The sequence below is a fragment of the Williamsia muralis genome, from assembly GCF_051487485.1.
GTDB classification, from domain to species: domain Bacteria; phylum Actinomycetota; class Actinomycetes; order Mycobacteriales; family Mycobacteriaceae; genus Williamsia; species Williamsia muralis_B.
This window is the reverse complement of record NZ_JAHVCV010000004.1, coordinates 572,698-630,368: the sequence shown is the minus strand read 5'-3', so window position 1 is coordinate 630,368 and position 57,671 is coordinate 572,698. Positions and strand designations below refer to the sequence as shown.

At 62.9% G+C, this 57,671-nt stretch carries 38 protein-coding genes (2 of these 38 only partly in view); 25 read left to right on the top strand and 13 right to left on the bottom strand.

What is annotated here, in order from left to right:
• From KXR83_RS14175 to KXR83_RS14135, 9 genes are all read left to right on the top strand, one after another.
• Window positions 1-1,165, top strand: partial view of an O-antigen polymerase gene (locus tag KXR83_RS14175; protein WP_437425347.1) — the 3' portion only. Its footprint begins 236 nt before the window's first position; 1,165 of the gene's 1,401 nt are visible here — the last part of the coding sequence; its start codon lies off the left edge, out of view; its stop codon occupies window positions 1,163-1,165.
• A 49-nt stretch (window positions 1,166-1,214) separates the two neighbouring features.
• Window positions 1,215-2,456, top strand: a complete 1,242-nt coding sequence (locus tag KXR83_RS14170; RefSeq protein WP_437425346.1) for a hypothetical protein — start codon at window positions 1,215-1,217, stop codon at window positions 2,454-2,456.
• Between the two features lie 214 nt (window positions 2,457-2,670).
• On the top strand, window positions 2,671-4,149 hold the full coding sequence (locus KXR83_RS14165) for a polysaccharide biosynthesis tyrosine autokinase (RefSeq protein ID WP_437425345.1): 1,479 nt from the start codon (window positions 2,671-2,673) through the stop codon (window positions 4,147-4,149).
• Window positions 4,150-4,262: 113 nt separating this feature from the next.
• Complete coding sequence (locus tag KXR83_RS14160) at window positions 4,263-18,761, top strand: amino acid adenylation domain-containing protein (protein ID WP_437425344.1); 14,499 nt, start codon at window positions 4,263-4,265, stop codon at window positions 18,759-18,761.
• Window positions 18,758-20,575 (top strand): DUF4012 domain-containing protein, encoded by a 1,818-nt coding sequence (locus KXR83_RS14155; protein WP_437425343.1) that lies wholly within the window; start codon window positions 18,758-18,760, stop codon window positions 20,573-20,575. The genes KXR83_RS14160 and KXR83_RS14155 overlap by 4 nt, the downstream gene beginning before the upstream one ends.
• On the top strand, window positions 20,535-21,542 hold the full coding sequence (locus KXR83_RS14150; RefSeq protein WP_437425342.1) for an ATP-binding cassette domain-containing protein: 1,008 nt from the start codon (window positions 20,535-20,537) through the stop codon (window positions 21,540-21,542). Before KXR83_RS14155 ends, KXR83_RS14150 begins: the two co-directional genes overlap by 41 nt.
• A 35-nt stretch (window positions 21,543-21,577) precedes the next feature.
• On the top strand, window positions 21,578-22,396 hold the full coding sequence (locus KXR83_RS14145; RefSeq protein ID WP_437425341.1) for an ABC transporter permease: 819 nt from the start codon (window positions 21,578-21,580) through the stop codon (window positions 22,394-22,396).
• A 104-nt stretch (window positions 22,397-22,500) separates the two neighbouring features.
• Entirely contained in the window at window positions 22,501-22,656 is a 156-nt protein-coding gene (locus KXR83_RS14140; RefSeq protein ID WP_437425340.1) for a hypothetical protein, read from the top strand.
• Window positions 22,657-23,082: 426 nt separating this feature from the next.
• Window positions 23,083-24,054 (top strand): diguanylate cyclase domain-containing protein, encoded by a 972-nt coding sequence (locus KXR83_RS14135; RefSeq protein WP_437425339.1) that lies wholly within the window; start codon window positions 23,083-23,085, stop codon window positions 24,052-24,054.
• A 22-nt stretch (window positions 24,055-24,076) separates the two neighbouring features.
• Here the strand turns inward: KXR83_RS14135 and KXR83_RS14130 are convergent, their stop codons facing one another.
• The 7 genes from KXR83_RS14130 to KXR83_RS14100 all read right to left on the bottom strand — a co-directional run bounded on the left by KXR83_RS14130 (window position 24,077) and on the right by KXR83_RS14100 (window position 31,309).
• The gene (locus KXR83_RS14130) at window positions 24,077-25,456 is read right to left on the bottom strand and encodes a sugar transferase (RefSeq protein ID WP_437425338.1); all 1,380 of its coding nucleotides are present in this window, start codon (window positions 25,454-25,456) and stop codon (window positions 24,077-24,079) included.
• A 156-nt stretch (window positions 25,457-25,612) separates the two neighbouring features.
• Complete coding sequence (locus tag KXR83_RS14125; protein ID WP_437425337.1) at window positions 25,613-26,074, bottom strand: cupin domain-containing protein; 462 nt, start codon at window positions 26,072-26,074, stop codon at window positions 25,613-25,615.
• A 50-nt stretch (window positions 26,075-26,124) separates the two neighbouring features.
• Entirely contained in the window at window positions 26,125-26,541 is a 417-nt protein-coding gene (gene acpS / locus KXR83_RS14120) for a holo-ACP synthase (RefSeq protein ID WP_437425336.1), read from the bottom strand.
• A complete protein-coding gene (locus KXR83_RS14115) occupies window positions 26,541-27,653 on the bottom strand; it encodes a glycosyltransferase (protein WP_437425335.1) in 1,113 nt (370 codons plus the stop codon). The genes acpS and KXR83_RS14115 overlap by 1 nt, the downstream gene beginning before the upstream one ends.
• Window positions 27,646-30,066, bottom strand: coding sequence for a glycosyl hydrolase (locus KXR83_RS14110; RefSeq protein ID WP_437425334.1), 2,421 nt, complete (start codon window positions 30,064-30,066; stop codon window positions 27,646-27,648). The genes KXR83_RS14115 and KXR83_RS14110 overlap by 8 nt, the downstream gene beginning before the upstream one ends.
• Before the next feature lie 20 nt (window positions 30,067-30,086).
• Window positions 30,087-31,067 (bottom strand): DUF1839 family protein, encoded by a 981-nt coding sequence (locus KXR83_RS14105; RefSeq protein ID WP_437425333.1) that lies wholly within the window; start codon window positions 31,065-31,067, stop codon window positions 30,087-30,089.
• Complete coding sequence (locus tag KXR83_RS14100; protein WP_116917576.1) at window positions 31,064-31,309, bottom strand: acyl carrier protein; 246 nt, start codon at window positions 31,307-31,309, stop codon at window positions 31,064-31,066. Before KXR83_RS14100 ends, KXR83_RS14105 begins: the two co-directional genes overlap by 4 nt.
• A 190-nt stretch (window positions 31,310-31,499) precedes the next feature.
• On the opposite strand from KXR83_RS14100, the gene KXR83_RS14095 reads away from it, so the two are divergent.
• The 13 genes from KXR83_RS14095 to KXR83_RS14035 all read left to right on the top strand — a co-directional run bounded on the left by KXR83_RS14095 (window position 31,500) and on the right by KXR83_RS14035 (window position 47,896).
• A complete protein-coding gene (locus tag KXR83_RS14095; RefSeq protein WP_437425332.1) occupies window positions 31,500-32,666 on the top strand; it encodes an acyl-CoA dehydrogenase family protein in 1,167 nt (388 codons plus the stop codon).
• 1 nt (window position 32,667) lies between these two features.
• The gene (locus KXR83_RS14090; RefSeq protein ID WP_437425331.1) at window positions 32,668-33,639 is read left to right on the top strand and encodes an amino acid--[acyl-carrier-protein] ligase; all 972 of its coding nucleotides are present in this window, start codon (window positions 32,668-32,670) and stop codon (window positions 33,637-33,639) included.
• Window positions 33,640-33,657: 18 nt separating this feature from the next.
• Window positions 33,658-34,731: a glycosyltransferase family 4 protein gene (locus KXR83_RS14085; protein WP_437425330.1), complete on the top strand. Its 1,074-nt coding sequence runs from the start codon at window positions 33,658-33,660 to the stop codon at window positions 34,729-34,731.
• Window positions 34,728-35,918, top strand: a complete 1,191-nt coding sequence (locus KXR83_RS14080; RefSeq protein WP_437425329.1) for a glycosyltransferase family 4 protein — start codon at window positions 34,728-34,730, stop codon at window positions 35,916-35,918. The genes KXR83_RS14085 and KXR83_RS14080 overlap by 4 nt, the downstream gene beginning before the upstream one ends.
• Complete coding sequence (locus KXR83_RS14075; RefSeq protein WP_437425328.1) at window positions 35,911-37,248, top strand: lipopolysaccharide biosynthesis protein; 1,338 nt, start codon at window positions 35,911-35,913, stop codon at window positions 37,246-37,248. The genes KXR83_RS14080 and KXR83_RS14075 overlap by 8 nt, the downstream gene beginning before the upstream one ends.
• On the top strand, window positions 37,245-38,249 hold the full coding sequence (locus KXR83_RS14070) for a CgeB family protein (RefSeq protein WP_437425327.1): 1,005 nt from the start codon (window positions 37,245-37,247) through the stop codon (window positions 38,247-38,249). Before KXR83_RS14075 ends, KXR83_RS14070 begins: the two co-directional genes overlap by 4 nt.
• Window positions 38,239-39,627 carry a hypothetical protein gene (locus KXR83_RS14065; RefSeq protein ID WP_437425326.1) on the top strand — a complete coding sequence of 463 codons (1,389 nt, stop codon included), beginning with the start codon at window positions 38,239-38,241 and terminating at the stop codon, window positions 39,625-39,627. Before KXR83_RS14070 ends, KXR83_RS14065 begins: the two co-directional genes overlap by 11 nt.
• On the top strand, window positions 39,624-41,024 hold the full coding sequence (locus KXR83_RS14060) for a Wzz/FepE/Etk N-terminal domain-containing protein (RefSeq protein ID WP_437425325.1): 1,401 nt from the start codon (window positions 39,624-39,626) through the stop codon (window positions 41,022-41,024). The genes KXR83_RS14065 and KXR83_RS14060 overlap by 4 nt, the downstream gene beginning before the upstream one ends.
• Complete coding sequence (locus tag KXR83_RS14055; protein WP_437425324.1) at window positions 41,021-42,715, top strand: alpha/beta hydrolase; 1,695 nt, start codon at window positions 41,021-41,023, stop codon at window positions 42,713-42,715. Before KXR83_RS14060 ends, KXR83_RS14055 begins: the two co-directional genes overlap by 4 nt.
• Before the next feature lie 74 nt (window positions 42,716-42,789).
• Window positions 42,790-44,127 (top strand): glycosyl hydrolase family 28-related protein, encoded by a 1,338-nt coding sequence (locus KXR83_RS14050; RefSeq protein WP_437425323.1) that lies wholly within the window; start codon window positions 42,790-42,792, stop codon window positions 44,125-44,127.
• Between the two features lie 50 nt (window positions 44,128-44,177).
• The gene (locus tag KXR83_RS14045) at window positions 44,178-44,720 is read left to right on the top strand and encodes a YdcF family protein (RefSeq protein ID WP_437425322.1); all 543 of its coding nucleotides are present in this window, start codon (window positions 44,178-44,180) and stop codon (window positions 44,718-44,720) included.
• A 7-nt stretch (window positions 44,721-44,727) separates the two neighbouring features.
• Window positions 44,728-46,527 (top strand): condensation domain-containing protein, encoded by a 1,800-nt coding sequence (locus KXR83_RS14040; RefSeq protein WP_437425321.1) that lies wholly within the window; start codon window positions 44,728-44,730, stop codon window positions 46,525-46,527.
• A gap of 124 nt (window positions 46,528-46,651) precedes the next feature.
• Window positions 46,652-47,896, top strand: coding sequence for a glycosyl hydrolase family 28-related protein (locus KXR83_RS14035; RefSeq protein ID WP_437425320.1), 1,245 nt, complete (start codon window positions 46,652-46,654; stop codon window positions 47,894-47,896).
• Between the two features lie 18 nt (window positions 47,897-47,914).
• Here the strand turns inward: KXR83_RS14035 and KXR83_RS14030 are convergent, their stop codons facing one another.
• On the bottom strand, window positions 47,915-49,165 hold the full coding sequence (locus KXR83_RS14030; RefSeq protein ID WP_437425319.1) for an EAL domain-containing protein: 1,251 nt from the start codon (window positions 49,163-49,165) through the stop codon (window positions 47,915-47,917).
• A 323-nt stretch (window positions 49,166-49,488) separates the two neighbouring features.
• On the opposite strand from KXR83_RS14030, the gene KXR83_RS14025 reads away from it, so the two are divergent.
• Window positions 49,489-50,577, top strand: coding sequence for a GGDEF domain-containing protein (locus tag KXR83_RS14025; protein ID WP_437425318.1), 1,089 nt, complete (start codon window positions 49,489-49,491; stop codon window positions 50,575-50,577).
• A 20-nt stretch (window positions 50,578-50,597) separates the two neighbouring features.
• Here the strand turns inward: KXR83_RS14025 and KXR83_RS14020 are convergent, their stop codons facing one another.
• From KXR83_RS14020 to KXR83_RS14010, 3 genes are all read right to left on the bottom strand, one after another.
• Complete coding sequence (locus KXR83_RS14020; RefSeq protein WP_437425317.1) at window positions 50,598-51,848, bottom strand: saccharopine dehydrogenase family protein; 1,251 nt, start codon at window positions 51,846-51,848, stop codon at window positions 50,598-50,600.
• Window positions 51,849-51,944: 96 nt separating this feature from the next.
• Window positions 51,945-52,100, bottom strand: coding sequence for a DUF6131 family protein (locus tag KXR83_RS14015; RefSeq protein ID WP_023962269.1), 156 nt, complete (start codon window positions 52,098-52,100; stop codon window positions 51,945-51,947).
• 184 nt (window positions 52,101-52,284) lie between these two features.
• A complete protein-coding gene (locus tag KXR83_RS14010; RefSeq protein WP_437425316.1) occupies window positions 52,285-53,379 on the bottom strand; it encodes an AbrB family transcriptional regulator in 1,095 nt (364 codons plus the stop codon).
• Between the two features lie 75 nt (window positions 53,380-53,454).
• On the opposite strand from KXR83_RS14010, the gene KXR83_RS14005 reads away from it, so the two are divergent.
• Window positions 53,455-53,907: a MarR family winged helix-turn-helix transcriptional regulator gene (locus tag KXR83_RS14005; RefSeq protein WP_437425315.1), complete on the top strand. Its 453-nt coding sequence runs from the start codon at window positions 53,455-53,457 to the stop codon at window positions 53,905-53,907.
• 20 nt (window positions 53,908-53,927) lie between these two features.
• Here KXR83_RS14005 and KXR83_RS14000 read toward each other — a convergent pair whose 3' ends face one another.
• Together KXR83_RS14000 and KXR83_RS13995 are read right to left on the bottom strand one after the other, a co-directional pair.
• Window positions 53,928-56,276, bottom strand: coding sequence for a glycoside hydrolase family 65 protein (locus KXR83_RS14000; protein ID WP_437425314.1), 2,349 nt, complete (start codon window positions 56,274-56,276; stop codon window positions 53,928-53,930).
• Window positions 56,273-57,022, bottom strand: a complete 750-nt coding sequence (locus KXR83_RS13995; RefSeq protein ID WP_437425313.1) for an HAD family hydrolase — start codon at window positions 57,020-57,022, stop codon at window positions 56,273-56,275. Before KXR83_RS13995 ends, KXR83_RS14000 begins: the two co-directional genes overlap by 4 nt.
• Before the next feature lie 96 nt (window positions 57,023-57,118).
• Between KXR83_RS13995 and menD the strand changes: the two genes are divergently transcribed.
• Window positions 57,119-57,671, top strand: the start of a protein-coding gene (gene menD / locus KXR83_RS13990) for a 2-succinyl-5-enolpyruvyl-6-hydroxy-3-cyclohexene-1-carboxylic-acid synthase (protein WP_437425312.1). It continues 1,085 nt past the right edge of the window; the window shows 553 of its 1,638 coding nt (coding positions 1-553); it begins with the start codon at window positions 57,119-57,121; its stop codon lies off the right edge, out of view.

Here is a 57,671-nt window from a genome sequence, read left to right as displayed (position 1 = left end):
AGTTCCGTTGGTTACGTCCGGTAAGGACTTGAAACGGCTTGTGGTCGACGAATTGACACTGATGCGAATTCATTTGATCAGTAGCACTCTGCTCGTCTTGTATGGCATGTTTGAGGTGGGACGCTCGTGGGCGCTTGTGTCAGCCGCCGGTGGTTTTTCACAGATCTTTGGTGGGACGTCGGCGTCGGGAAGTGATTTTCGTAACCAACAGCTCGCAGAGCATATTAAGAACTCCGGCGATGCGTTCTCGGGCGGTTCAGCGTTGGTTGGACTCATCGGTTACATTTTATTTCTGGGGAATGTATCGGTATTTACTGGTGCGTTACTGTGGCGAACTGGTAAGCGAGTAGTTGCGCTCGTTCCGCTCTTGGTGACCGCGGTCTACGGCCTACTGACTCTGCAACGCACCTCTCTCGTGATTGCGGTATTGTTGTTCGTGGTGTCTATATGGCTTTTCCGAAGGACGAGAGTTGAATCGTCGGGAAGTCGAAAGGGATCTCCCGCAAGAACTTTCGTGATCTTTGGTTGGAGCGCAGCAGTCTTTTATCTTGCGCTGGTCCTTCCGTTACAGATCCGAAACCGCGGTACTGGGAACGCGACAGGTCTGCAATCGATCGAGAATTACCTGTTCTCCGGGTTTGCGGGTTTGGGTGTACGGCCCGAGATATCGGCGAGTTCGCTCCCGAGCGGGTCAAGTGCTATAGGTCATTCAGGCCCGCTTCCAGGTCTGGGTGCATACACCTTCGAAGGTGTGTATCGCATTCTGCGTCGTGCGGGTATCGACGTTCCGACAGCACCGTCCTTCTCGGATTATAGGACGACACGAATCGGCGAAAACATTGTCGAATCAAACACTGCAACAGGTGCGTCCGATTGGTGGTTCGATTTCGGTTTTATAGGCTTGATCGTAATTCCCGGACTTATTGCGCTCATCGGCATGTTACTTCTAGTACGTATTCGTGCGGGTAGCTGGTATATGGTGCCGGTCTGCGCATTTTTCTTTACTTCTACGTTGTGGTCTTTCTACGGAAATACGTTACTCTCAGACGCGAGGTATCCGGTGATGGTCGCCGGTGCGAGCGTTATTTTTAAGGCACTGACCGGTTACAGAGTATCTCAATCGAGATCGAGTCGGGCGGTCGCTAAAGGTGCCGCTGTTGTCTAGGATGAGCGTACTCCGATCGCGGAGACGCATTTCCGATAATCTTCGTTGGATGCTCTTCTCGTACGTTGTTGGCTTCTCTTTCCAGGGTCTTTACTTCATAATTCTTGCTAAGGGGCTGGGCCCGTCGCAGTACGGGCTTTTCGCGGCCGTATTTGCGGTGTCCACAATGTTGGGGGTCCTGGTGGGTCTCGGGTCAGGCAATGTAATGGTTATGCACACCTCGCGCCTAATAAGTTCCTTTAGCGGGCAGTATGGAACTGCACTAATCTACATTGCGGTGAGCGCACTTCCTTTCGGGTTTGTCGGAATCCTTCTGGCGCTTTCAGGTTCCTCTGTAATGTTAAAAGTCGCGGTCCCCCTCTTGCTATCTGAACTAGTCTTTAACAGGTGCCTGGACCTCGGCTATCAGGTGTGCCAGTCTCATGATTTTCTGAAGGGAACTGCGCTTTTCAACATCGCGGCCGGAGTTTTGCGGTTCACGGCGGCGGCAGCATTTTTCGCTGCCGGTTTCTCAGGTGTGGTGAATTGGAGTTACGTGTACCTCGTCGCAAACGCCTTGCTCGCAATTTCAATAACCGCGTTCTGTATGGTTCGGTTTGGGACTCCAACTTTAGACCGGGTGTCGCTCAGGACGACATGGCGAGTCGGTATCTTCTTTAGCCTTGGGATGGCCTCGCGTACTGTTTATGTCGATTCCGATAAATACCTACTGGGCGTTTACAACCCGAATGCTGCTGTGAACGGCGTCTACGCTGTTGGAAGCAGGGTCATCAATTTCATGTTCATTCCTATTCAAGCCGCCGTATATACTCGGAATACAGATTTCTTTCGCGCGGGCGAGTCTGGATACGTGGCGGTCTGGGGAATCGTGCGCCGATTGCTGTTGCCAACTTTAGCATACGGCGTTATATGTTTTATATGTATTCTATTTGGCGCGCACCTGTTGGTTCCGTTGTTGGGCGAGTCATATGCGGAACTCGAACTTGTGCTTCCTTGGTTTGCGCCTCTAATTCTTCTCCAAGGTGTGCACTATATTTTCGGAGACGCTTTGATGGGCTTGGGTCGGCAGTCGACTAGGGGGATTGTTCAGTTTTGTGTAGCGGTGCTGTCCGCGGCCCTTGGTGCAGTTCTAATTCCTTTCATGGGTTGGCAGGGAGCCGTCTTGACCGTGCTTGGTTCGGCTTGTGTGCTAGCCGTGACTATGAGTGCGATCTTCTTCATTGGACTCTTGAGAGAGAATCGCGAGACAGCGGCAATCTTGGGAGGTGTTTCCTCCCGAGTCGGCACGTAACAGTTCCGTTACTGGCCACCGGTTGGTAACGGGGCCGTCGCGTGGCACGAAGAGTAGGAGTGTTCATACTGCGGCGCCCGTTTGGGCAGGTTAGGATCTGGCGAGGAGATGTTTAGCAAAGAACGATAGTATGTGATCTCATAGCGTTTGACCGGTCGATTGGCCTTGAATGCCCGTGCTGCAGCACGATTATTGACGAGGATTGGATCTGAGTATGATCGAGAAGCGCGCGAGAATGGGCATTGCTGAAGGCAGTGTTCTGCGCTCTGCCGTCGCGGTGGTCAAAAGCGGTTGGCTTACTGTCCTGGCTGTGGGGTTTGTTTTTGGACTTGCGGGTTTGGTTATGAGCGCCGTTCAGGCGCCCGAGTACAGATCTACAGCTACGCTCTATGTCACCTCTGGGTCGGAGAACAGCGCCCAGACTGCCTACCAAGGTTCGTTGGCTTCTCAGCAGCGTGTCACCTCGTACTCGGAATTAGTTCAGTCAGATGCCGTGCTCGAGCGGGCTCTGGCTGAGCGTCGCCAGAACATTACGATGGAGGATGCAAAGTCGGCGCTAAGCGCGTCGACCACTCCCGACACAGTGTTGCTCAAAATTTCGGCAGTGAGTCACGACAGTGCCGCAGCTGCCGACCTTGCAAACTCCGTAGCCGTAGCAATGACGACCTACGTCGAGCAGTTAGAGACACCGAGTGGTGGTGGGTCTCCGCTCGCGAAGCTGACCGTTGTAAGCCCGGCGACCGTGGAAGCAACCCCGGTGGGCCCGCAGACCGCGCGGAACACAATTATTGCGCTAGTTGTCGGTGTGCTGATTGGTTTCTTCGTCATTTACGTGCGCGATCGATACAACAACAAGGTTCGAGGAGAGGAGGAGTTCGCCGCACTCACGGAATCACCGGTTTTGGCTTCGATTCCGAGTGATGCACTCCTCAAGGAGCGCGGATTGATTGACTTCGGTTCGGGAGCAACCCTCGCCGCGGAGTCGTATCGCAAGCTGCGGACGAACCTTTCGTTCACGAGCGTTGATCGACCATTCCGTCGGATCATCGTCACCAGTGCACTGGAGGCTGAGGGCAAGACCACCACCGCCATCAACCTCGCAGCAGCGCTTGCCGAGACCGGGCAACGAGTCGTTCTGGTCGACGCCGACCTTCGCCGGCCCCAGGTGAACCACCGGACCGGCCGCATGGGCGACGTCGGTTTCACCAACTACCTCAAGGGCGACGGTGGCATGAATGACCTGCTGCAGCCCACGGAGGTCGAGAACTTCTGGGTGCTCGCCTCGGGACCAAAGCCTCCCAACCCGGCTGAGTTGCTCGGCTCAAAACGCGCGGGCGAGGGCATCGAAGAGCTCGCAGCCCACTTCGATTACGTCATCATCGATACTCCGCCCCTGCTTCCGGTTACCGATGCTGCGGTGATCGCGCGGTGGGCAGATGGAGTACTGCTGGTGGCCCGCGCCAACCAGACTCGATTTCCGAACATCACCGCAAGTATCGAGCAGCTCGACGCGGTCCAGGCGACCCTGATCGGTCTGGTGCTCACCGACGTTCCCACCCGCGGTGGCGCCTACAAGTACGGCTACACCTACGGCGCCACACCGGAAACGAAGAGCGGTCCATTCAGTCGGTTCCGTAGGAAGCCCAAGCACAAGGCCATCGAGACCGTGCTCGATCCCAACGCGGAAGGGTAGGTCATCGAACACCTTGAAGGGGAGGTAGTTCGAGTGCGGTCTGCACTGTGGGAGGCGCAGGCGGCTAGATCGTCATGTTTGGCACAGGTCGCCCGGAAACGTGAGGGCGAGTGATGGGCGAGGATCTCCGTCAGCCACTGACCCGCGCCCAGCTGGCTCTCTGGATTGTCCAGGAGACCCAACCGGGTATTGCGGTCAATGTTGCGCAATACATGGACTTGCGTGGCCCCCTCGACCATGAGCTGTTCATGTTGACCGGAGTGGAATTAGGCCACTGGCAACAGATGCTCTTCACCCGGTACGAGCACACAGCCAACGGTCCGGTGATGCTCATCGATCATTCTCTCCGCGATCGACCTCACTATTTCGACCTGCGCACCGACGCAGATCCCATTGCTAAAGCGCTGCAGTGGATGGAGGACGACTACACGCGGCCAATAGATCCCACCCGGGATAGAACTGCCGAAGCCGTCCTTTTTCAGATTGCTGACGATCGTCACTTCTTTTACGAGCGCGGCCACCACTTGAGCTGGGACGGCGCATCAGCTACGTCGCTGCGCAACAAACAGGCAGCGAGATATACCGCGCTGCAAAAGGGCGCTTCAGAACCGCTTCCACCGCCGCCTGACCTGTCGGTGCCGGACCGCGCTGACGCTGACTATCGCAGTTCCCGGAGATTCAATACCGATCGGGAGTACTGGCTAGGCGAACTCGAGGGCCTCGCGAAAGCAACGGTTCTCGCAGCGCGCCCCGGCCCACCCCACCCGGTCAGCCACCGCATCACCGGAGCGGTTCCGCTGTCCACCGGCAAGCGAATCAAGGCAGTGGAGGCGTCGCAGCGAACCACGTTGCCCGCCATAGTGGCCGCGGCGATCGCCGCGTACGTCGCTCGCCTGCGCAATGTCGACGACATCACGCTCAGTCTGCCCGTCGCAGCTCGAACCACAGCCGCGTTGCGAGACACACCCTTGCCCGTCAGCAATGTGCTCCCGATTCGCACCCGGGTGAGCCCGAAGTCAACGGTGAGCGAGGCGCTCGTTACGACCCAGACTGCTCTTATCGGAGCACTTCGCCACCAGCGTTATCGGTTCGAAGACATCAGGCACGACGCAGCATCGCGGCGAGACGGCGATAGCGCGCTGAGCCTCACCGGTTACGGCGGCCCGCCGATCAACCTCATGCTTTTTGACCGCACGATGAAATTCGGTGAGTGCACCGGCACCTTCCACGTCTTGACCACCGGGCCTGTCGATGACATTGCCTTCAGCCTCTACTACTCCGGAGAAATAGCACCCGAAAACTTGCGGTTCGATGTCCAAGCGAACCCCAATCGCTACACGCTGGCCGAAGCCGAGGCCATACATCGCCAGATACTGGCCGTGTTCGAAACCTACGCTGACGCCCTCGACACCGAGCCTGAGTCGCTGGTCTCATCCCTTCCGCTGCTAGATGAGGCCGTGGAAGAGACGCTGCCGTCTCCGGCTGGCTTCGTTCAACGACCGCGCGCATCCCGCTCGGCCGGTTTGACCGTGGTCGACCGCATCATGGACGCGGCGCAGCGGTATCCCGAACAACCCGCGATCATCTTCGATGGCAACGTCCTTGACTTCCGAGAGCTCACCGATCGAGCCCGTGCGCTTGCGGGTGAACTGCAACGTCACGGGGTAGGACCGAATTCTCGGGTGGCAGTGATGGTTCCGCGCAGTGACTTCACGATGATCGCCCAGCTCGCAGTACTGATGTGCGGTGCGGCATACGTACCCATCGATCCCGAGTACCCGGCCGCCCGGGTAGCGATGGTTCTCGAAGACAGTTCGCCATTGGTTGTGGTGGTCACTGAACTCCTGCTTGAAGTTCCTGACGCGATGCAGGTCCGGGCCGACTGCAACTACCCGCTGACGTCGTGGACACCGCCACGCATCGATCCGTCAGACCTTGCTTACATCATCTACACCTCAGGCTCTACAGGTCGTCCCAAAGGCGTTGCCGTCAACCATCGCGCGTTGTCTGCGATGTTGGATGCCTGCGATGCTATCTACGAACCCGATGTGGGCGACGTGTTCAGCTGCACCCACTCGACTGCCTTCGACTTCTCGGTCTTCGAGATCTTCCTGCCGTGGGCGGCCGGTGCCGCCGTGCTAATGGTCGACAACGACACCGCCCGAGATCCGCAACGACTCTGGGCGACCGTGCTCGCCAACCAGGTGTCTGTGCTGTCGCAGACACCGTCGGCGTTTGCTCCACTCGCCGAAGTTGCTGCTATATCGAACGATTCGGGCGTACTGCGCCACGTGGTATTCGGTGGCGAAGCTCTGTATCCCGGCGTTCTCGCTACCTGGAACTCCGCGTTCGGTGATCGAGTGGCGCTGACCAATATGTACGGTCTCACCGAGGCCACCGTCCACGTCACCGCCACATCGGTTCGGCACTCCGACTCCCGTTCCCTCATCGGGGGGGCCATCGGCGAACTACGCGTTGACGTACTCGACGACGAACTGAGATCCACACCCATCGGGGAGTGGGGCGAATTGTATGTGGCCGGCACTCAACTTGCACAGGGTTATTGGGGCAACACCGCACTCACCGCATCGCGCTTCATCGCTGCCGCCGGTGGTCGCCGGATGTACCGCACGGGCGACATCGTGCGCCGCACTGACGACGGAAACATCGAATACCGCGGCCGTGCGGACAATCAGGTGCAGCTGCGCGGTTACCGCATCGAGCTCGACGAGGTCGCTGCCGTTCTTCGATCAGCGCCCGGCGTCGCCGACGCAGTGGCGACAGTGCACAATGGCGATCGAGCCGGAGGCGGCGACCTTGTCGGTTACGTTCTTGGGGTAGCCCTCGATTCTTCTGCCGTTCGAGCATGGTGCGCTTCGCGGCTGCCGGACTTTGAGGTGCCGGCTCAGGTGGGCGTCGTTGAGCACTTTCCACTCACCCCGTCCGGGAAAGTTGATGTAGCGGCCTTACCGGCCATCGAGCGGATCGTTGTCGCTGGCAACAACGAAACCGATCCGATGTTGAACATAGTTGTCGCAGCCATCGCGGACGAGCTCGGCGTAGACCCACAGACCATCGACCCCGCAGCGAGCGTCTTCGCCTCCGGCGTGAACTCGCTCGGGGCCATGAGCATCTCGCTGGCTCTGGGGCGCAGCACCGGACACCCGGTATCAGTTCGGGCGCTGGTTCAAGCGCCCGATCTGTATGCAGTCGCGAGGAAGCTTCGGCTGGGCACGCCGCAGGGAACAGATAAAGAGTCAATCCCGAAACGGGCCGGCGAAGAACGCATTCCGCTCACTCCCCAGCAGGAAGCGTTGTGGCTGCGATGGCAACTCGACCCCGCGGACATCAGCTACAACATGTCCGCGGCCATCAACGTCGATGATGTGCCGGCCGAGCAACTGTGGGGTGCCGTCAGATGGCTCGTGCAGCGGCACGAGGCGTTGCGCACGACCTTCTCCCAGGATGACACCGGGCCCTACCAAGTTGTCCGCGCCGGGGACGACCTCGAACTCGACCTCACGCCAGTACCGACCAGTGACCTACCCGGTGCTTTGGACCAATTGGCACGTTCGTTCGACCTCAGTGTCGAATTGCCCTGGCGTGCAGCCGTTTTTACTGTTGATGGGCAGCGCTGGCTTGGGGTGGTTCTACACCACATTGCCGTCGACGGGCATTCGGTGCGTCTGATCCAAGACGATCTCGAGCGGTACCTTTCGGGTGTCGTCGATGAGTCCGAACGTTCGATCGGCTATCCCGACTACGCTCTCTGGCAACATGGTTCCGAGCCCGCCGTACTCGAACACTTCTGGCAGGACGTTTTCGCTGATACGCCGGCGCCGCTACGGCTTCCCGAAGTGCACCCGCGAACGCCGGGAGACCGCGAGACCGGTCACGCTACTGCCGCGATCGGAGCTGCCGACTATCGTCGCCTCACCGACTTCGCCGCCTGGTCGCGAACCACACCGTTCATCACCGTCCACACGGCATTGGCCACTCTGCTCAGCAGACAGAGCGGCAACGCGGACATCGTCATCGGGACGGCCACCTCAGGCCGCAACCATCCGGAACTCACCGACGTGGTCGGAATGTTCGCTCGCACGGTCCCGTTGCGAACACAGATCGACCTCGAGAAGTCATTCAGCGCTGTCGTCGCTGACGTGACCAACCGCGATCTCGATGCCTTTGCGCATGCGGACATCTCGCCACTTCGCCTAGCCCAGATCGTCGACCCGCATCGCCACGCCGCCGATGCGCAGATCTTCGACGTGTTCTTGGCTGACACCGACGCGAGCGCAACCCCAGCCGGCGCCTATGTGACTCCACCGCACGCACGCTTCGGGTTGGACTTCTCAATGAATCGCGCGCCCGACGGCAGCGGTCTCGAACTGCAACTCCACTACGCCGTAGGCGTGATCGACGAAAACCGCGCGCAATCGTTGGTGGATGGTGTGTTCGATCTCCTCCAGCGAGCGGTGTCCGCGCCCGATGTTCCGATGTTCACGCATCTTCTCGGTGCCGGTGAGCGGGACCTTGCGGTGTCGCCGCCGTCGTTGGCCACAATGTATGACCTGATGGCTGGGTCGGCCACGAGGTTCCCCGACGCAATTGCGCTGGAGGACACAGACACCGGGACGGTCCTGCAGTACCACGAGCTCGATGGAGCCAGCACCTCGATCGCTCGCGAACTGATCAGCCACAACGTCGGAACCGGCGACGTGGTCGCTATCGGCACCGGGCGGTCGGCAGCGTCGATCGTCGCAATGTGGGCGGTTCTGAAAACCGGCGCCGCATTCGTGCAGTTGAATCCGGCGGATCCGCACACTCGCAATGAGCTCATCGTGCAGCAGGCCGGAGTCACGGTGGGGGTCCATGCCGGGCACGCACCTGGCGATGGTTTCGGTGTCCCGTGGATCAACGCCCGGCCCCCCACATCAACTGTGGCCGTACAACCGTTCTCGACGGAGGAACGCGTTCGTCCAGTGCGACTCGACGACGTCGTGTACGTGACATTCACTTCGGGAACAACTGGGACACCCAAAGGGGTGATGGTCACCCACCGCGGTATCGCACCGTTCGTCCGCGCCGTCGCCGAACGCGTTGGGCTGCGTCAGGACAGCCGCGTGCTGCACAACTACAACGTCACCTTCGACGCGCATCTCATCGAGCTGATCCCGACTTTCAACGCGGGCGCCACGGTGGTGGTGTGCCCGCCGCACATCGTTGCCGGCACCGAACTGCGCGACTTGATCATCGAGCAATCCATCTCGGTGTTCTTCTCTACGCCGTCGGTCCTGGCCACCATCGATGCAGACACCGTGCCTGGTCTCGAAACGGTGATCGTCGGGGGAGAGGCACTGCCGCATCACCTCGCAGTCGAGTGGTCCGCTCGCACTCGGCTCGTGAACTTCTACGGACCCACCGAGGCAACGGTCGCGGCCACCGGCGATGCGCCGGTCGATTCCGCGAGACCCATCACCATCGGTACTGGCCTGCCCGGTATGGCGACGCTGATCCTCGACGGCCGTCTGCGGCCCGTGCAGAACAACACCGTCGGCGAGCTGTACCTCGCAGGGCCCGGGGTCGCCCTCGGGTACATCGGCGACAGCGCGGCAACCGCTCACCGTTTCATCGCCAATCCGTTTTCCGAACCGGGCCTCCGCATGTATCGCACCGGAGACCTCGTACATCGCCGCGATGACGGCCGGATGGTGATTCACGGCCGCGCCGACGACCAACTGAAGCTGCGAGGCATGCGTCTGGAACCTGACGAGATCAACACCGCGCTGCGCGATGTTGACGGCGTGCGCGGTGCGCACACCGGACTGGCGACGAGCACGTCGGGTGAAGATCTCCTCGTGTCGTGGGTGACCGGCGACGTCGACGGCGACAGCGTGCGTCGCAGCCTACGAGAGGTTCTGCCCGCCCGCTTCATCCCGTCGTCGGTGCTCGTGATCGGCGAGTTCCCAGTCACCGCCAGCGGCAAGATCGACCGTAAGGCGTTGCCGTCGCCGTGGTCCAACAGCAGCACAGTCACAGCGCCGCGGACGCCAACCGAGCTCCTGATCGCGAAGGTTTTCGCCGACGTGATCGGCATCGGTGTCGAACAGATCGGAGTGCACTCGGATTTCTTCGATCTCGGTGGCAGCTCGCTGGCCGCCACCCGTGCGGCGAGTCGCCTGACTGAACACACCGGCCGCACAGTCATGGTTCGGAGTCTGTTCGAATCGCGGACCGTGGCCGACCTCGCCGTGGAGATCGATGCATTGGATTCGGCTGAGGAATCCGTTGTGCCGGTGCATCTTCCCGATGCTGTTGATCTTCCGTTGTCGTACTCGCAGCGTCGGATGTGGATCCTCAACCGGCTCGACCCGACCTCCACCGCCTACACGGTCCCGGTGGTCCTGCGCATCACCGGAACACTCGACGTCGAGGCGCTGCTTTCCGCAGTCACCGAACTGGGTCGCCGCCACGAATCGCTGCGCACCGTATACCCGGAAACGCCCGCCGGCCCCTACCAACGCGTCCTGTCGCCGGACTCCGTCCCGACGACCAGATATCGACGAGTCGAGACAACTTCCGTCGGCGATCTCGAGACCGAATTGGTCTCAGCCCCCTTTGACCTCACGACGCACCCTGCGTTCCGCAGCGAACTGATCGAGATCGCGGACAAGCACGAGTTCTTGCTCGTCATCGTCATGCACCACGTCGCCATCGACGGATGGTCGATGCGTACGCTACTGACCGACCTCGTCCAGAATTACCTACTCGGAACGGGCCGGGCGGCGCCGTCGCAACTCACGTACGGCGATTACACGGTGTGGCAATCGAAGTGGCTCGGCGACCCGGAAATCCCGGACAGTCGTTTCCGCCGCCAACTCGACTTCTGGCAGACCACACTCGATGGGGCCGGCGATCCGATCGAACTACCGCGTGTGGAAGGCACTCCTCGTTTTGGTGGTCGCCAGCACGCGGACATCGATGACGAGGTGCTGGCCGGCCTCACCAGGCTCAGCGTCCGCGAGTCGGCCACCGTGTTCCACGTCGCCCACGCCGCTCTCGCGGCACTGCTGAGTTACGCGACCGGACGTGACGATCTGGTGGTGGGCACGCCTGTCCTGGGCAGGTCACACCCGGCCTGGGAATCGGTGGTGGGAATGTTCGTCAACACCATCGCCTTACGGACCAGGATCGACGCGGAGGCGTCGATCAGCCAGGTCCTCCGCGCCACCCGCGATGTCGACCTTTCTGCCGTCGACCACAGCGACGTCCCATACGACGCAGTCGCTCGCGCCGCCCGCCCCGACCACCGCGGCGGAGGCGACCCGCTGATCTCGGTCCTGCTCGTCGAACAGGACTACGAGTCGATGCTCGATCCCGCACTCGGTCTCGACGTCCCCGGCGTGCAGATCGAATTGCTCACCCGGCAAGACGCGTTGGTAGGGGCCAAGTTCGACCTGGAAGTAGTGCTCACCCATCAGCCCGGGCGTCCCTTCACCGTGACGATGATCCGAGCCGCACACGTCAGCGCCGACTTCGTCGACAGCCTGCTGCACGCGTACGTTGCAATGCTGAGCGCGGCCGCCACCAACGCCGACCGCCCTTTCCCAACGCCGGAGCTGGCGACAACATCCGGATCTGTGTCGAAAGCTGTTGCTGCTCCGGCGGTAGCGCAACCGGCAGATCACACCGTCGCTCTCGAGGTGGCTGCAGCGATGGCCACCACGCTGGGTGTACCAGCTGAGTCGGTGCGCCTTGGCGACGACTTCTTTGCCCTCGGCGGATCGTCGCTGTCGGCAACTCAAGTCACTGCGCTGCTCGGCCAGCGACTAGGACTGACCATTCCCGTTCACCTATTGTTTGAAGCGGCAACCCCTTTCGCGCTTGCAGCCGCAATCAGAGACGCCGATGCCGGGTCATCCAGCGAGCTGCCGCCCCTCACCGGCCCAGGCGCCGTGGCTGTTCCCGACCCGCTGCCACTCGCACCCACACAGCGACGGCTGTGGGTGGTGCAACAAATGGCGCCGACGTCGACGATGTATCTGATCCCAGTGCTGGTGCCCGTCCCGGGCCATGTCCCCGATGCCGAAGTACTGGATGCCGTGCAGTTCGTCGTCGACCGCCACGCCCCGCTCCGCACCAGCTACCCGAACTCGCCGTCCGGCCCGGTACAGCACGTCCACGAGCAGCACACCGTCGAGTTGAGCCTCGTCGACGTCGACGGCATGGACCCAGGATCGTTTGTCCGCGAACAACTGTCGACTCCGTTGGATCTGGAACTCGAAATACCAGCCCGCTGGTCACTGCTCTGGGATTCAGCCGGCAACCGCGCCGTGCTGCTGATCGCTCACCACATCGCGGTCGATGGCAGCTCGGCGCGCATCATCACCCAAGATTTGGCCGCTGCGCTTGATGGCGCCCGGGCAGAACCGCTACGCGTCGACTACGCGCAGGTGACCAAATGGCAACTCGCTGCGCATGAACTTGTCGGCGATCGACAACGAGCATTTTGGGCCGCGCAGCTGGCCGGCTATTCGGGCATTCTGGATCTGACCCCCGAACGCCCGGCGGTTCGCAGCAGCGCGACCGCACAGACGGCCGTGGAGGTCAGCCCGGCGATCAGCGCTGCCATCGCTGCGGTGACCGCACGCGTCGGAGTCACCGAATTCCATGTACTGCACGCCGCACTGGCCTTGACCCTGTCCATTCAGGCCGGCACCGACGACATCGCCATCGGCACGCCGGGTTCACTGCGCCACCACGTCGAAACCGCGGACATGGTCGGGATGTTCGTCTCGACCATCGTGCTGCGCACTGTGATCAAGCCGGGCCTGAGCACCGAAGACCTGCTACATCTGGTGCGCCGCACGGACCTCGATGCGCTGGACAACGCACTGGTGCCTTTCGACGATGTGGTCGCGCTTGTTGACCCGCCCCGAGATCCGGGGCGGCATCCGCTCGTACAGGTCGCGCTGTCGTACTTGGCCGAAAGCACCGCGGTCTCCGCAATGGGTTCGGCCTCGGCCGGAGTGATCGGAAGCCCCGACAGTGAGTTCGATCTGCAGCTGACAGTGGGCAGATCGGACAGCGGTCTGTATGCGGTATTCACTTATGCCACAGACCTATTCGACGCAACAGTCATCGAGACCATTGCTCGACGCTGGGAGCTGGCGCTCGAGTCGATCGCCACACCGGCGCCGGCGTCCCTGGACCTCATCGACCTCCGGTTGGAGACGGAGCGCCAGCTGGTGTCCGAGCCGAGGAAGCGCTCCCGGCGCACTCTGGGCGAGATCTTCGCTGCGACGGCTCGCGCACACCCGTCGGCGGTCGCCATCGAATCATCCTCAGGGTCCATGACCTACCGCGAACTCGATGAGTGGACTTCACGAATCGCTACGCATCTACGAAACAGCGGCGTGCGGCGTGGCGGCCGCGTCGCGGCGGTCCTGCCTCGATCGATGGACTCGGTAGCCATGTTCTGGGGCGCGGTGAAAGCGGGCGCGGTGTATGTCCCCATCGACCCGCACTATCCCGCAGAACGCGCTGAACGGATGCTGCGGCGTGTCGACGCCGATCTCGTGATTCGTGAAGGCGGTGTGCCTACCAGCTCGGCCGTCATCGATCGCGGAACAGATCTGCTTCCGGAAGCGACATCCTCTCTCGAGGATGCGGTCGCCATATTGTTCACATCGGGCACACTTGGTCAGCCGAATGCGGTGGCGCTGACCCACCGTGGAATGGAAAAGTTCACCGACGGCAGTGTGTTCGACATCCACGTCAATGATCGGGTCGCGCACGCCGCCAGCATCAGCTTTGACGCCGCGATCTTCGAGATGCTTCTGGCCGTAGGACCGGGCGCGACGCTGTCGATTGTCGATCCCGATGTCAGTGGCGGCCCCGGTGCTACCGCTGAACTTGCTGCACGCCAGGCGACCTGGATGTTTGCCACCCCGTCGGTGCTGGCAACGCTCGACGAGAGCAAGCTGCCCGACCTGCGTGGCATCGTCATCGGTGGTGAACCGTGCACCGGAGAACTCGTCCGCCGATGGGCACCCGGGCGGAGACTCATCAACGGATACGGTCCCACCGAAACCACGATGTGCGTCACCGTGCATGAGCTGACCCCTGGCCGCCCGATTCTGATCGGAAACCCACTCGATGACGTGGTGACAGAAGTTGTCGACACCCATATGCGTCCGGTTCCGGACGGTGTCGCCGGTGAGCTCTACCTCGGCGGACCCGCGCTGGCGCAAGGGTACGTCAATGACAATTCGCTCACCGCTGTACGGTTTGTCGCCGGGCCTGATGGCGGGAGATGGTATCGCACAGGCGATCTGGTGCGGCGTACAAACGAGGGTCTGCACTACCTGGGCAGGATCGACCACCAGGTGAAAATCCGGGGACAGCGAATCGAGCCTGCCGAGATCGATCTGGCCTTGATGAGCGCCGGCGCCGAATACGCGGCGACGGTTGTGATCGAACGACCCACCGGCTCGGTGCTCGTCTCATACGTCGTCGGTGTCGATGAAGACGATGTGCGGCGACTGCGTGCACACTGCGTGGCCACGCTACCCAGCGCAATGGTCCCTGCGCGCATCGTCGTGGTCGGCGAATTGCCCCGCACCGGCGCAGGCAAACTCGACACGTCGCGGCTGCCCGCGCCCGACTGGGACTCGCAGGTCGGCGGACAGCCAGATACCGAGCTCGAGCACCTCATCGTCCGAGCCTTCCGTGACCACCTCGAAACCGACGCGGTCGGCGTCGACGACGACTTCTTCGTCTCGGGTGGCGACTCGCTGCTTGCCACCCGTGTGGCAGCTGCACTCGAGGAGCAACTCGGTCGACGGGTTCCGGTACGAACCTTCTTCGAGCAACCCACTCCACGCGGGCTCGCTCAGCTACTCGAGAGGTTGCCCCGCCTGGACTCCCGGGTGCTTCCCGCCCTGGGCTCGATCCCCGATGAGGGCGATGTCCCGTTGGCACCGAACCAACGTCGACTCTGGTACGTCCACGAGATGCTGTCCGGATCGTCGCTCTACACCGTGCCAATCTATGTTCCGGTGCCGGCCGAGGTCGGCGACGCCGCGATAGTGCCCGCCGTCGAGACTCTGATTCGTCGTCACGCCCCGCTACGAACCAGCTATCCCGCGACTCCTGCAGGTCCGCGGCAGCTGGTGCACAACAACTTCAGCGCCCGTGTCTGGCACGTGACCGAGGACGAGCATGCGGCACGGGTGACGTTCGACGAAGTCAGTGCCCCGTTCGATCTACAAACCGAACCACCCGTGCGAGTTGTGCTGTTACACCACGCACATGGACGCGGTGTGCTGTTCGTCATTCATCACATCGCCGTGGACGGCGACTCGGCAAACGTGATCACTGCAGATCTCACCGCACTGCTGCGAGGTGAACAGCTGCGACCGCTCACTGTCGAGTACCCACAAGTCGCGCGCTGGCAGGCAGCGGTGAATGCCGAACTGCGAGAAGAGCAGTTGCAGTTCTGGACACACACGCTCGCCGGGTATTCGGGTGTTCTTGACCTCGTGCCCGACCGGCCGCGCATGCGGTCGCTGGCGACCGCATCGCTGACGACCGACGCCGACTCTGCCGTGGTCGGCCGGATTCCGGGAATCGTCGATCGCCTGTCAGTCACCGAGTTCCATGTCATTCACGCAGCGCTGGCGTTGGCACTGTCGATCCAGGGCGGCACCGATGACGTCGCAGTGGGAACACCCGCCTCGATGCGTCGCCATGTCGAGGTCACGGACCTCGTTGGCATGTTCGTCTCAACTGTGGTGCTCAGGACGGTCCTGCGTCCGGGTATGACGTCGCACGATCTGATGACCGCCGTACGCGACGCGGACGTCGCAGCTCTCGACAACGCTTTCGTCCCGTTCGATGAGGTTGTCGCGGAAATCGACCCGCCACGCGATCCAGGCAGGCATCCGCTCGTGCAGATCGCGCTGTCGTTCTCTGCGGCACAGAGCACGAGCAACGTCGGACTGCCGAGTCCGGACAGCGAGTTCGATCTACAGGTGACGGTGGTACGGGGTCCGGGTGGACTCGGGGTGACCTTCACCTACGGCGCCGCGCTGTTCAGCTCCGCGCAGATCGTTGAGTTCGCCCGGGTCTTCCACGCGGCGCTTGATCTGGTGACCGCCGCTACGCCGAAGTCGTTGGACAGGTTCGACATTCGAACCATTGAGCAGCAAGAGATCAAACCCATTCGGACTGGCTCACCCGTTCGTACACTGGGGGAGATCTTCCGGTCTGCAGTGACTGCGAACCCGGACGGCATCGCAGTGTCTGACGGGGTTCGGACGCTGACCTACCAGCAGCTCGATGACTGGGCCGCGGTAGTTGCCCAAACTCTGACCGGTACCGGGGTTCGTCCGGGCGACAGAGTGGCGATGATGATCCCGCGTTCAGTGGAATCGATTGTCGCACTGTGGGCCATCGTCAGGGTCGGTGCGGTGTACGTTCCGGTTGACCCCGCATACCCCAGTTCGCGCATCCACCGCATGCTCGAAGTCAGCAGGGTCACCACCGTGTTGTCGATGGACACACTGATGCCTCAGCCCATAGATCCGGTTACGCGCGTCGACTATGCGCTGGTTTCGCCCGACGCGTCGGCGTACCTGCTGTTCACTTCGGGCACCACCGGCGCGCCCAATGGCGTTGCTGTGACCCATCGTGGTCTGTCGAAGTTCACCGACGGCAGTGTTCTGGACATCGGGCAGGATGATCGTGTCGCCCATGCCGCCAGTATCAGTTTCGACGCCTCACTCTTCGAGGTTTTATTGGCCGTCGGTCCGGGTGCCACGCTCGAAATCATCGACGCAGGCTCGGTGGCGGGACGCGCGGCCACAGAGCATCTGGCCGCGCGACAAATCACCTGGATGTTCACCACACCAACGGTTCTGGCGACTCTCGACGAAGGCCGCTTACACGGTGTGCGAGGCATTGTCGTCGGCGGAGAGCCGCTGAGCCCAGACCTGGCGTCGCAGTGGGCCCGCGGACGCCAACTGATCAACGGTTATGGTCCGACCGAAGTCTCGATGTGCGCGACGATGTTCCACTGCGACGTTGATGGTCCGGTGTTGATCGGGTCGCCACTCGACGACGTCACTGCCACAGTGCTCGACACACATCTGCGGCCCGTTCCAGACGGAGTCGCCGGAGAGCTGTATCTGAGCGGCGCCGCTCTGGCGGAAGGATATTGGCGAAATGCGACACTGACTGCATCCCGCTTTGTCGCCGGGCCGCAAGGCAGCCGTCTCTACCGCACCGGCGATCTCGTGCGCCGCACCTCACTGGGTATCGAATACCTCGGACGAACGGACAGACAGGTCAAGATCCGTGGGCAGCGTGTGGAGCTCGCCGAAATCGATTCGGTGCTGATGGCAGCCGGAGCACATCAAGCGGTCACCGTGGTGGCCGGTGAACCGAGTCAGCCGCGGCTCGTTTCATACGTGATTGCCGATCAGTCGAACTCGAATGCCCAGCAGCTACGTGATCGCTGCGAACAGGTCCTGCCACATCACATGATTCCCTCCTCGATCATGATCGTGGAGTCGCTGCCCCGAACGCCGGCTGGCAAGCTGGACACGGACGCACTGCCTGAACCGGCGCGAGAAGTGGCCGCCGGGGGAGAACCGCGCACGCCTACCGAGAAGGCGGTCGTCGATATATTTCGAGATGTGCTCGATAACAACGATATTGGCGTGCACGACAGCTTCTTTGACGTCGGCGGCAACTCGCTGCTCTTGCTCGAGATCGCTCGCGGTGTCACCGAACGGCTCGGTGTACCGGCCCCAGTGGCGACCCTGTTCGACCATCCTTCGCCCGCCATGCTCTCTGCGGCGATCGACTCCGCCCGGGATCTCTCGGAATCGCTCGGACAGATACTGCCACTGTCGGGCACCGGTGACGTGGACGGACCGACGCTCTGGTGCGTGCACCCTGCAAGTGGGCTCGCCGCCGACTACCGGCCTCTCGCGCAGGCCATCGAACCGATGGTCGTATTCGGCCTGCAGATGCCGGGTTTGGCGGACCCCAAGGCACCAACGGTGTCGTCGGTGGAAGAGCTCGCTGCCCGTCACATCGAAGCTGTGCTGACCGTGCAGCCCGAGGGGCCGTACCGTCTGCTCGGATGGTCGTTGGGAGGTGTCCTCGCTCACGAAATGGCCTCCCAGATGTCGAGCCGCGACATGGACGTCGAGCTGCTGGTGTTGCTGGACACCAACCCGATCGTTGATGAATCGAGCGAAGCCGTAGAAGCAGCGATAGCGCTGGACCAAGAACTTGCAGCCGCCCTCCGTCGAATTGACCCGGTGCTCTTCGATGATTATCAGCGTCGACGGACAACGCTCCTCCACGCAGCGGCGGCGTATCGCCCCAAGCCGATCGAGGTCGGTACTGCGGTCTACATCGCGGCGCAAGACAACGAGGAAATCTCCCGGTGGGAGAATGTCTCCGGCACACCGTTGGTGTTCGAGAGGGTCGGCTACGATCACGCAGATTTAGGAAATCCAAAGGCAATGCACGAGATAGCCGAACGGTTGGGTTCGCTGATTCCCGATATGTTCACGTACAGCGAGGGGGACCGGTGACGGTAGCCGACGAGACGCCGAATGACCACACGCCGAACGAAGACGGGCGGACGCCACCACGGCGTCGAGGGCGGCGCGGACGATGGATCGCCGCCGGACTACTTCTGCTGTTGCTGATCATCGTGGCGGTGGGCATCTACGTGGGCTATCTCGCACTGAAAGTCAAAGACGACATCGAGGCCGCACGGTCTCAAGCGACGCAAGCGCGTGAAGCGATCCTTGATGGCGATGTCGCCAAGGCAACGGCCGCTGCGACGGCCGCGGACGAAAAGGCCGAGAGCGCTACGTCGAACTCCCACAATCCGGTGTGGACAATCGCGGCTGCGGTGCCCTGGTTGGGGAGTCCCCTGAATTCGGTGCGCGAGATGACTGATGCAGTGAACGACCTGACGAGTGATGTCCTCAAACCCACTGCCGAACTGTCCGAGGTGATCAACCCGGACTCGTTGCGCAACAGTGACAGCGGCATCAACGTCGGAGCACTGGCAAATGCCCAGGCGCAACTCGCGCCGATCGCAGACAGCGCCGAATCGATCAACGACAACGTGCGTGGGATCGACAGCACGTGGCTCGGCATGGTCGGCGACGCAAAAACCGAGTTGTTCGAACAGACCGATGAAACTGCACGATTCGTCCGAGGCACCGACACCGCGGCCCGGCTCCTCCCTCCGATGCTGGGCGCTGGCGGCGATCGTTCCTACTTCCTCGCCTTCCAGACTCCATCAGAGGCGCGGGCCACCGGAGGGTTGGTTGGGGCGTTCGGCATTGTCAATGCGCGTGGCGGTGAGGTCACCGTCGAAGACATCGGCACCAACGCTGAATTGCGGCCGCCGAGGACGCCGTCAAACTTCGGCCCGGAGTTCAATCAGATGTTCGGGTTCAACAAGCCGTACACAGATTCGCGGAACAGCAATATCAGCGCTCACTTCCCTTACGCCGCCCAGATTTGGATGAACATGTGGCAGCAGCAGAGCGGCCGCCAACTCGATGGCGCGATCGCCCTCGACCCGATCGCACTGAGTTACATCCTGAAGGGCACAGGCCCGATCACGTTGCCTGACGGCGAGAAGATCACCGCAGAGAACGTCGTGCCGATCACTTTGTCGACGTCCTACGAGCGGTTCGGCGGTGACAACGCTGCACGCAAGGCTTACCTGCAGGAAATCGCGCGTACAGCGGTGACCAGTCTGTCGTCGGTGCGGGGTGATACCGGCCAGATCCTCGACGGACTGGGCAAGGCGGTGCACGAGCGACGCATCATGATCTACAGTGCGAACTCGGACGAACAGAAGTTGCTCGAATCGACCAACCTCGGTCATCAGGTCGCCGAAACCACGTCGCCCTACGCAAATGTGGTGGTGCAAAACGCAGCCGGCAACAAGATCGACTACTACCTCAAACGCGAAATCACGTACACCGCCGGTAACTGTGATGCAGACACCCGTGAAAGCACAGTCAAGGTGCAATTGACGAACACGGTGGAGGACATGACCTTGCCGCCGTACGTGATCGGCCACCTGGGCAATGCCCAGAATGTCGAGAACGGCACCAACATCGCGGTTGTGCAGATCGACGGGACCGCGGGCGCGACACTGAATTCGGTTCTGGTGGATGGGCAGAGCAACTTCTTCTCATCGGGGACCGAGCTCGGACATCCGGTGAGTTTCTCGCAGGTGATGATTCCGCCGGGCAAAACGGTGACGGTCGAGTTCCAGTTCACCGAACCCACCAGCGCCACCGGACCTGCGGTGGTTCCGGTTCAGCCGTTGGTCGATGACCCGGTGGTACGGGTCGATGTTCCAGAGTGCGGTTGATGGGCGTGACGTTCCTGGCTACGCCGTGACCGAGACGCCGGGCAACGCCATCTCAGTGGCGCAGCTCGTCAAGCGGTTCGGCGATGTGCTGGCGGTTGATCACGTCGACCTCGACGTGCCTGCTGGCAGTGTTCTGGGGCTGCTCGGACCAAACGGCGCCGGCAAGACAACGGTTGTGAAGATGATCAGCACTCTCATCCGGCCGACGTCGGGGCTCATCACGATTGCCGGAGTCGATGTCATATCGAGCCCGCACGCCGCCCGTAGCCGAATGGGTGTATCCGGTCAAAACGTCGCAGTCGACGACATGTTGACCGGCCTGGAGCAGCTCACCATGGTTGCGCGGCTGGCAGGGTTCGATCGGGCATCGTCGCGACGCCGGGCTACCGAATTGCTTGAGCAGTTCGACATTGCAAGTGCGGGTAAGCGACGCATCGGAACATACTCCGGAGGCACGCGGCGCCGACTCGACCTTGCCGGCGCAATCGTGGCAAAGCCGCCGGTGGTGATACTCGACGAGCCGACGGCCGGGCTGGATCCGGTCAGTCGGTCCGTGTTGTGGAACGCGGTGCGCGAGCTGACCGCCGAAGGCACCTCGGTTTTGCTCACGACTCAGTACCTCGAAGAGGCCGACCAGCTTGCCGATCAGGTCACAGTCCTCCTTCGGGGCAAGGTCGTCGCCCGCGGAACGCCCCGTGAGCTGAAGCAAACCATCGGCAACTCGGTGGTTCGGCTGTCGCTGACCGAGGACGAAACGGGTGAGCGGGCGGTGGGGGTGCTGGCGTCGTCTGGAATCGCCGACGCTTCGGTCGATAATGGTGTTTTGACCTTCAGCGCCCAGGACGGTAGCAGCGCGATGGCTCGAATGATCGCAACGTTGACCAACAGCGGAGTCGGAATTGTTGACGCCTCGGTGCAGACCCCCACGCTCGATGATGTCTTCGTCAGCTTGACCGAGGAGCGTTGACGATAGTGGAACCATCGAGCGCAAGGGCAGTGTCGATGCCTCCGCCGCGGGGACGCGGGACAGCTGAACTTCTGGTGGACTGTCGGGTTGTCGCGGTTCGTAACCTCAGGGTTCTTGTTCGGATGCCGCAAATGGTGCTCGGCATGGTGCTCCAACCGCTGATGTTCGTGTTGCTGTTCTCCTATGTGTTCGGAGAGGCGCTCGGCGGGGACCGCTACCGGGAGTTCCTGATCGGCGGCATCATGACCCAGTCGGTTGCATTCAACGCCGGCTTCACGGCGCTCGGTGTGGCGACCGAACTGAATCGGGGCATCATCGATCGCTTCCTCCTGTTGCCGATGTCGCGGCTGGCTGTGGTCATCGGCCGCTCCCTGTCCGACGTATTGGTCAACGTCGTCAGTTTGTCGGTGATGTCGCTGACCGGGCTTGCGATCGGCTGGCGGCTGCACGGTTCATTCTGGAGCATCGCAAGCGGCTACCTCATCGTGCTCCTGTTCGGGTTCGCGATGTCGTGGGTTGGCATTGTCATCGGGTTGATTTCGGACTCGGCTGAGGCGGCGCAGAGTCTGATGGCGAGCATCCTCTTTCCGCTGTCGTTCATCTCGTCGGCGTTCGTGCCGGCGCAGACACTCCCGACACCTTTACGCATGGTTGCCAACTGGAATCCAGTCACCTCTGTGGCCCAGAGTCTGCGTGAAAGTTTCGGTAATCCGACGTCAGTCAACCCGGCATTGCCAGAACCGGTTACCTGGGCATCGGAGAACGCGCATCTGTATTCGGGGCTGGTGTGTGCCGGATTGTTGGCAATCGCGGTCCCTGCAACGGCGCTCGTTCTGAACCGAACGCAGCGGTAGATCGCGGTCGAGGTACTGATCAGACTGCACGCTGTTTGGACTCATATGGTCGCGCGTCTGCGTTGCGGAGACTGATTCACAGGTAGCTCTGGCACGATGTATAGATGACGGTGCTGTCAATTGTCTCTCTGGTGATCGCATGGCTGGCCCTCGCGGTGGTGGTCGCGGTGTCGGTCGGTCGTGCGGCACGTCTGCGAGACAAGCGCGATGCACGGCCGCACCCACCCGGTAACGGCGACACCGGCCACAAAGCTTCGTAGTTGAACTGGCGGCGGCTGAACGCCCCTGAACTCTCGCGCTCGCATCGCGCCCCCGAGATCGACGCGCTAACACCAACTTTGGGCAGGTGTCAAGGATTTAGACCACTGCCCGAGCCGCTCTGGGATCCCGGAGTGTGGGATGGTTGTCTTTGCGATCGCGGATTGCGCAAGGTGGCCAATGTGATTGTCCTCACAGTACGAAAGCTGGGTCGGTGATCTAATCCCCTCTCGGGTCGCGAAATGAGTGAAGCAGGTTACTGCGGGGTAGGAAACGAGCGCAAACCGGGCACTTCCCGATCCAATCTGAACGTTAAGATCATCTTTGATATCCGTAATGTCCCAGGTCGTCGCCTTGCGCCGCGGTCGAATGGACCGCATGCTCGGGTCTGTTGCCAATGCAGGCGCTCACTACAGCGTGGAGGCGGGATGTTCGAGGCCAAGAGAAATGACGGTGATTCACTCGCCGTTGATTTCACATCGGTTGTGGACTCGCTGGGCACCGGGGTGCTTGTCATTTCCGCACAGGGAGAATTGCAGGCCGCGAATGCGAGCGCGAAGCGCATATTCGAACTGGATATCCGCAGCGACGGAAGCCGTGGAAACGCAAACGATCATTTCCCTCTTGTCGACGCCGATGGCCGCGAACTCGCGCCCGAAGATCACCCGGACAAAATCGTTGCGCGCACCGGGCGTGCAGTTGCCGGCATGGTCGTCGGCTTCGACCGCACCGACGGTCAGCGGGTGTGGGTCACGTGCAACGTCGGTCTGGTGAACCCGGCGGACCCGGCCAACTCGGCGATCGCTGCATCGTTCACCGATGTCACCGCACAGCACGTGGGCCGCGCGATGCTCCAATACGCAGCCGACCACGACATGATGACCGAGCTGCCGAATCGTGCATGCGTGATGCGTCGATTGAACGAAGTGGTCGCGAACTCCCAGCGGCGCGAACCGGCCGAGTCGACCGTCGTGATGTTCATCGATCTCGACAGCCTGAAACAGGTGAACGATTCGCTGGGTCACGGCGGCGGCGACGTTGCACTGGTGACTGCGGCAAACCGTCTGCGCGGCATCCTGAACGAATACGGCATCGTCGGACGATTCGGCGGTGACGAGTTCGTTGCTGTTCTGTCAGGGATCTCCGGAGCGGACAGAATCGCTGTGCTGTCCAAGCGTGTTCACGACTCGCTTGCGGAACCTGTGATCATCCAGGGACGCCTTCTTCGTATCCGCGCGAGCGTCGGCATCGTGGAGGTCACCCCGAGTGACATGCGCAGTGCCGAAGAAGTGATCCGCGCAGCGGACACCGCGATGTATCAGGCCAAGTCGGCAGGCGGCGGGCACAGCGTGGTTTTCGACACCAACCCAGTGCCCCGCCGGTTGACCGGCGCGCGCTAGCTCCTGGCACCGTCAGGCGTTGTCACGAACCTGTCCCGCCAACAACAGCGCGGAGGGTCAAGATGATGATCTTGATGTCGAGCCAGACCGACCAGTTCTCGATGTAGAAATTGTCGTAGATTGCTCGGTCGTCGATGCTGGTGTCACCACGAAGCCCGTGAATAGCCGCCCACCCGGTGAGGCCGACATTAACGCGGTGACGGTCGCGATACGACGGAACCGAATCCTTGAATTGGTCTACGAAGTGCGGCCTTTCAGGCCGTGGACCCACCAGCGACATGTCGCCGCGCACCACGTTCCACAGTTGCGGTAGTTCGTCGATCGAGGTCTTGCGAATTAATTTGCCGACCAGGTTGACCCGGCTGGTTTTGTTCGGGTTCCAGTCCTTGTCTGATTCCGATGACGCGATCGGACGCATTGAGCGGAACTTGTAGAGAGTGAACTCCTCACCGTTCCTGCCGACTCGCACCTGGCTGAAAATGATTGGCGAACTGATATCGGACAGCTTCACCGCAAGCGCTGTTACGGCCAGCAGTGGCGACAACACGAGCAGCGCACCGGCGGCACTGGCGAAGTCGAACAGACGCTTGCAGTGCCAATACCAGGTGCGATAGATGTGTCGGCGAACCCTGATGAGAGGAACGGTGTGGATTCTGTCCATGTCGGACGTCAGGTGAACGAACTCGAAAAGCCGCGGAACGATGAAGATCTCGCAATCGAGGCCGTCGCATTCGCGAAGCGGCGACACCAACGTGGAATCCGGAACGTTGCGGAAGGACACGATGACGGTGTCGATCTGCTCGGTTTCGACGATGTGTCGCAAAGGTCGGCCCGAGATGACCGGAATTTGGAGGTGGTCGGTACCGAACATGGGATCGGTGTCGACGACGACGATGGGTTCCAAACCCAGTTCGGGGAACTCCGCGATGCTCTCCACCAGTTCTGCGGCGACCACCCCGCCTCCGACGATGGCTGTTCGGCTTCGTGAGTGTGGAGATCGTCTGCGCCGTCTCCGTCGGATCGCGTAGTAGACAAGGCGAACGACAAAAAGGATCGTGAACACGTAGACCGACAGCAGCAGTGCGCGCTGTATCTGGGCATCGAACTCGAACGCGACGGTCACCACGAAGGCCGCGATGATGCTGATGGCTGCCAACCGTGGCATGACATTGAGTGCAGACAGGGTGATCTGGGAACGATAGTTCCCCGAGATCTCGATCATCACCGCGACGAGAGCGGCTCCGGCAAGAGCCGCAGCGACGGATTCGGAAAACGCGATGAGACCGGCTGCGACGGCGACGAAGTCGAGAATCAACAAGAGTACGTCGGTACGGCTGCGACTGAAGAAGTACTTGCGGCGAGACGGCGCCGGCTTACCTGTCTGACTCTTGGACGCGTCCAAGCGAGATGAAATCAATGGGAGCATCGCGCGTCTCTTAGGCTCGGTGGAGTCAGGTGCGACCTGTTGTCGCCACGGGGGTGATGAAAGCCAAGCGTATCCGTTGGTGTCATCCACTGCTGGGCCCACGTGAGCTTTTCGGATTCGGAGCCCTCGGCGTTACAAGGTGGGGCTCTGCAGGGCAGCCGTCTGGCCGCGTCCTGCTGAGCGACCTCGCGTCATCGCCTTGGCGCGAGAGAGCCCGCGCCAAAACATGCGAACAGGTTTGGGGACCGGAGACCTTAGTACGGCGTACTTGCGCACGAACTCCGGCACGTGCCACGTTGTCCAAGAACCTGCAGGGAACAGAACCGCGTCGCCCGGACGCAAGGTGAACTCCGAGCCATCGGCGTTCGTGACGACGACTTCGCCCTCGAGTATGTGCACCAGTTCGTCGCAGGTGAAATTCCAGCGGAACGTTCCGGCGGTGCAACTCCACATCGCCATGGTCACCGTGCCGTCCGAACTTGTTGCCCACTCCCGCGATTTCGCGACCGGCGCCCCTTCGAGAATCCAGTCGGGGTTCACCGGTGACAGCGTCAACTCGAACTCGTCGACTGACGGGCAACGAACGGTTATCAAGCGCTTCTCCTAGCGGCGGGCACAGTCTGCGCGCTGAGATTAACATCCGTTTACCGGTCCTGCTGCTGAATGGAGTCGTCGTCGATGACCATCGCGACCACGACCGCCATTGCGTGACAGTCGGTATGCGACAGCGACACCGAAATCGACGACCAGCGCTGGGCCCGGGCCTCCTCAGCAATGGATCCGTGCAGGACGACGCGAGGTGGTCCAGCAGGGTCGTTGACGACCTCGATCTCACGCAGCGGTGTCGCCATATCCGGGAGCGCCAGGGCCTTGATGGTTGCCTCTTTGGCGGCGAAGCGTGCGGCAAGCCGTTGTCGTTGCTGCGTGCCGACGCAGTAGCGGAGTTCTCGATCAGTGAACACCCTGGCGAGAAACCGGTCGCCAAACGACTCGACGGATTCGTCGATGTCACCGAGGCTGACGAGGTCGCATCCGGTGCGGCAATTCGAGGGAAGGTTCATCAAAGGACTTGCTCGACCAGTTCACGCATCGACCGACGAAAAGCGGCCCGTGAGAACGTCTGCGCGTGAGTAGAAATCGCTTGATGGTCGTAAGCGGCAGACTGGAAGGATGCGAGCACCGCGGCGAGGCCGGCGATGAGCTCGTCATCGCCGGCGTTCTGAATGAGTTGGCCGCTGAGTCCGGGGATGACCGTGTCCAGCGCTCCACCTCCGTCGACCGCGATGACAGGTGTTCCGCAGCCCATGGCCTCGACAGGGACGATTCCGAAGTCCTCGACGCCGGGCATGATCAGCGCCCGGGCACTTCGTTGCAACCGGAGCATCGTCTCGTCGCTGACGCGCCCGAGGAAGGTGGTCTCGGGTCCAGCAATCCGCCGGCATTCTTCGGCGAGTCGACCGGATCCAGCGACGATGAGCTTCACTCCCGCGGCTTTCGCTGCGAGGATCGCGATCTCCGGCCGCTTGTAGGGAACCAGCCTGCCTGCCAACAGAAAGAAGTCTTCTCGGTCGACGGAGCTGTCCATCGAGTAGCGAACGGTGTCGACGGGGGGATGGACGACCACGGAATCGCGATTCCACCACCGCTTGATGCGGCTGGAGACCTCGGTGCTGTTCGCGACCACCGTGGTGATCTGTGGCGCCGCGCTGGATTCAGACCTGCGGGCGACGGCGGCGAGTACCGACAGGGCGGATTTGCCGGCAATGCCCGATGCCTCACCGGCACGCATTGCCGGGTCCCATGCCCACCGCGCCGGAGAGTGCACGTACGCGATGCTCGGAATCCCTCCAGCACTGTGGACGGCGGACAACGCCATTGCGTGGTGCGAGATGATGAGGACCTGGGCATCGCCGAAGTCTGTGTGCCGCAACACGGTGGGCACGAATGGTAACAATGGGGCGTAGGACCTGCGGCCTGCAGCCCGGTAGACCCCGTCCAGTGGGCTGGTACGCACCCTGCCCCGCAGGATCGGGGCCACCGCCGCGGGATCCGCAAAGGGTACGTGCAGCGTCGCGTCCGGCCACTCGGTCGCCAATTGCTCCACGACATGTTCGGAGCCGGCGACCTCGGTCAGCCTCTCGTGTACCAGTGCAATACGCGGTTCGTCACGCATGCGACACCATGATCGTGGTGGTGGTCGTGGCGTCGATGGACGACACCCGGCCCGCAGGGACGTCACTTCCGGTGCCCTCGATTGCAACCCGATAGGGCAGGCCGGCAGCGAGGTGGAAGTAGTTGTCGGCGGGGCGCCATCCCGGTGTGTCGATCTCGACCCACCTCAGCGCGGCGTCCGATGTCACGTCTAGTCCCCACCTGCCGTCAGGTCCCTGTGATGCAGTGGCGCGCAGGGTGCATCGCACCGGCGCCGGATGAGGTTGGAGCACAAGAACATCCCGTCGATATAGGTCGGCGCCGTCGGTTATCTCCACCTGCACGGCCTGGGCCATCGCCGGGCCGAACTTGTAGGCATGTGTGAGGTCTCGGAACACACCGGTGATGTCGGGGTCGCCGAGCGTCGAGCCCGAGTGGGCGGGCACCTCGATCGTGACAGCGCCTTCGGCGACGATCTGGCCGGTCGCATTGGTCGCTGTCAGTGACGCACGCCCGGTGATGGGGGAGGGGGCGTCGTTGGCGACGTCGATGCGCAGACCGCTCAGGCCGGCATCGGACACCATCACCGCGATCGGCTGCCATGACCTTGCGAGAGCGAGCAGGGGAAGTTTGGCATCCCCGTCCACGTCGAGCAGACCCCAACCTGCGCCCGCGACAATGTCTTTCGCGGTGAGTATCAGGGCTCCACCACAACCCGAATCCCGGCGTCTCCAGTACCTGAAGCACTCAGTCATCGCGGCTGCGACAGCGATACGCCCCATCTGCAGATAACGGTCGGGGTCGACACGGCGGAGCTGTAGAGGGTCGACGGCAAGAATCTCGCGGACGTAATGATCTCGAACGTCCTCAAAGTCCCAGGACGCGCCTTTGTCGCGGGGAACTGCCGACTTCCACACCGGATGATGCCCCGCGACGGCTGACGACCCGAAGTGGCGTTCTATCGCGTCTGCCGACGGGGGGATCGAGAAAGCCAGTGTCTCCGCGGCGAACCGGACTCCGGCGGTGCGGACATCGTCCACCGGCCGCATATATCCGCCGACACCGAACCAATGTGCCACACCAGTATCCGGTCGAATCGCCAGCTGGCCGGACCCTGAGGGTGCTGCAGGGCTGGATGGTACGTAGGGAACGTTACGAGACCCTGCGATCGCCGCCAGATGGGTTTCGATCAGTGTCATGTGCCGGGAGTTCGGTGGCAAGCCGAGCATCTCTGGTTGCTGTACGGTTTCGCTACCGCCGCTGACCACGGCAAGCGCGGGATTGCCGCTTGTCGCTCGTAGTGTCGACGCGAGCTCGCGGACGATGGTCGACGTCAGCTCCTCAGGGGGATCGAAGGTCGCCACCATTGCGTCCTGCCACACCATGATGCCGAGTTCGGCGCACGCCTCGAAAAACTCTTCCTGCTCGTACACCGTTCCGCCGGGGATGCGCACCATGTTTGCCCCGGCGGATGCGAGCCGCGCCAGCACCGTACGGATCGAGGACCCGTCGGCATGTAATGCCGCGGGCTCAGGCGGTATCCATATCGCTCCGCGGCAGAAGATCTCGATGCCGTTGTAATACAGAGTGAATCCGTCATCGACTGACAATGTGGACCGAACCGAACCAAAGCCAACCCGTCGCGTGGTGGTCTCCGTGCCCACCATCACGGTGACGTCGTACAGGGGCTGGTTGCCGTAACCACGTGGCCACCACACTTCGGGTTCACCTACGGTGAGGTGTCCCTCAAAGGTTCCATCGGCGGCAACGGTGAACTCGTTGAAGTCATGCACCGTACCGTCCCGGTCGACGCGGACTGCCACGGTGTCTCCGCCCGCCGGATCGCCATCGACTCCGATGCACCGCCCTGAGATCAGTATTAGGCCATCGGCCGCGTCGCAATGGATGTCGAGAGTTTCGACCGCAATCTCACCAACTACGTGCACAGGGCGCCAGACCCCGACCGGCGCCGGTGCGCCCGAATACGCCGAAGAGCGACCCAACAGTGTGGTTCGTGCCCAGCGCATACCTTGCTGGGCAACCAGATTCGAGCGCCAGCGGCCGCGGGGCCGCCGCTTCTTGAGCCACCGTGTCAGTGAACCGAAGCGGATGGCGATCTCGTGTTCACCGGCCGGCACGGGTACATCGACGGGTAGGAACATGGATTCCACCTCGGCAACGGGCTGCCCGTCAACGAAAATGGACGCTGGGAACGTCAGCCCCGCGAAGTGGATTCGAACCGGTCGAGTCGCGTTGACAGACGCGAACATCCACCAATCGGCATCGTCGATGTCAGTGCCGTGGGGTGCCAGGAGGGCATCCCATCCTGCCTGCCGAGCGACCACTCCGAGCGTGCCGTCCGGTATGGATGTCCCATGCCTCGATTGCGGAATCGCTGCAGGGTCATCGAATTCGTCCGCTGCTGTTGCGACCATCCGACAGTCGGTGAGCACCCTTACTCCACCGCGTCCGAAACGAGGTCCAGTGCCTTCGCCCACGACTCCGACATCTCGGCCATCGCGGCGTCGACGTCGACCTTCCTGCCGCGAGCCGCCCTCGCCAGTTTGAACTGAACAGCTTTGGCGCCCTGAGCAACCTGAAGAAAGGGCTCAGCTGCTGCTGCCGCTGCGGGCGCCGGCCCCGAGCCGAGGAGCGTCGCGAGATCGGCCGCCAGTTCGGCGGATGCCCCGCATTGCCGCAAAGTCGCAAATGCCCACTGGTGAAACGTCTCCAGTCCGCGTTCGGGGAGCCACGTGACCGCATCACGGATCGAATCGGCAAGCCGCGCCATGGGATCGCCGGAGGCGCGCCGCGAGAGATGCTCGCGGACGACGGTCAGGACGGCATCGGGCTGCACCCGGCCAGGAAAGTAGCGGATCTGCTCGACGTAGGGCGGCAGCAGGCCTTCGGGCTGGTCGCCCAAGCCGAAGATTCCGACGAAGTCGTCCCCGTCGAGCTCGAACAGGCCGGCGTTGTGGAAATAGACCATCGACTGCGCATCACGATCGACGCGGGCGGGGAGGATGGTGGTCTTGACGTGACTGCTGCGGTAGTCCGTGCCCGCGGTGTCCGGGAGCCACCAGCTGTCCACTTCGACTGTGTGCAAGAGGTTTCGTGCGGGGCCACTCTCGACGGTGTCGAGAATGGGTCGCCACACGGTGTCCTCGGTGACCTCGAGCCCGTACAGAACGCGTAAGTCGGACTGTTCCATTTTCAGAAACGTCCACTGCTCGCCGTCGTGGTCGGCGGAAAGTGCTGCGGCGAAAGAAGCAACCGGATCGTGGCCGAGCGCGTGCAGCGTCTCGATCCACAAGTCGACATAGCAATTGGTCTCGCGCCAGATCCGGGTTTCCGCCGAATGGCTGAAATGCGGTTGATAGGAACGCGGGTCGAGCGCGGAAATCGACTGCAGTCCAGCGTTCGAAAGGGAACTCACACTGATTCACCGGACAGTCGGGAAACGACGGCCTCGATATTGTCCACGGACGCAAACGTTGCCTTCTTCAAATCCTCGTCGGGGAACTCGATGTCGAACTCGTCCTCGAGTGCCAGCATCACGTTCACACTCGCGTGGGACGTCAGGCCGAGCTCATAGAGGTCGGCTGAGGATTCGACGGAAGTCGGATCCGTTGCCATTTTGCCGTGGGAAGCAAGTATTTCGCGGATCCGGGATTGCATACGAGAGCGTCCTTACGTCTGGCGGATGGAGTCTGGCGACTGTCGTGTGTGATGAGAAGCGAACGGCCTGTGGTCGGGGTTACTCTTTCGGTGAATCCATGCGACCCCGCTCGACAGTTTCACGTTAGTGTAGTGTGCCACGGGAACCCCGGCTAACGAACACTTGCGCAAGCCGACTTAGGACGAATCCGTGACGACCACCTCCGCCCCAATCGTTTCCGATAGTGCGCGCCCTGATGCATCGGCCGCAGTTGCCGCAGCTGCAGCTGCCGCAGACGACGTCGACCGGAACTCCCGATTCCCTTCCGAAGCCGTGGATGCGATGCGTTCGGCCGGGCTGCTGTCCTGCTCACTTCCGGACGATCTCGGCGGCAAGTCCGCCTCGATCACCGAGCTGGCAGCCATCGCGCGTTCTCTTGGGTCGGCATGTAGTTCAGCCGGAATGGTTTTCGCGATGCATCACACCCAAGCGCTCAGTCTGCGCTGGCACGGGTCCGGTGGTGACCTCGGTGATTTGACACGCAAAATTGCGATCGAAGAATCCTTGTTGGCTTCTGCCACCACCGAAATCTCGACCGGCGGTGATGTCCGGACATCGAGCTGCGCGGTGGTCGCCGACGGTGACCACATCATTCTTGAAAAGAATGCACCGGTCATCTCTTACGGGCAGTACGCGGACTACATCTGCACGACTGCGCGACGTTCACCGGACAGTGCACCCACCGACCAGGTGCTGGTGGTGTGCCCACAGTCGGATACCGAGCTCGAGAAAGTCGGGACCTGGGATGTCCTCGGGTTTCGGGGCACTTGCAGTCCGGGATTTCTGTTGCGTACCCGCACCGCGGCCACCAACGTGGTGTCTGCTGAATACGCGACGATCTCCGCGCACACCATGTTGCCCACCTCCCATACCCTGTGGGCTTCGGTGTGGCTCGGTATCGCCGACGCCGCCATTGCAAAGGCTCGCAAACAAGTTCGTGCCGCCGCCCGGAAGGCAGGCAATTCGACGCCGCCTCAGGCTGCCAAACTTGCCGACCTCATGGTCATTCATCAGAGGTTCGCCTCGTCTGTCACACAAGAAGTTGCCCGTTACGAGGCCTTCCTGGCAACAGGGGAGCCCGAGCCAACTGTCGGATTCACCTTCGCAATGAACAACCTGAAGCTCGATTCGTCCGTTGCCGTGGTCGACGTGGTCGCAGGTGCACTGGCGCTGTGCGGGATCAGCGGTTACCGCGAAGATCACCCGGCGTCGATGGGCCGGCTGCTCAGAGACTCGTTCGGTCCGCAGCTGATGGTGTCCAACGATCGAATACGGGCCAACAATGCGCACCTGGTGCTGGCTCAGAGAGGTACCTGAGATGAGCGCATCGCCGCAGTCCCTGACGGCAGATTCGGCGGGCGAGGGATCAGACCTCGATCGTGAGCGAGCAGCATTTCGGGACGCGCTCGTATCGGCGGGCCTGCTCATTCCGACCGGCATCGACGGACTCTATGGCCGGGGCGCCGATTTCGAGCAGATCATCGACGCTGTCGATCGCCTGGTACTCAAAGCGGGAGCCGCCGCGCACGGCAACCGCCCCGTGAAAATGCGTTTTCCACCGGTCTTTCCGAGAACAGCTTTCGAAAAGACCGACTACATTGCGTCATTTCCCAACCTCACCGGTGCGATTTCCACATTCGACGGCGACAACAAAGCCCATCGGGCATTGCTTGCCGACCGCGAGGCCGGAATCGACTGGGACCACCACCTTGCATCGGCGGGAACGATGCTGGTGTCGGCGGCATGTCACCCCAGCTATGCCACGCTCACCGGAACCCTGCCCGCCGACGAGGTTCTCCTCGACGTGTATGGCTACTGCTTTCGGCACGAACCCGCCATAGACCCGGCGCGGATGCAGGCGTTCCGTATGCACGAGTTCGTCCGTGTCGGTTCAGCACAGAGTGCGCGTGATCATCGGGACCTATGGATCGACCGGGGGCTTCAAGTTCTCGCCGACCTGGGTCTGACGGCGAACGCCGAGGCAGCCAATGACCCCTTCTTCGGACGCGTCGGTAAGATGCTCGCCGCCAATCAGCGCGAAGAGAACCTGAAAACCGAACTGGTGGTTCGGCTTTACGGCGACCTCGACAGCGGCACCGCAGTTGTGTCATGCAACTGCCACCAGGACCATTTCGGTGAGACGTTCGGCATCGTCACAGCGACAGGGGAGGTCGCACACAGCGCGTGCGTCGGCTTCGGCATGGAACGGATCGCGCTGGCGATGCTGCGTACATTCGGACTCGACATCTCGGGGTGGCCGGCGCCTATTCGCGCGCACCTGAGCGAATAGGTGTCCATGCGGATCCACATGACCGGTTCCGAATGGTTCGGAACGGCCCGTGGTGGCCTCAACCGATATTTCACAGACCTGTTCGAGGCGCTCACGGTAGCCGACGGAATCGATGTGTCGGGCTACGCATTCGGTGATCCTCCGGCCGGTGGATCCAGCTGGGGCGACCCGGTGGGAGGAACCGCTGCCAGGGTGCGTGCATCACTGACCCCACTGCCGGAGCGTGGTGCGATCCTCGACCGACACTTCGCGCTCTACGGGCCGCCTGCGGTCGGCCGGCGCAGCGGGACCCGACTGGTCACCCACTTTCATGGCCCATGGTCGGCCGAAAGCGCGATGAGTGGTGAGTCGGCCGGAGCCGCACGCGCGAAGTACCTGTTCGAGCGCGGCCGGTACGGCCGCAGCGACCTTTTCGTTGTGCTGTCCGACTATTTCCGTGATGTCCTCGTTGAGGACTACCGGGTTGATCGCGACAGGATCGCCGTGATCCCGCCGGGAGTCGATCTCGCGAGATTCACTGATCCGGGATCGACCACAAACGTCCCGGGTTCTGACGGGCCGCCTGTGGTGCTGTGCGTACGCCGGCTGGAGCGTCGGATGGGTATCGATGTTCTTCTGCAAGCGTGGGATTCGGTGCGAACCCAGATCGATGACGCCGAGTTGGTGATCATCGGCACCGGCAGTGAGGAAGCGGCACTGCGGGCCCAGGCCGAGGCCGGTGGGCACCCCGCATCCGTCACTTTCGCCGGCAACGCCTCTGATGCCGAACTCGCGCAAGCGTATCGGCGCGCGTCGATCACGGTGGTCCCCACGCGGGCGCTGGAGGGATTTGGACTGATCGCGCTGGAATCGATGGCGGCGGGACGAGCGCCGATCGTCACCGACGTCGGCGGATTGCCCGACTCCGTCCGCGGTTTCGACGACAGTCTGATCTTGGCACCCGAGGACACCGACGCGCTCGGCGACCGCATCGTGCGAGCGCTGATGGGTGAACGCCCGTCGCCGAGTGAATGCCGTTCTCGCGCCGAGCAGTTCACGTGGGAACGGTGTGTCGAACGTCATCGACTGGCCTACTCGGTGATCGCGCCATGAGGCAGTCCATCCGGCGAAGACGGTACGCGCGTGGCGACGACCTGGTGACCTTCATCTCTCACACTGCCGCCGCATCCGGAGCGGAACTCGCGACGGTTCGACTGGCAACGGCCCTCGAAGCCAAGGGCGTGGCGACGTCTGTGCTGTTCACGGACACAGGGCCGATGGTGGCAGAACTGCGCCGCAGGGCAATACCGGTGAACGTGGTCTCCGGACCGTTCGACAGCTCCCGGGTCCGAATCGGCGGTTCCCTCACCGCACTGCCCATCGGCGTGTGGCACATGGTGCACACCGGATGGACGTTGGGTGGTTTCGCGAAGCAGTCAGGGAGCACGATCCTGGTGGCCGAATCCACGAAGGCGCTGCTCATGGGCACCATAGCGGCTCGCCGAGCGCGCCTGCCCCTCGTCTGGCACGTTCACGACCGGATCTCCTCGGAGTACTTCGGCACAGCACTTGCGTCGATCATCCGGGTACTGGGCTGGGTGGTCAGCGCTGGATACATCGCAAACAGCACGTCTACGCTGAAGTCATTACTCACCTCGCGCAAGCGGGCAGTGGTGGCCTATCCGGGCATTGAGCCGGTCGTCGTGCCGTCCAGGGAGCCGCGCCCACCTGCCGAGGTCGAGATCGCGATGGTCGGGCGCCTCGAGCGATGGAAAGGTCAGGATCTTTTGCTGCGCGCGCTAGCTGTCTCGGCATTCCGGCCGTCCGTGACCTTCGTCGGCGGTGCGCATTTCGGTGAGGATTTCGGCACCGAGCTCACCGAGCTCGCTCGCGAATTGGGCCTGCAGGACCGGGTCACCTTCGCCGGCCATGTGTCCGACCCGACCTCGATTCTGGCCGACGCCGATATCGCCGTTCACTGTTCGCGGACCACCGAACCGTTCGGACAGGTGATCGTCGAGGCGATGGCCGCCGGCTGTGCGGTGATCGCCGCGAACTCTGGTGGCCCGCTCGAGATCGTCTCTGACGGTGTGGACGGACTCCTGGTGGACCCCACGGACACGACGAGCTTTGCCGCCGCGCTCGATTCGCTCATCGAAGATTCGGACCGCCGAAGCGAGATGGCCGAGCGCGCTCGAGCCACCGCTACGCGGTTCACCATCGACGAGACCGCTGCGATCGTCGCGCAATTCCTCGGTGTAGCCGACCGCGACGGCGTGGGAGGCCGCGGACGTGGGTAAGCATTCGGCCGGACGTGATCATGGAACCCGAGAAACCGGCGGACGTAAATCGGCGATCATGGCCAAGGTGATGCTGGTCCGCGACGTCGGACTGGTCTCGTTCGGCAAATACGGGCAGTACCTGATCACCCTTGTGACACTGCCGCTGATCGCCCGGATCCTTGGTACCGAGGGCGTCGGCCTACTTGCCATCAGCATGTCTGCCTACTTCTTGGGCGCTCTAGTGATCGACCTCGGAATCACCACGTTCCTCGCAGCGGAATTGCGGGACGAAGACGTACGGACGATGCGAAGTAACTACCTCGCCATCCGTCTAGGAATTCTCGGCGTCATCGCCGTCGCTGCCGCGGCGGTATTCATCTTCGACAACCACATCCACCTGCAGATGATCATGCTCGGTCTCCTGTGCGGTGGCATCTCGTCGATGGGAGAGGGCTGGATCCTCCTCGGGCAGGCCAAGTTCGGGCGTCTGGTGATCATCGAGATGTCGGGACGCATCGTCTACCTGGTCCTGTTGGTGTCGATACTGCCGCACGTCCGCACCGCTGAAGCTGCAATGCTCTGTCTGGTCGCCTCGAGCGCGATACCGGTCGCGTGGACCTGGATCGTGACGGTTCGAGATTTCGGGATGCCGCGTAGGCCAAAGGGGATCGGCCCGATGCTCCGGCTGGGTGCTCCGGTCCTGACGTCGCGCCTGCTCGAGAACACCTATGAGCAAGGTGTCGCGACACTCTTCTCGATGGCGTTGTCCACGCGTTCGATGGGCATCTTCTCGGCCAGTGACCGTCCGATCCAGGCGATTTCGTCGACGCTCGACGCGATCGGTTTCAGCCTGTTGCCTCGGCTCGCCGCCCGCAAGCACGACAGCGACTTCTGGACATCGATCCGGCGGGGAATCGTGTCGGTCTTCGCGATCGCGGTCGTGGCCTCCATCGCAGCCGCGCTCATCGCACCGATCGCCATCCCCCTCATCTTCGGCCAAGAGTTCGAAAAGGCTGTTGCCGTCATGCAACTGCAGGCGTTCATCCTCCCGGGTACGGCGGTGGCATCGTTCGTCACCACCGCAGTGCTGCCCATCTGCCGCGACACGCGGGGCGTTCTCTTCGGGTCGATGATCGGTACCGCCTGCATCCTGGTGTTTCTCGCGGTGGCGTTGAACAATCACTCAGTCTGGGCGATGGTCACCGGGATGCTCGTCGCGGAGAGCGTGGTCGCCGTGTTCTATCTGTTCCGGGTTCGTCACCTCATGCGCGTCCATCCTTCGTTGAAGCGGACCGACGAGGCGCCGGCGACCACCGAAGTCGCGCACCTGGGGGCCGGTGGGGCATGAGAGTACTTTTCGTCGGCGACGACTGGCTCGGCAGCAACGCTCGCTCACTGGCCGATGGGTTCCGCCAGGCAGGGCACGAGGTCTACGTGATCGATTCGAGCAGGGTCACGTTACCCACCCGGCTCAGTCTGCCTTGGGGTTACGCCAAGGTCAGCGGCCGGCGAGCGCCCTGGACGACCACCGCCGTCCATGAACAGATCGACGCGGCGGTCGAGGCCATCAAGCCGGACATGTTGTTCTGCTACAAGACCATTCATCTTGACCAGGAACGACTGCTACAGGTGCCTGCATCGATCCGGGTCCACTACAGCGCCGACGATGTGTCCAACCCGTACAACACCTCGCCGGAGTATCTCGCCGCCGAAGGCGGGTGGGACGCCGTGGTGACCACCAAACGGCACAACGTCCCCGAGATCGTCGCCAGGGGCGCCAAGCACGTCACGTTCGTCCTGAGCGCCTACGACCCGGCATGGCATCAGCCATGCGCGGCGCGGACGACCCGCCGCTACCTGGTTGGCTTCATCGGGTCACGACGGCCCGACCGCGCGCCGATGCTGCATCGGCTGGCCCGCCAGTATCGCGACGAGATGTATCTGGCAGGACCGGGCTGGCAACGTGATCCGGTTGTTGTGGGGTCGGCCGCCAAAGTCGCGGGGGCTCAATACGGGCAGGATCTGTCCATCGCGATCGCGCCCGTCACAGCAAACCTCGTCCTGCTCAACTCCGACAACCGCGACACACACACGTGCCGGACGTTCGAGGTCCCGGCTGCCGGTGGACTGTTCGTGGGCGAGCGCACACCAGAACACTCAGAACTGCTCGACGACGGGACAGAGGCTCTGCTCTTCTCCGACGAGGACGAGATGCAGGACCAGCTCGCGCGCTGCCGGAGCAACCCGGACGAGGCGGCTGCCATCGCCGCAGCGGGGTACCGCAGGATCGTGGACGGCGGTCACCGCTACGTCGACCGTGCCCGGGAGATCGTGGCCGATGTTTGTTGAACCACTTTCGCCCTACAGCCAGCTGCTTTCAATCGCCGTTGCGTTGCTGGCGCTGGCAGCAATTGCGTGTTTTGTACCCATCCTGGTCCGAGTCCTTTTGCTGGCACAGGCCGCCTATTGGGCGCTGTCGTTCTTACTGCGCCCCATCGTCCTGCTGCAGGTGCAACCAGCCCCTCAGTTCGCCGACAACATCGCCGATCCCCGGATAGCCCAGATGGGCTACCCGTACGCGGTTGCGCACGTGTTGCATCCGGTTGCTGTCGGGTTGTGGATCTACGTTCTGGTGGTGGCGATCTACGCGCTGTGGACGGTACGGCGGGGACGCCTCCCGACGGCACGTCCACGGGATTGGCGGTCGAACCCGCACATCGTTCCCACCTTTGCGGTCGCGTACGCCCTGGGTCTCCTCGGCCGACTGGCGTCGGTTGCAACCGGCTCGGTGGGTGAGGCCGGCGACGTCACGAGTTCGAATCCCTACCTCGACATCGTTGCAGGAATGGGCAGCCTCGGTGCGCTCGGTCTGATCATCTACTTCCGTTCCACGCGCCGAGGACTGACGTCCGTTGTGCTCTGTGTCTTGCTGGCCGGCGAGCTGGTCTGGGGCATTCTCGCCGAATCCAAGACGCCCATGCTCGGTGCCGCGCTGGCGGTGGCGCTCCGGTTCGCGCTCGACGGTTTCACCAGACGGCGGTTGATCACCGTGGCCGCAGGCGCCGTCGGCGTCGGCGTCGCTTTCGGATGGTTGCAGTCGTTCAAGGTGAGTTCAGCCGATCAGATCGCATCGGCGATGGCGGAATCGAATTATCCTGAGCCAGTTCGCCCGCTCCTGAGCATCATCGGCAGATTCGATCTGTTCGCAGCCTCGACCGACGTCTTCTACATGAACGGTCGTGGCTGGATCGACCCGGTGTTCGCTGTCAGAACCATGTTCACCAACCTTGTGCCGACTCAGCTGGGGGTCGAAAAGTTTCAATCGGGCACTCAATGGGCGCAACAGGTTCGGGGGTCGTCGGTGGACATGCGGAACGTGAGTGTGTCCCTGGCCGAAGGACACATCAACGAGGGTTTGATCCTTGGCGGATATACCGGGGTCCTGCTGGAGTGCATTTTTGTGCTGGCGGTGGCAGTCGGCGTCGCGAGACTGCTGCAGTCGCGATACCTCGTGCTGATCACGGTCGGGATCAGTCTCGTGGCGGTGCCCACTCTCTTCGAGCGTGGCGCCCTGGGGATCAGCGAGACATTGGGCAAGAGCTTGCAATACGCCGTCGTGGCCTGGGTGCTCTACACCGTGGTCGTCGAATGGCGAAAGCGATTCGGGACAGATGATTCGGACGTCGGGGGACAGACGATGAGGGGCAGGGAATTGTCATGGGTGTGAGCGATTACGTGCGGGTCGTACGGCGACGATGGGCGCTGGTGGTGATCGCGACGCTGGTAGGTGCACTTCTCGGCGGCGCGTACGCCGCCACGAAAGAGGTCGAGTACACCTCGACGAGTCAGCTGTTCGTCGCCATCGCCGATCAGAACGGGAGCGATCCACTGCAGGCCGGCCAGGCTGCCCAGCAACGGCTCGTATCGTATGCGTCGTTGGCTACCGGCCAGGCTGTCACCCAGGGCGTCATCGATCAGCTCAACCTGGACGAGACGACAGGCGATGTGGCGGACCGCATCACCGTGCAGTATCCCCCCGGCACCGTCTTGCTGAACATCACGACGACCGGCGATTCCGCGGCGCAGGCCCGAGAACTCAACGGGGCCGTGGACGACCAATTGCAGGCGGTCGTACGCCGATTGGAGTCGGTACCCGGGGGAGGTACCCCGGGCGCGAGTCTGTCCGTGGTCGATCCACCGTCCGAGGGCACTGCCGGCGGGCGCAGTTCATTGCTCATGATCATCCTCGGGCTCATCGCCGGCCTGGTGGTCGGAGCCGTCATCGCCCTCGTCCGGGATCGCGCCAAGCGAACCATCGACACACCTGCAGATCTGATGCGCGCCCTCGACGTTCCCGTGGCGGGTCCGGTCGACGCCGAGCGGCCCGCGGTCACCGATGTGCGGTTGTTGCGGACCAAGCTACTGACCATGATTCGCGCCGAAGGTGGTCCTCGTACCGTGCTTTTGACCGGGCTTGGTGTGGACACCGGGTCCATCGCCGGTGCGCTCGCAACAGCGCTGATGCACACCGGGCAGCGTGTCGTCGTGGTCGATGCCCGTTCGGAGGCCGTGGCGGGCAGCCGGTTCCGTGGACCCGGACTGGTCGACGTCCTCTGGGGCAGGGTCGGTGTCGCCGAATGCCTGCAGGAACAGGACGGTGGCCTCGTCGTACTCCCAGGGGGCGACCTGTCGGGCACCGCAGCCGATCTGCTGGCCTCGGACGCTTTCGGTGCGCTGCTTGGCGAACTCGAGAACTCTGCCGACCTGGTCTTCGTCCACGCGGGCGACCTCGCGCAGTCACCAGAGATCGTCACCATCGCAGCGCATCCGTTGGTCGCGGTGGTCGCGATACCGCTGGCGGTAGCCGATGGGAGATCTGTCGTCGCACACACCGCTGACCTGATCGCGGCTGCGAACGGGGTCGTCGCACTTCCCGTTCAACGGCAGACGACACCGGATTCGTTGCGTGGCAGATTCTCACGCAACACACGATCGGGAGCCCACGGCGGGCGTGGAACCGCAACCGCAACCGCAAGTGCACCTGCCTATCCCATCATCTCGGCGCCAGACGGCGAACGCCCCGGCGGCATGGCTGATCGCGGCGGCGAGAGGCATCGGCGATGAGCGGACCTGTCGCAACGGTTGAGATGCCGACTTACTTCGGTCCGGTGGACAGCCCACTGTTCGGTGCCGTACACCTGCCCGCCGACCATCGTGTCCGCGGCGCAGTGGTGATCTGCGGCTCGATCGCCAAGGAACACATGGACACCGTCAGGGGCTTGCGGTTGCTGGCCGACGAATTGGCCTCCCGTCGCATCCTGACGCTGCGGTTCGACTATCTGGGCGTAGGGGATTCGGCCGACGCACAGGTACGCGACGACACGGTCGCGCGATGGAAGCAGAGCATCTCGACCGCAGTAGGTTACATCCGCGACTGTGGTGTCGAGGAGATCAACGCTGTCGGTTTGCGCGCCGGCACCCTGATACTGGACAGCGTTGTCGGGGAAATCGACTCGATCCGTAATATCGTCTATTGGGACCCGGTGGGACGGGGGCGCGCTTTCATCCGTGAACAACAGAGTCTGTACCGCCTCACCGTCGGCAGCGATGACGCGAGTCCGGATCGAAACGTGGTCGAGATGATCGGCGCGAGCATGTCGGCTGCGGCCGCGAAAGAGTTCAGCGACCTCGACATTCGCGGAAACTCCGAGCATGTCAGCAACTGGCTGCTCGTCTCGCGGCCCGAGGCCACCGACAGGCGAGTGGCCGAAATGGGCTCGCGGGACGACGTTACCCATCTGCGTGCCGAAGGGTTGGCTGACTTCACCCAGCCTTCCAGCTTTCTGGTGCGAGTACCGGTTCAGACGGTCGGCACCATAGCGACGTGGATCGACGACACCACCAGGAACGACCTCGTCGTCGCGGAACCCGTCATCCGGACCACGGCCGCCTTCACTCCGACGGGAGCGAACGACAGCCCCATCATCGAGACCATCGAGTCACTCGGAGAGAGAGGCGCGTTCGCGATCCGATCGCGGCCCGGCGACGCCGGCGTCGTGCTCGAGAAGACGGTGGTGTTCTTCTCCACGGCGAACGACACACACATCGGTCCCAACCGGGAATGGGTGGACTTGGGCCGCGCGATCGCTGCCGCAGGCGGGCAGGCGTTGAGATGGGACCGGACCGGTGCCGGCGAATCCGGCAAGCCGGGGGCAGACCTACTCGGGATCTACACCGAGGATGCGATCAACCAGTCGGTAGAGATCGGCCGGCTTGCCGCGGCCGACCCGCGCGCTCTCATGGTCACCGGGGTCTGTTCCGGGTCCTGGTACGCCGCCTATGTGGCTCGGGCCCTCGGCGCCGGCTCGGCAGTCCTCGTCAACTCGATCGCGTGGTCGTGGCGCCGTAAGAGCGCGATGACCGGCGAGATAGAACCAGACGACCTGGGGGTGCCTCGAAGCGACCCCGAATGGCAGAAGACCCCGCGAGCCAGGGTGAAAGCCATGCTGCAGCGCCACCTTCCGTATTGGATGTGGCGTCTGCTGGGCGTGAGGGGCGTCACTCAGGTTCCGGAGGTTTTATTGCGGCCATTGGTGCGTGGAGGCGTTTCGACCACGGTCATCCTGTCACCGCACGACCATGACTGGTTCGGGTCACAACGCGGCCCCGAAGGACTTGCACGGCTGGAACGGAGCGGACCGCTGCCCCGGATAGTGACCACCGGGATCGGCGACCACACCGCCTATCACCGAACCGTGCGGTCGGTCATCCGCAACACGATCCTGGGATGGGTAGAACCGGAAGCAATGACATGAACATGTTCGGTAGGCAGCACGCGCGATCCCGAGATGCCACGGACGATCCGGGGCCGGAGCAAGGTGGCGGTCCGATGAACCGGCGCCGCCTGCTCGCGGGTTCGGTCGCAGTTGCGGCGGCGGTGCCACTGCTTGCCGCGTGCGGTGACGATGATCAGCCCGCGGCTCCACCTGATTCCCCAGATCTCTCGGAGTCGCCGAATGCTCGTAACGTCAAAGCATTCGGCGCTGTCGGGGATGGTCAGGCCGACGACACCGACGCCTTCTTCAGAGCGTGTGAAGCGGTCGACGACAGGGTCGTCGTCTACGTCCCGGCCGGTACGTACAAGGTGACGCGATTTCCCGAGTTGCCCAGCTTCGCATCCGTGGTCGGTGACGGCGGGGACGTCTCGGTGATCGTGTACGGCGGCACACAGACGTTGATCACTTTGGCAGGTAAGCAGCGCGTCTCGTTCAAACGGCTGGGGATCTTCCTGACCGCGCAGTCGGCTACTGCAGTCACCGTGTCGGGGTCGTTTCGTTGCTCGTTCGACTCGGTGGTCCTGCGCGGGAACCACTCAGGCGACAACTACCCACAGTTCGACAAGCAGCGGGGTGTGGTCCTCGACGAGAACAGTGGCGGAACCGCATTCATCAACTGCGACATCAACAATTTCGGAGTGGGACTCACCACGAGGTGCATCCAGAACTACGTGACCTCGTCGAAGTTCACGAGTAATCGGACCGGTGTGCTTGGTACCGGCGACGACAACAATGCGGGACTGTCTCTGACCAACGTCGAGTTCGTGAGCGACAACGCGCCCGGAACCACCGACACCCACCTTCGGGTCGACGGTGCTGCCAACGACTGGTGGCTGACCAACGTGTGGTTCGAGGGGTGTACGAACGCGATCGTCGTAGGCGGTTCCACCGGTGGCCCATCGCAATTCGGACTCATCAACGCCAAACTTGCCGCACGCGAGTTGTGTCTGGACTTGCGGGCGTGCAGGCAGCCTTATCTCGCCAACGTTGCATTTGACCCCGATGCCGATTCGGATCCCGAGGAGATCCGGGTGAACGCCGCCAACTGCGCCGAGGGAACAGCGATCAACCTGATCTCCGGGAGCGCATTCGATCTCCCGGCCACACTCTTCCCCCCGAGCTGGAAGGTGATCGGACGAGGCGTCGAGTCGGGAAGTACCTTCATCAGTCCCGTGGTGATGCGCAAGTCCGACGAGAATGCCGACATCCTGCAGTTCCAGGGCGACGAGTTCAAGGTCACCGCTGCAGTGAACGCGAGCGGCGCCTGGATCTCGGAGAATGCGGACGCCGGGATCGTCCTGAAGTCGCCTGCCGGACGTTATGTGCGGCTGACCATTGACGCAGCGGGACGTGTGGCGACCACCGATCTCGGCACAGCCCGGCCGCGTTGACCGGCAACGGCACTGCCCCTCATCGACCGCTTCACCGACTGCGGGCAAGCATGCGCCTGCGGGTGGCGACGCTGGTGGCACTCGCCGTCATCGTTGTGCTCGCGATGTCCACAGTGATCAACACCCTGTACGTGAATCCGGCGATCGCCGAGCCGCTTACGCGAGCGGACGCCGTCGTCGTTCTCGGCGGCACACCGTACACGCGGTTCGAGTACGGGATCGAGCTCGCCGAGCGTGGGCTGGCGCCCGAGGTGGTGATATCGAATTCGGTGGGTGCCGACGATGCCCGGATGCGCCGAATCTGCACGACCCCGACGTCGGTTGAGCTGACGTGTTTCTTGCCCGACCCATGGACCACTCGCGGGGAGGCTCAGGAAATCCGCACATTGGCTGAGCAGCGAGGCTGGAAGAGCATCATCGTCGTCACCACCAAAGCGCACATATCCCGTGCCCGTTATATCCTCGGCCGATGCTTCGGGAGCGACATCATGATGACCGACTACCCGGAACATCTGTCTCTCGTCGATCACGTGACGGGCTGGATCTATCAGACGGCCGGATGGATTCGCGCCCTCACACAACGCGGCTGCTGAGCGCGACATGACCTCCGAACAATCGACCCGCGGCGAGCCCGATCAGATGGTTGCTGGGTTGCCGCTGATGGTCTCGCAACTCGGAATGCGTGACGGGCAGCTGACTGAGCCATCGAATCCGGCATATTCGATCGCCATGCTCGTCTGGTTCGCCGGCCAACCTCATCCGCAACTGGTACGACAGGCCGCCGAACACACATGCCGGGACGCTCAAGCCACCAATGTCGTACTCGGTGTGGACGAATCGGGGTCCTGGACCCAGAAGGTCGCCCCAGCCGTGGCCGGCTCGATCGACATGATGGATTTCTCCGCCGCGGACGATCCCGAGCAAGCGTTCCGCGCGTGGCTGTCGGAGACCGTGGCAGTTCCGTTCACGCTGGTCGGGTCGCCGCTGTTGCGGCAAACCGTTGCGGTGGTCGACGACCGGGTGGCTTACGTGGCGATCGCTCACCACATGGTGATCGACGGTTTCGGTGCAGCGCTCGTGCAGAGGCGTTTGGTGAGCGTCTTCGCCGCTTTGTCTGCCGGAGAACCGGTCCCTCCCAATCCGTTTGCGTCATTGCCGGAGCTTGCTGATGCTGTGCGCGTCCCGAGCCCGGATGACCTGCCCTACTGGATTGACTACCTCAAAGATGGCCCATCGATTCTCTCGTTCAGTGGGGATGTGGCCGCCCCGGCTCCGGCGGCGATCACCCGCGGCACTGTGGTCTCCGGCGTCAGGCGTCACGGTCAGATGTGGACCAGACTGATGATCGGCGCCATCGCGGCGTACACCGCCCGGCACACGGGCATGGACGAAGCGATCGTCGGGGTACCGGTCTCCAATCGTGGAAACCATGTCGAGCGCCGCACACCGGCGATGTTGATGACGGTGCTGCCACTGCGGGTGCCGCTTAATCGCGCCGACTCCCTCCGAGTGGTCGCGCGAGAGGTCGGTCGGACGATGGCGCAGTTGTCGAGGCGCACTTTGCATCGTCCGGAGACGCTGCGGAACGCAGTGCCGTCGGCCTGGCGTTCCGGGCGACTTCACGGACCGATCGCGAATATCGTTCCGTTTGAGGTCGAATCGGTGGGTGGCGACACCAGGTACACGGTAGAGATACCGAATCATGGTCCCGTGGAGGACGTTTCGTTGCTGGTTGCCCCGGAGAACGGAACCGATGTGCGGGTGGAACTGACCATGAACCCCCGTCTGTACACCCCTGCCGAAGCCGATGAGCACATGGAAAGGCTGGCCGCGTGGCTCCAGGCCGTGTCCGACGATCCAGATCGCCCGGTCCGGGATATGCCCTTCTTGACCGCCGATGAAGAGCGAGCGCATGAACGAGTCGGTGGCGACTCGTCCTGGCCGGTTGGTCCGGGCGCCGTGGTCGCGTGGGATCAGCCGACGACCCCCGCCGCTCTGGCCGCGCACGCTGGGATCGACGGTGACGTCGTCGGTGCGCTTGTGCTCGACCGGGTCGGCGCACAGGTACCGTTCAGCCGCCCGGGCCAGGTCTGGCTGGTGCCCGGTGACGGTACGGCTCCGATCGAGACCGGTTTGCTCGCCTCTATCGATTCCACATCGATGTTGTTCCGCGGGCGTCTGTCAGATGTTCGTGTCGTGCACGGGAAGTCCATCGACGTGGGCAGGCTCGCGGCTGAGGTGCGCGCTCATGATGGCGTCCTGACAGCAACTGTCGATCCCACGCAAAGCAAGGCGCGACTGCTGGTCGAGGTGGGCCCGGGGACCGATCCCGAAAAGACACGACGCTATTTGGCTCGTCTGCTGCCCGCTGGGGTCCGGCTCAGGGTGCAGACGAGATGATCGGAATCTCCCACCGCGCAATGGCTTCTAGCCTGAGTTGAAACTCCAGCCGGTGAGCCTCGCGTACTAGCGGATTCTTTCGTGTTCTGATTGCGGCAGCGTCCAACCAAGGGATCGAGGCACCGTGAATCGGATTGACGTCGGGTCTGGCCGAGTCGGCAGGCGAGGGTTGATAGCCGGCAGTCTCGCGTTGGGTGCCGGAACTGCCGCCGCCATAGGCGGATTGGTCAATTCTCCCCCCGGAAACGACGAAGTAGTTCTCGCAGCCGTGGCCGATGCCTCGCTCCCGCTGAATTGGGTGAACGTGAAAGCGGCCCCTTACAACGCCGGTGGTGCGGGCAGTACAAATGACACCGCAGCGATAGCAGCCGCGTACGCCTCAGCCCGAGACAACAAGCGGCCCCTGTACTTTCCGCCGGGCACCTACAAGGTGACGTCGCTCCCGGCTTTTGCGAACAACACGAACGTGATCGGCGCGGGTGCCGACCTCGTGACCATCCTTTACGAGGGCACCGGGACGTTGCTTAAGCTCAATGCGCAACGGGTGTCGATCAAGAACCTGGGCTTCTGGGTGACGGGCGTATCGGGGACCATCGTCGACCTGTCGAATTGTTTCCGGTGTTCGTTTGACTCCGTGGTCTTTCGCGGCCAGCACACCGCCGGGAGTGGTGCGACGTTCCGCAATCAAAAGGGAATCGTGCTGCGCGACAACACCGGCGGCACTTCGTTCGTGAACTGCGACATCAACAACCTGGGCACTGGGCTGGTCACGTCGTGTATCCAGAACTACATCTCGAACTCCAAGTTCGCCACCAACTACATAGGTGTGCGAGGCACAGGGAACAATTTCAATGCCGGTCTGTCTTTGTCGAACACCGAGTTCGTCTCCACGAAGGCGGCCACAGATCGGCACATCTTCATCGACGGTCAAGCCAATGATTGGTGGCTGACGAACGTGTGGTTCGAGGGAGCCACGACGGGCATCGTCGCCGGGGTTGCCGGAGTAGGCGGGCCGTCGCAGTTCGGGCTGGTCAATTGCAAGATTGCCGCTTCGTCGACGGTGGTCGACATTCAGCACTGTCGTCAGCCCTATCTTGCGAACGTGATCTTCGACGCGGACCCGGGATCCAGCCCAACCATGTTGCGGATTAACGGAACCTACGCCCCAGAGGGAACCGCAATCAATCTGATCCACGGCACGGCAAGCGATTTCCCGACGTCGGTGTTTCCGGCAGGGTGGACCTTCCTCGGTCGTGGGAAGATGCTCGCGGCGGGCGGCCCGGTCGTGAAGTCACCCGACGGACGAAGCTGGCAGATCGTCGTAAGCAACTCCGGGGCACTCACGACCCGATCACTAGGCGCAATCTGACCGCCGGTGATCGGCGAGCTAGTTTGCGATATCCTCCGCCGGGACCGGGCGACCGTAGAAGTAGCCCTGCGCGTGGGTGAATCCGAGCTCACGTAGTCGTGGGAGTTGGGCTTCGTCCTCGACGCCCTCGGCGACAGTCGCTATTCCGAGCGAATCCGACAGCGAGCACACCGCCCGAACGATGGTGCGAATGGTGTCGTCCGTTTCGACTTTGCTGATCAGCGAGCGGTCGACTTTGACGACCTTCACGGGTTGCTCCACCATGTACCGTAGGGCAGCAAAACCGGTACCGAGATCATCCACGCACACGGTGCATCCGAGTTCGTCGAGCTTAATCAGCGCTTGCTCCGCCGGTGAACCGATCCGAATGAGGTCGCGTTCGGTGACCTCGATCCAGAGCGTGGACGGCGGAACCCCCGTCTCCTCCAAGCCTTGACGCACCAGTTGCACCAGGCCCGGGTCACTCAGTTGCCGTACCGAGAAGTTCACCGATACGAACTGGCGATGGTCGCCTGCTGCTTGCCACTTGGCCAACTGGTGCAGTGCGGCAATGACGCCGAGCCGGCCAATCGGAACGATAAGGGAGGTTTCCTCCGCTGCATCGAGAAACGCTGCGGGCGGGCGGATCTCGCCGCCGACACGCCAGCGCAACAACGACTCGTGGCCAACCACCGCCGAGGATTTGATGTCGACGATCGGTTGATAGAAAAGGTCGAAGTCGCTGCCCACAGAACTGGACAATTCTGTGGTGCGAGACACCTCATCGCGCAGGCGGTCAATCGATCGCGCGTCGGAGTAGCTGACCGCGACGTCAGAGACCAGGGCGCAGTGGACTGCGGCCAGGGCGGATTGGACGAGACGCGAAGGGTCGCCCGCGGTGGGCGCTGATTGCGCCGTCGCCACGCCGAGTTTGGCCTGCACAAAGTAGTCAGCACTGTCGACCCTCGTCGGCCTGCTCATCCTTTCTATGAGTTCGCCGACCAGCTGTTCGGGTTGATCACGAGAAGCATCAAAGACCACGAGGAGCTTGTGGTCGTAGGGACCGAGAAACACTGCTGCCCGCGGGCTGAGCAACTCGCGGAGGGCGGTACCCATCGCCGGCCGCAGGCGCTCGGTGAGTTCCCAGCCTTCAGCCGCGGCAAGCAACCCGGTGGGGTCGAGACTGATGACGACAACGCCCAGCCGATCCATCCCGATGGCGTCAACCGCCGTCCTGAAATCGGGGTCTGTGTCGAGCGAGCGGCCGGACACGACAGGAGGACGCGGCACCCGAGAACCTCCCTGCCAGCCCGGTTTGGACGTGAACACATGGGTCTCACCCATGCGTCAGATGGCCTCACTGTACAGCGATCCCAACGGGATTCTCAGCACCGTCGCCGAGTGTGGCGAACTTTGACTACAGTGATCGGAGCTGGTTGCAAATCGTTCATCCGGCTGTGCATCGGGGCCCTGCGGGGAGCGCGCTCTGGATGCATCGCTGTCCACTCCTGGAGTTGCGGCCCTCACCGGGCGCCGTTGTTTCGTTAGGCTGGTAGTCGCTTGTCGTGAGGCATTTCTGGGGGCGCTTCGACGCTCGGTCCACAGCTGTCCTGGTGAGTACTGCCGGTGTGTCCCCGCTGCCACTATTCGCTTTTTTCGCGCCATCGTTCATCAACGACGGCCAAATGGTCTATGTCGCCGTCATCTGGCTGTTCACGGTCGCGAGCCTCGCAGTCACCCTCCGCCAAGGTCGCCTTGGTGATCGGGAGTTCATGGTCATCGGGCTGGGTGCGATGGTGTGCATCTTCGGGGCGTCGTTGGTCGTGACGGATCCGGCCGCGGCTCGTGCGATCGTGTCTCTGCTTGCAGTTCTTCCGGCTATTGCGGCTATGGGTTCGTCCCGATGGGTGACGGGCGCGTTCACGTTGATCGCAGTGTCATTTGCGGTGACGTCGTCTGTCGTCGAGGTGACGTCGTCGACCGCGCTCCTGGTCGCGGGCACTGCGGCGGTCATCACGGTCATCGTGCCGGTGTCCATGGTGGCGGCACTGCGCGCGTCGCTGAGGATGGCCATGGACAAGCTCGCCCGACTCGGCGAAACGGACCCGCTGACCGGCCTTCTCAATCGGCGCGGACTGTTGAAACGAAGCGGGGGCTTGCTCGACGCGGTCACGAAGGCAGGAGGCTGCGTTGGCTTCATGATGATCGACGTCGACAACTTCAAGACCGTCAACGACACCTACGGGCATGCTTTCGGTGATTCGGAACTTCGCGGAACCGCTGCGGCAATTCGACGGACATCGGGTTCGGATGCGCTCGTGAGCCGGATTGGTGGCGAGGAGTTCGTCGTGATGTCAGCGGTGAACGGGGCCGCCGAGCTGGTGCAAATTGCAGAACGGATACGTGAAGGTGTAGCTGACGAATGCATGGTCACCATCAGCGTTGGTGCTGTCTGCGCGCCGGTGGAGCGCACAGCACAGGGGAGCCCGAACATCGATGAAGTCATCGACAGTCTCACCCGGTCGGCGGACAAATGCGTCTACTCGGCCAAAGACACTGGGCGCGACCGCGTCATGTCTTGCGAGATATCGCAGATCGCCTGGGTACCCGGGGCTCCCAGCGAATTGGAACATGAGATTTCAGACGAACGCAGCACGAGCATTCTCGACCTCGTCCGCCGTACCAATCCTGGTCCGGGCTGAGCCGCTGATCAGCTGCGCTGTCAGGTGAGTTCTTCGGTCTCCAAGACGAAACCGGCCGATTCGAGGCGTTCGATGAGAACGTCGCCGATCGCCGCCGCGGGGGTGAGCACGCCGGTCCGATTCGGCAGTACATCCCGGTGCAACGCAAGGGAAAGTGCACTCTCGGCGAGCATGACCGCGGTGGCCTTGTACCCGGGGTCGCCTTTGGCACGCATCCGCGACCGGTAACGCCTTCCGGTGCTGGTCGTGGTGTAGGTCTCGGTGGTGAAATGACCTGTCTCGCGGACCTTTTCGCTCGGCCCCTCACCTGGTTTGGGGAGGATCCGGTCGAGTACGGCGCGTACCGGTCCCACGGACATCGCGCCGAGGAAGGCCACCGTCCCGGCGCCGACGGCACCGGCAACAGCCGTCGAGATTCCGGGGACGCCGCCCACGTACATCGCTTCGCCGTAGTGGAAGTCGTCGCCGTAGGCGCCGTCGAGCAGAGCGTTGGATCGACGGACGATGCGGGTGTTGTAGCTCGCCATGAAAAACGGCGCGAGCGTTCCCTTGAGCGATGGATCAACTTTGGAACCGCTGATCATCGCCATGTCGCTGGGCTCTGCGCTGCGTTTGATGCCTGCTCTCTCACCGGGGGCCGTCGAGAGGGCATGAGGGTCGAGTAGCGTTCGCCGCGTCTCGGGATCTGCGGCTTCTTTCGCGATGACCCGCATGGAGTCCACCGTGCCGCCGCTGACGCCGCCGCGGAAACTGCGTACGACCATGGTGGTGTCACCCATCGAGCCCGCCTGGTCTGCGGTGATGCGCTTGTGGAGGAGATAGACGCCGAGATCCGATGGCACGGAGTCGAACCCGCAGGAGTGCACGATACGTGCACCGCTTGCCTCGGCCTGCTCGCCGTACTTGTCGATCGACAGGCGTACGAAGGGCACTTCGCCGGTGAGGTCGACGTAATCGGTACCCGCGTTGGCGGCAGCGGCCAGCACGCTCTCGCCGAACTTGAGGTAGGGGCCGACCGTGGTGCAGATGACGCGAGTGCGCGCGGCCATCGCATCGAGGGAGGCGGGGGAGTTGATGTCGGCGACCACGAGAGGCCAGGTATCTGCCGGTGCCGGCAGGTCGAAGCGCACCTGGGCCAGCTTGTGTTCACTGCGGCCGGCAAGGGCGATCTTGGTGCCCGCTGGTGCGAGCTCGGCCAGGTAGGCGGCAGTCAGCTTGCCGACAAATCCTGTGGCCCCGAAAACGATGACGTCGAACTCCCGATCACTCATGACCCCGACCTTACTGACGCGAGACGCGGCCGGCGAAAAATCTCGCCAACCGCGTCTCGTCAGTTGTGGTGTGTGGCGGCAGAGCCGCTGCAGACGTCAGTAGTAGTGCGCTCGTCCACCGACCTTGCGACCGGTCGCACCAAGAATCCAGAGCACAGCCCCGACCACGATCAAGATGGCTCCGACGATGTAAAGAATGTTGATGCTGAACACAAGACCGAGAATCAGCAGAAGCAATCCCAGAATGATCATTTTGGCTCCATTACGCCCCCGTACCAGCCCGGCATGCCCCGTCGATGTCTTCGACGATCGGCCGAACTCACGTCTCCCGCTGTTTTGGCCGTTCGTGCACCAGGGAGCCGCATGAGATCGAATACCCTAGTTGCAAAACGCTAAACAAATAGGCTGTGACCTGGGCTACAGACGCAGGTGTTCGCTACACCGACACCGTTTCTGATGCGGCGGCAGGATGACGGCGACGAAGCCACCATTGATAGGCGCGCGCAGCGAACGGCGCGACGAACAACATGATGAGTACCCGGAGCATCTGGGCCGCGACGATGAATGCCAGGTTTCCACCGGTGGCCGATGCCGTCGCGAGTACTGCGTAGATGCCGCCCGGAGTGGTCGCGAGATAGCTGTCGAACATCGACTCGCCCGTCCACAGACTCAGCAACGCGCCGAGCCCGGCTGAAGCCACGGCGATCGCGACGATGAGCACGGTGGCGAACGGCAGGATTCTGGCGATGGCCACCAGGGCCGACTTCGTGAACCCGAGCCCGGCCTGCCAGCCGATCACCGCATAGGCGACCTGCACCAGGACAACGGGAATTGCGGCGGCGGTGGTGATCCCGAGCAATTCTCCGGCGACGGACAAGATGAGCGGGCCGAGAAGGCCCGCCGCCGGCAGTCGGATGATTCGGCCGACCCCATAGCCGACGACCATGCAGACCGCGAGGACGAGTAGCCCCCACCACGGGTTGCCGTGATTACCCGAGAACTCGCCTCCGCCACCCGATACCGACTTTCCGTAGACGAAGATCGCCACGAGCGGCATCGACATCGTGATGATCGCGACGCGAAGGTATTGGACAACGGCAACGATGCGCTCGTCCCCGCCCAGTTCTCTGGCCAGGGCCACCAGGCCGGAAGCGCCGCCTGCCACCAGGGCAAGTGACCCGGTCAGCGAATCGACGTTGCGGTGCAGTCCGAGCAGTGCCCCGCCGACCACCGACAACACAAGCGTCGCAAGGGCCATGGACAGCACGGCAGGCCAATCCGAACCGATACCCGAGAGGGTGTCGGTGGAGATCAACGTGCCGATGTACACACCGAGCACGCCCTGGGCCGCCAGTCCGATCGGCCGGGGCATCGCAGGTTTGTCGCCGCGGGCCCGCGGTGCCCACCCGACGACGGCCAGGATTGCTGCCACCACGAGGCCGGCGAACAACGCCGCCGAGGGGACCCCGGCCACAGACAGGCCGACACTCGCCACGGCGGTGACCATCATCAATCCGATCCACCGCATCACTACTGCAAGGTTACGCTTGCAATTAATCTTCTTCCACCGGGGCAGATCTACGTAAAAACCAAGTATGATCTTGGTATGTCCAGAGCTGACCAGGCGGCAGGGGTGTTGGATACCGCGGATGCGACGCGTCTTCGTGAGGCGATGATGGCGGTCACCCGGCAGGCGCGCAGACATCGGCCCGCCCACGGACTGACGATGACGCAGGTCGCCCTCCTCGGCGACCTCGACCGCAACGGGGTCAGTACGGTCGCCGAGTTGGCGGAACGAGCGCAGGTGAAGGTGCAGTCACTGACCTTGAGCATGAACCGTCTCGAAGACCTCGGGCTCATCACCCGGCGCACCGACACCGTGGACCGCCGTAGGCAGTTGGTCGAACTGACCGAGGCCGCGGTGCCACTGCTCGAAGCCGACCGCAGGCAACGCGACGAGTGGCTCGCCGAAGCCGTCAACGGCTTGTCCGACACCGAACGCGGGCTGCTGATGCTCTGCGTGCCGGTTCTCGAAAAGGTTGCGGCGTCGGCGGAGTGACAACGGTGGTGTTGCCCGGGTCAGACCGTCGACGATCTCCGATACGGCTCGCGTCCCACGGGTTGCGTCGGAGGCTCTCCGGCGCGGGTCGGTGGAATTGCCAGCGTGATCGGCTCGTCGTTCAAGACGAATCCCTCGCCGTGATGCACCAGTTCCATCTTATCCCCGTGCACCAGTTGATAAGTGGCCTCGCCGGCATCGATCTGGACTTCGATGCACCCGGTGCCCACCGCCAAGCGGAACACCATCCGGTTCAGGCGTGACGGCAGCCGGGGCGCGAACGACAACGTTCCGTGGTGGTCGCGCATCCCGCCGAAACCTGCGACGCAGCAGAGCCACGTGCCCGCGAGTGAGGCGATGTGCAGACCACTCGACGAGTTCTGGTGCAGGTCATGCAGATCGGTGAGGGCAGCCTCCACCAGGTAGTCGAACGCCAGGTCGAGGTACCCCACCTCGGCAGCGATGACCGATTGTGCGCATGCAGACAGCGACGAATCGCGCACGGTGAGCGATTCGTAGTAGTCGAAGTTCCGCTTCTTCTGTTCGGGGGTGAACGCATCGCCCCGCAGGTACATCGCGAGCACCAGATCTGCTTGCTTCACAACCTGTTTGCGGTACAGGTCCTGGTAGGGGTAGTTCAGCAACAGCGGATAATTCTCTGCCGGGGTGCCGTCGAAGTCCCACAGTGCCTGACGGGTGAAGGACTCGCTCTGCTGGTGCACTTCGAGCGACGAATCGTATGGAATGGACATCCGCGCGGCGCAGTCTTTCCAGTGCGCCGTCTCCTCGTCGTTCACCCCGAGTCGCCGCGCATCCGAGGGATGCCGGGTGCACGCCTCCGCCGCATCGCGAAAGTTCTTCTGCGCCATCAGATTCGTGAACAGGTTGTTGTTGGCGACCGCGGAGTACTCGTCGGGGCCGGTCACCCCGTCGATCCGGAAATGGCCGTGCAGATCGTGATGTCCGAGTGACACCCACGAACGAGCGGTCTCCACAAGCAGTTCGAGGCCGTGGTCGACCTCGAACTGCACATCGCCGGTCGCCGCGACGTACTGCGCCACGGCGTAGGCGATGTCGGCGTTGACATGCACGGCAGCACTGCCTGCCGGCCAATAGCTCGAGCACTCCTCGCCGTTGATCGAACGCCACGGGAACATCGCGCCGACCTGACCGAGTTCGCGGGCGCGACTCTTGGCCTTGTCCAGCGTGGAGTGCCGCCATCGCAGGGCGTCGGCCGCTGCGGCGGGCACCGTGTAGGTGAGTACCGGCAGCACATACGTCTCGGTGTCCCAGAACGCGTGACCGTCGTAGCCGGGACCGGTGAGTCCCTTGCCCGGGATCGCCCGGGTTTCGCCGCGTGCCCCGGCCTGCAGGACGTGGAAGAGGGCAAACCGGATCGCCTGCTGGAGTTCGGCATCGCCGTCGATCGTGACGTCGGCGGCCGACCAGAAATCGTCGAGGTACCTGCGCTGGCGGGCGAGCAGCTCGTCCCAGCCGTTGTCGAGCGCAGTGGCCAGGGCAGCGTCGACCTGGGCCCGCAGAGCAGACGGCGACCTCTGGCTGGACCAGCCATAGGCCAGGTATTTGGTCAGCGTGATCTTGTGACCGACCTCCACCTTGGCGGTGACCGTCAGACGGGCCAGGTCGCCGCTGAGGACCTCGCAGCTCACCGAGTTCGGTGCGTCGAGTTCGTGGTCCATGGCCGCCGCCATGCGCAGCCCGGACTCCCTGGTGTGATGCCCGAGTACGGCACGATGCCCGTGGGCTTCGGCGAAGTCGGCCACCAGGGGACGATCCAGCGCCGCAGAGACCCGCGGGTCCTTACCTTGTTGTGGCGTCGACTCATTGGCGAGCAGATCCGACTGCAGGACCAGCTCCATGTCGTGGTCGAGGGGTTCGACCTCGTAGCGGATGGCCGCGACCGCACGCTCGGTGAACGAGACGAGTCGTTCGGTACGCACGCGCACCCGTCGCCCGGTGGGCGAGGTCCATTCGGTGACCCGCTGCAGGGTTCCGGCACGGAAGTCGAGGGTCCACTCGTGTTCCTGTGTGCTGCCGTACCGCAGATCCATCGGCTCGTCCTCGACGAGAAGACGGATGATCTTTCCGTTGGTCACGTTGACCACGGTCTGACCGTCCTCGGGATAACCGTAACCGGCTTCGGCATAAGGTAATTCGCGCCGTTCGTAATAGCCGTTGAGGTAGGTGCCGGGGTTGAACACCGGTTCGGCCTCCTCCAGACAGGCGCGTAAACCGATGTGGCCGTTGGAGAGCGCGAAGATCGACTCGATGTGTGCGAGCTCGTCGGCCTTCGTTCCGCGCCAGATCAGCTGCCACGGCGCGACCTCCAGGCCGCCGCCCTGGGTCATCGGGGATCCAGCAGTTCGGTCAGGGCATCGACAACCACGTCGGCACCCGCCTGCTTCAGTTCGTGCCCGTGCGTGTCACCCTCGGTGCGGTCGACGCCCACCACATGACCGAAGGCCCCGGCGTGGCCGGCCTGCACGCCGGAGACGGCGTCCTCGAAGACGGCCGCCTGAGCGGGGGCCACGCCGAGCGCCTTCGCCCCGGCGAGAAACGAGTCCGGCGCCGGCTTGCCCGCCAGCCCCTGTTCGGCGATCACCAATCCGTCCACGCGGGCCTGGACGTAGGAGTCGAGCCCCGTCGCACGCAGGATCTCCGCGCCGTTCTTCGACGACGTCACGACGGCGATGGCCAACTGTGCCTCCTGGGCTGCGTTCAGGTAAGTGATGGCATCGGGGTATGCCTGTGCGCCTGTGGTTTTGAGGATCTCCAGAAAGAGGGCGTTCTTGGTGTTGCCGATTCCGGCGACGGTGGCGTCGTGCGGGCCGTCGTCCGGGCTGCCCGGTGGCAACGTGATGTTCCGGGACTGCAAGAACGTGGTGATGCCGTCGTTCCGGGAGCGGCCGTCCACGTATCTCAGGTAATCGTTCTGGTCGAACGGCCGCTTCTGGGTGGCGTCATCGGCCGGATAGGTCTGGAGGAAGGTGTCGAATGCCTGCTTCCACGCCTGGCTGTGGATGACTGCGGTACTGGTGAGCACCCCGTCGAGATCGAACAGCAGCGCGGTGACCGAGCTCGGTAATCCAATCACCGCCCCGACGCTACCCGTGCACTCGCGACAGCACCGGCCGTGTGGCGCATCTGATCGGGCCGGACCACCCGTCCCGACCGCGGTTAGCCTGAAGTAATGAATCCCTCGACTCTGCAGGCCCGAGTGATCGTCGACGAGATGATCCGCGGCGGCGTACGCGAGGCGGTGCTGTGCCCCGGTTCACGTAATGCGCCGTTCGCCTTCGCCCTGCACGCCGCCGACGCAGCGGGCAGACTGCGACTCCACGTCCGGGTGGACGAGCGCACGGCCGGATATCTCGCACTGGGCCTGGCGGTCGCCTCCGGGCAGCCGGTGCCCATCGTGATGACCAGCGGCACCGCGGTCGCCAACATGAGCCCGGCGGTGTTCGAGGCCAACTATGCGCGGGTGCCGCTGGTGGTGGTCAGCGCCAACAGGCCGTATGAACTACTCGGCTCGGGTGCCAACCAGACCATCGAACAGTTCGGGATCTTCGGCACGCAGGTGCGTGCCGCCATCAGCCTGGGCCTCGCCGAACAGAACCTCGACACCAACAGTCAGTGGCGCTCGGCAGTCGGACGCGTGCTGGCCGCAGCGCGTGGAGCCCGCACCGGCAACGCCGGCCCCGTCCAATTCGACATCCCGTTGCGCGAACCGCTGGTGCCCGAAC

Excerpts from the sequence above, each read along its gene's own strand:
- KXR83_RS14170 (WP_437425346.1), top strand. The coding sequence starts at position 1,215 with ATGCTCTTCTCGTACGTTGTTGGCTTCTCTTTCCAGGGTCTTTACTTC.
- KXR83_RS14165 (WP_437425345.1), top strand. The coding sequence starts at position 2,671 with ATGATCGAGAAGCGCGCGAGAATGGGCATTGCTGAAGGCAGTGTTCTG.
- KXR83_RS14160 (WP_437425344.1), top strand. The coding sequence starts at position 4,263 with ATGGGCGAGGATCTCCGTCAGCCACTGACCCGCGCCCAGCTGGCTCTC.
- KXR83_RS14150 (WP_437425342.1), top strand. The coding sequence starts at position 20,535 with ATGACCCGGTGGTACGGGTCGATGTTCCAGAGTGCGGTTGATGGGCGT.
- KXR83_RS14145 (WP_437425341.1), top strand. The coding sequence starts at position 21,578 with ATGCCTCCGCCGCGGGGACGCGGGACAGCTGAACTTCTGGTGGACTGT.
- KXR83_RS14140 (WP_437425340.1), top strand. The coding sequence starts at position 22,501 with ATGACGGTGCTGTCAATTGTCTCTCTGGTGATCGCATGGCTGGCCCTC.
- KXR83_RS14135 (WP_437425339.1), top strand. The coding sequence starts at position 23,083 with ATGTTCGAGGCCAAGAGAAATGACGGTGATTCACTCGCCGTTGATTTC.
- acpS (WP_437425336.1), bottom strand. The coding sequence starts at position 26,541 with ATGAACCTTCCCTCGAATTGCCGCACCGGATGCGACCTCGTCAGCCTC.
- KXR83_RS14115 (WP_437425335.1), bottom strand. The coding sequence starts at position 27,653 with ATGCGTGACGAACCGCGTATTGCACTGGTACACGAGAGGCTGACCGAG.
- KXR83_RS14110 (WP_437425334.1), bottom strand. The coding sequence starts at position 30,066 with ATGGTCGCAACAGCAGCGGACGAATTCGATGACCCTGCAGCGATTCCG.
- KXR83_RS14100 (WP_116917576.1), bottom strand. The coding sequence starts at position 31,309 with ATGCAATCCCGGATCCGCGAAATACTTGCTTCCCACGGCAAAATGGCA.
- KXR83_RS14090 (WP_437425331.1), top strand. The coding sequence starts at position 32,668 with ATGAGCGCATCGCCGCAGTCCCTGACGGCAGATTCGGCGGGCGAGGGA.
- KXR83_RS14085 (WP_437425330.1), top strand. The coding sequence starts at position 33,658 with ATGACCGGTTCCGAATGGTTCGGAACGGCCCGTGGTGGCCTCAACCGA.
- KXR83_RS14080 (WP_437425329.1), top strand. The coding sequence starts at position 34,728 with ATGAGGCAGTCCATCCGGCGAAGACGGTACGCGCGTGGCGACGACCTG.
- KXR83_RS14070 (WP_437425327.1), top strand. The coding sequence starts at position 37,245 with ATGAGAGTACTTTTCGTCGGCGACGACTGGCTCGGCAGCAACGCTCGC.
- KXR83_RS14065 (WP_437425326.1), top strand. The coding sequence starts at position 38,239 with ATGTTTGTTGAACCACTTTCGCCCTACAGCCAGCTGCTTTCAATCGCC.
- KXR83_RS14055 (WP_437425324.1), top strand. The coding sequence starts at position 41,021 with ATGAGCGGACCTGTCGCAACGGTTGAGATGCCGACTTACTTCGGTCCG.
- KXR83_RS14050 (WP_437425323.1), top strand. The coding sequence starts at position 42,790 with ATGAACCGGCGCCGCCTGCTCGCGGGTTCGGTCGCAGTTGCGGCGGCG.
- KXR83_RS14045 (WP_437425322.1), top strand. The coding sequence starts at position 44,178 with ATGCGCCTGCGGGTGGCGACGCTGGTGGCACTCGCCGTCATCGTTGTG.
- KXR83_RS14040 (WP_437425321.1), top strand. The coding sequence starts at position 44,728 with ATGACCTCCGAACAATCGACCCGCGGCGAGCCCGATCAGATGGTTGCT.
- KXR83_RS14020 (WP_437425317.1), bottom strand. The coding sequence starts at position 51,848 with ATGAGTGATCGGGAGTTCGACGTCATCGTTTTCGGGGCCACAGGATTT.
- KXR83_RS14015 (WP_023962269.1), bottom strand. The coding sequence starts at position 52,100 with ATGATCATTCTGGGATTGCTTCTGCTGATTCTCGGTCTTGTGTTCAGC.
- KXR83_RS14005 (WP_437425315.1), top strand. The coding sequence starts at position 53,455 with ATGTCCAGAGCTGACCAGGCGGCAGGGGTGTTGGATACCGCGGATGCG.
- KXR83_RS14000 (WP_437425314.1), bottom strand. The coding sequence starts at position 56,276 with ATGACCCAGGGCGGCGGCCTGGAGGTCGCGCCGTGGCAGCTGATCTGG.